This window comes from Streptacidiphilus jiangxiensis (genome assembly GCF_900109465.1).
GTDB lineage: Bacteria > Actinomycetota > Actinomycetes > Streptomycetales > Streptomycetaceae > Streptacidiphilus > Streptacidiphilus jiangxiensis.
The window spans coordinates 57,672-112,659 of record NZ_FOAZ01000023.1 but is presented as its reverse complement, the minus strand read 5'-3'; the positions used below and the strand labels follow the sequence as shown (position 1 = coordinate 112,659).

The window sequence follows — 54,988 nt, the reverse complement described above, 5'->3', positions numbered from 1 at the left end:
CCGACGCAGGGCTACGTCGGGCTGCACATCATGTACGTCAAGCTGTAAGGATCCGAACGTGCGGGACTGGGACTCACTCACGCTCGCCGAGCAGACGTTGTTGCGTGGGGGCGCGCGGAACGCGCTCCCCGCGTGGTCACCGGAGCACTACTCGACGGCGCGGCGCTGGGCGGGGTGCGCGGACGCTCCACTGCGCAGCATCACGGTGGAGGAGGCCGAGCGACTGGCGGCCGAACTGAGGCCCGTCGCCCTGGACCTCCACGACCGTGGCGAGCTCTTTGTCGCCGAGGCGACGGGAAAGCCTCCGTTCCACCTGCACGACCGGCTCCCGCCGGCCGACCAGCGCGCGTTCCTGGCCGACCCGGACAACTGGCGCCTCGCGCCCACCCAGAAGCGCCGCACCGTCCTCGATGTGGATCCCGCGCTGAGCGAGCACCTGACGTCCTTCGTCGACCGCCTCCCGGCCGAGGGGCACCCCACGTTCGGCCCCGCAGAGGAACGGCTCCTGGTCTGCGCCTTCGAGTACAGCGGGTGGCTGACCGGCGCCTACGGTATCTGGCCCGACCCGCCGCAGGACCTGGACGCAGCCGCCCGCCTGGCCTTCGTCGACGACCAACTGGCGCCTCTCCTCCCGCTGGTCCGCAACGGCTGGATCGAGGTCCGCCATGTCACCGCCACCGACTCGACGGAGTACACGGTGATCCCGGCGGACCGGCTGCGCGAGGCGGCGGCCGACCCGTCGATCCGCTACGAGGGCGACGCGTGGGGCATCGGCCTCACCTGCTGCCTCACCCTCGCCGGCGTCGCCGCCTGGCGCAGCCCGCGCCAGGCCTGAGCCGGCGCCTGTCAGTCCTCGTACGTCCGCAGGCCCGAGGTGTCGACGCTCCACGGCCCGACGGAGATCCGGTCGCCGAAGGCGAAGGGCACGGCCTTGCGGTAGCGCATGCCGTCCGGCCCCTGCGACGGGTCGGAGTAGACCGTGCCGGCGCCCTTACGGGGGTCGACGACGAGGTAGCGGGGCACGCCCATGGCCGGGTAGTCCCGCGCCTTGACCTCGAGGTCGTTGCGCGGGTTGCCCGGGGAGACGACCTCGACGGCGAGGAGCACGACGCGGCTGCTGACCCGGGCGCCGACCGCGTCGACCTCGGACTCGGGGACCACCATCAGGTCCGGCACCTTGCGCAGGCCTGTCACCGGGTCCTCGGTGTCCGTGGCGGAGAGGGCCGCCACGCCCGGGTCCTACTGCTCGATCTGGCGACGAAGACGCATGACGTTGACCCCGTGCTGCCCGCTGGGGCTCATCATCATGACGGTGACCTGGCCGTCGGTGATCTCGACCTTCCAGTGCTCCTGCTGGCGCGCGGCGACCTCGGTCAGCTCGTCCGCGACGGCACGCAACCGGGAGATCTCCTCCGGGGCCGCCTGGGGACGGTCATCGGTCATGCCCCAAAACTACATACGTCCGGGTGTGGTGTCCGATCGGAGCGAGGGCGTTCGTAGTAAGGGTGAGAGGTCGCCCGCGAGGGGTGGCCGGGCAAGGCGGGAGACGATCAAGATGCAGTACCTGCTCAACGTGATCCATGACAGCGCCGAGAACGCCACCGAGGCCGAGCAGGCCGCGATCGTGGTGTTCAACAAGCAGATGCAGGCCGACGGGTACTGGGTCTTCGCCGGGGGCCTCGGGGTGACCGACAACGCGACCGTGGTCGACAACCGCGGCGAGGAGCCGCTCGTCACCGACGGCCCGTTCGTGGAGTCCAAGGAGTACGTGGTGGGCTTCTGGATCATCGAGGCGCCCGACTTCGACGTCGCACTGAAGCTGGCCACGGACGGCTCGAAGGCGTGCCACCGCAAGGTCGAGGTCCGGCCGTTCCTGTGACGGTGCACGACGCGATCACCCGGGCCCACCGGGAGGAGTGGGCCCGGGTCGTGGCCGTGCTGGCGCGCCGCTTCGGGGACCTCGACATCGCCGAGGAGGCCGCCGCCGAGGCGTTCGCGACGGCGGTGGAGCGGTGGCCGGCCGACGGAGTGCCGCCGAACCCCGGGGCGTGGCTGACCACGACCGCGCACCGCAAGGCCATCGACCGGATCCGGCGTGAGAGCAGGCGTGAGGCCAAGCAGCAGGAGGCCGGGATGTGGCAGGAGGATCCGCCCGAGTCGGTCGGCGCCGTCGAGGACGGGCGGCTGCGGCTGGTCTTCGTCTGCTGCCACCCCGCCCTGGCCTCGGACGCCCGCGTCGCACTGACGCTGCGCATGGTCGGCGGGCTGACCGTGGCCGAGATCGCGCGGGCGTTCCTGGTCCAGGAGGGCGCGATGGCGCGGCGGATCACGCGGGCGAAGACGAAGATCAAGGCGGCGCGGATCCCCTACCGGGTGCCGGCCGCGGAGGATCTCCCCGCGCGCGTCGCAGGTGTGCTCACGGTGCTGTTCCTGGTCTTCAACGAGGGCTACCTCGCCACCGGCCCCGACACCGACCCGGTCCGCCAGGACCTGACGGCGGAGGCGATCCGGCTCACCCGCCTGCTCCGGGAACTGCTGCCGCAGGACGGCGAGGTGGCGGGGTTGCTCGCGCTGATGCTGCTCACCGAGGCCCGCCGCTCTGCGAGGGTCTCGCCGGGCGGCGAGCTCGTCGCCCTGGACGAGCAGGACCGCACGGCCTGGGACGCGGGCCTGATCACCGAGGGTCACCGGCTCGTGCGGGAGCGGCTGGGGTCCGGGCAGGCGCCCGGCCGCTACCAGCTCCTGGCGGCGATCAACGCGGTGCACACCTCCGCCCGCGACTTCCGGGACACCGACTGGTCGCAGGTCGTCGCCCTCTACGACCAGCTGGTGTGCCTGGACCGCTCACCGGTCGTCGCCCTCAACCGGGCCATCGCACTCGGCGAGCTCGACGGCCCGGCGGTGGCGCTGGCCTCCGTCGACCGGCTCGCGCAGCCGCTCGACGGCTACCACGCGTTCCACGCGGCCCGTGCCGAGCTGCTGCGCCGGCTCGGCCGGACCGCGGAGTCGCAGGCGGCCTACGACCGGGCGATCGACCTGGCGGGCAACGCCGCCGAGACCGCCGCCCTGACCCGCCGCCGGAAGCAACTGCCCTGAGCTAGCGCGGCACGACCGCGAGCTGGCGGGACTGGGCGACCAGGCGGTCGTTGGAGTCCCAGATCTCGCAGTCCTCCTCCAGGAAGCCGCCGGCCAGGTTGCGGGTGGAGTGGACGACGCGGAGCCAGCCCGGGGCGGGCAGGGCGCGGACGTGGACGGTGAGCTCGACCGTCGGCGTCCAGCCGAAGAGGCCGAGGTCGAAGGTGGTCGGCGGCAGGGCGTCGACGGCGAAGAGGAGCAGCAGCGGGTCGGGCTCGTGGCCGTCGGCCATGCGCAGCCAGCCCTGGATCTTCCCCTCGCCGGAGGGCTTGCCGAGCGCCCAGCCCACATAGGCCGGGTCGAGGCGCAGGTCCAGGCGCTGCAGCAGCTCCGCGGAGGCGAGGAACTGCGGCGGGGCGGCGTCGGTGCCGATGCACTGCTCGACCGGCGGGAGCTGCGGCGGCTTGGCGCTGGTGCGCACATCCTCGTCGGAGCGCGAGAGGTCGCCGTAGCCGGCCAGCACCCGCAGGCGCTCGACGCTGGTGCCGTCGTCCGCGGTCTGGCGCAGGGTGGCGGCGCCGGTGGAGAGGGTGCGGCCGCTGCGGATCTGCTCGACGTGGACCTCGGCGGGGCCGGGACGGGAGGGTGAGACGTAGTAACCGCTCAGCGAGACGGGCTGCGGGTGGCCACCGGCCTCACCGAGGTGGTCGCCGAGGGCCCGACCGACGAGGGAGAGCAGCAGGCCGCCGTTGATGCCGCCGCCGATGCGCCAGCCCGCGTCCAGCTCGGCGTCGTAGACGCCGGGCGCGCCCGCACGTCGGGCGACCGCGGTGCCCTGCTCGAACTCGGTCATCTCGACTCCCTGATTCTGACCACCGTCATAAGTTACTTAACGGTAGTTAAGCGCAACGGTTCTTCCAACGTCAAGGCGCATCTGCTACCACCTCGGCATGGTGGATTTCAGCGCGTACGCACTGGACAAGCGAGTCGCCGTCGTCACCGGCGCGGGCAGCGGCATCGGACGCGCGACCGCGCGCCTGCTGGCCGACGCGGGGGCGCGGGTCGTCTGCGCGGACGTCGACGGCGCAGCCGCCGAACGCACCGCCGCGGAGATCGACGGCGTGCCGGCCCACGTCGACGTCGCCCGGCGCGAGCAGGTCGTCGACCTGATCCAGGGGACCGCCGACCGCCACGGGAGGCTGGACATCCTGTGCAACATCGCCGGGATCATCCGCACCGGCCTCGTGGTCGACGTGCCCGAGGAGGACCTGGACGCCGTCTGGGCGGTCAACTTCAAGGGCACCTTCCACGCCTGCCAGACGGCGGCGCGCATCATGTGCGCGCAGGGCAGCGGTGCCATCGTCAACACCGCGTCCGGCGCGGTGGACAGCGCGACGCCGGAGATCATGAGCTACAGCGTCTCGAAGGCCGCCGTGGTGCAGCTGACCAAGAACCTGGCCGCCGAGGTCGGCCGCTACGGCGTGCGGGTCAACGCGGTGGCACCGGGTCTGGTGCGCACCGCGATGACCTCCCGTCACTACCTGCTGCCCGACGGCAGCATCGACGAGGCCGCGCGCGCCGCGGCGGAGAAGCCGCTCAAGCGGATGTCCCCGCTCGGCATGATCGGCGAGCCGGAGGACATCGCCCACGCCGTCCACTACCTGGTCAGCGATGCCGCCCGGTTCGTGACCGGTCAGATCCTGCGTCCCAACGGCGGCGTGGCGATGCCCTGGTGACCCCCGGGACTCAGCGCCCGCGCAGCTCGCGGTAGCGGGTGGCGAGTCCGGCGGTGGAGGAGTCCAGCGCGTCCAGGCCGGTGCCCTCGACGAGGGACGGCTCGATCCTCCGGGCCAGCACCTTGCCGAGCTCGACGCCCCACTGGTCGAAGGAGTCGATGTTCCAGATCGCGCCCTGGACGAACACCTTGTGCTCGTACAGGGCGACCAGCTGGCCCAGCACGGACGGCGTGAGCTCGCCGGCCAGGATGGTCGACGTCGGGTGGTTGCCCTGGAACGTCTTGTGCGGCACCAGCTCCTCGGCGACGCCCTCGGCGCGCACCTCCTCCGGCGTCTTGCCGAAGGCCAGCGCCTGGCCCTGGGCGAACAGGTTCGCCATCAGCAGGTCGTGCTGGGCCACCAGGCCGGGCGCGAGGTCGGCGACCGGACGGGCGAAGCCGATCAGGTCGGCCGGGATCACCTTGGTGCCCTGGTGCAGCAGCTGGTAGTAGGCGTGCTGGCCGTTGGTGCCCGGGGTTCCCCAGACGACCGGGCCGGTCTGCCAGTGCACCGGCTGACCGTCGCGCTGCACGGACTTGCCGTTGGACTCCATGTCCAGCTGCTGCAGGTAGGCGGTGAACTTGGACAGGTAGTGCGAGTACGGCAGCACGGCGTGCGCCTGCGCGTCGAAGAACGCCCCGTACCAAAGGCCCAGCAGGCCCAGCAGCAGTGGCACGTTCTGCTCCGGCGGCGCGGTGCGGAAGTGCTCGTCGACCAGGCGGAAGCCGCCCAGCATCTCCTCGAACGCCTCCGGGCCGATGGCGATCATCAGCGACAGGCCGATCGCGGAGTCGTAGGAGTAGCGGCCGCCGACCCAGTCCCAGAACTCGAACATGTTGGCCACGTCGATGCCGAACTTCGCGACCTCGGTGGCGTTGGTCGACAGCGCGACGAAGTGCTTGGCCACTGCGTCGGTGTCGGCGCCGAGCTGCTCCAGCAGCCAGGTGCGGGCGCTGGTGGCGTTGGTGACGGTCTCGATGGTGGTGAACGTCTTCGAGGCGACGATGAACAGCGTCTCTGCGGCGTCCAGGTCCCGCACGGCCTCGTGCAGGTCCGCGCCGTCGACGTTGGAGACGAAACGCACCGTCAGGTCGCGGTCCGCGAAGCTGCGCAGCACCTCGTAGGCCATCGCGGGGCCGAGGTCCGAACCGCCGATGCCGATGTTGACGACGTTGCGGATCCGCTTGCCGGTGTGGCCCTTCCACTCGCCGGAGCGGATCCGGCGCGAGAAGTCGGCCATCTTGTCGAGCACGGCGTGGACCTCAGGCACCACGTTGACGCCGTCCACCTCGACCACCGCGCCACGGGGCGCGCGCAGCGCGGTGTGCAGCACCGCACGGTCCTCGGTGATGTTGATCTTCTCGCCGCGGAACATGGCGTCCCGCAGCGCCGCCACGCCCCGCACCTCGGCGAGCTTGCGCAGCAGCGTCAGCGTTTCGTCCGTCACCAGGTGCTTGGAGTAGTCGACATAGAGGTCACCCACCTGGAGGGTGTACGACTCGCCGCGCTTGGGGTCCTCGGCGAACAGCGAACGCAGGTGCGTCTCCCCGAACTCTGCGCGGTGCGCGGCCAGCGCCGCCCACTCGGGCAGCTGGTCCAGACGGGTTCCCTGGGTCATCACACGTCCTTCCAACACCGGCCCGCCCTCACGAGCCGATTCGTCGAGGACGAGCCTATGCCTTTTGAGGAAACAGCAGGTTGCACCAGGTGAGCGTCACCCGTCGAAGCTGTCCCCCTCGCGGCCCGACAGCGGCGTCCTCGCGCCAGCGGTCCGGTGCCCGCGGGCGGTTCACCACCGACCGAGCCGATCCCCCGGGGCGGCACGCCCTAGCGTGCCGACGCCGTCAGGGGCAGTGAGAGGCGGATCTTGAAGCCGCCGTCCGCCGTGGGGCCTGCGGCAAGGGTTCCGCCGAGGAGGGCAGCGCGTTCCCGGAGGCCGACGATGCCGTGGCCGCCGCCGGGGAGTTGGAGTTGGGGGTCGCGGTCGACCGGGCCGGTCGGGGGCGCCGCGTTGGTGACCGCGACGCGCAGGCAGTCCTCGCGCAGCTCCACCCGGACGGACGTCGCCGCGCCGGGGGCGTGCTTGCGGGCGTTGGTCAGCGCCTCCTGGACGGTGCGGTACGCGGCGCGCTCGATCGGCTCGGGCAGCAGCGGCAGGGCGTCCTCGCTGTAGCCGACCACGTCGAGCGAGGCGTCCGCCTCGGACTCCGCGACCAGGCGCGGCAGATCGGCGAGCCGGGGCTGCGGGGCCAGCTCGGTGGGGCCCGCGCCGGCCGCACGCAGCACGAGGATCATGCTGCGCAGCTCCTCCAGCGTGGCGACGGCGAGGCCGCGCATCGTCCCCGCGGCCTCGCGGACGTCCGGGTCCTTCGCGGTGACCTGCAGCGCACCCGCCTGGACGGCTATCAGTCCGGCCTGGTGGGAGACGACGTCGTGCATCTCGCGTGCGATCCGGGCCCGCTCGCGGGCGATGACCGTCTGCGCGTGGAGTTCGCGCTCGTGGTCGCGCAGCGTGGCCAGCTCCTGGACGCGGGCGCGCAGCGCCTCACGGGTCTGCACCAGCAGACCCAGTGCGGTCGGGCCGATGGCGTAGATGCTGGCGTAGATCACCCGCTGGACGTGGTCGCCGGGGGACTCCGTCATGACCTTACTGATCGGCCACGGCAGGTACGTGCCGAACCAGAGGAACGCCGACGCCAGCCACGCCTGCCAGGCGGCCCGGCGCGAGCGGGCCACCGCGTAGAGGGCAACCATCGCGGCGACCAGGGAGGTGCCCGCGTACAGGCCCGGCAGGGTCAGGCAGAGCACCAGCCGCGGATAGCGGCGCCGCGCGACGATGACCACACAGGCCAGGATCGAGACCCAGTAGGTCCAGTCCTTGGGGCCCGGGTAGTTGGGTTCGGTGACGTCCAGGTAGGCGACGCCCACCATCACGACCGTGATCAGCCAGTAGCGGACCCAGCCGGGCCAGCTCATCACCCGCCCCTTGAGCCCGGCCCAGGTTCGCGCGGCCCAGACCTCGAGGCGGTGCTTCACAGCTCGCTCTCCTCCAGCAGCCCGGCGCGCTCGGCCAGGACCGCGGCCTGGATGCGGTTGGTGACGCCGAGCTTGGTCAGCACGGCGCTGACGTAGTCCTTGACCGTCGCCGCACCCAGGTGCATCCGGGCGCCGATCTCGACGTTGGACAGGCCCCGGCCGAGGAAGGCGAGGACCTGGCGCTCGCGCTCGGTCAGGGTGTCGACGGCCGCGGCCGCCGGGTGGTCGGCCTGCCGGCGGTTCTGGCCCAGACGGCGGAGCACCGGGGTGGACAGACAGCCGGCGCCGGTGGCGACGGCGCGCACGGAGCGGGCGAGCACGTCCGGCTCGGTGTCCTTGAGCAGGAAGCCGCTGGCGCCCAGGCGCAACGCCTGGTCGAGGTACTCGTCGGTGTCGAAGGTCGTGAGCATCGCCACATACGGGGCGGCCGGCAGCTCTCGGATGCGGCGAAGCAGGGTGAGGCCGTCGACGTCGGGCATGCGGATGTCGAGGAGGACGACGTCAGGCTGGTGGCGGCGCACCTCGGCCACCGCCTCCACGCCGGAACAGGTACCGACCACGTCGATGTCGGGCGCACTGCCGAGAATCATGGCGAGACCCGATCGGATCAGCGCTTCATCGTCGACGATCATGGCCCTGATGGGACCGCTCGCTTGCGTTGGAACCACGCGTCTGTTTCCTGCCTGTGTGTTCCGTCCTGCGCCAAGCGCACCTCGCGCGACCGTACCTCAGGGCACAACCTTATGAAAATCGAACCCCCGATCGGCGGGATGCCGCCCTCCTGACGGGGGTGCCGAGACCCGTTCGCGCACGACCATGATGGCCGCACCGCACGGCGACGTGCCTGGTGGCGGGCACTACGGGGGGGTGCCCGTCCACCACGAGGGCCCGCGGACCGCCCGATCGACGGGGTTCCGGAAGCAGAATTTCCTGATTTTCAGCCTTTGTCCGCATGCGCCATTTGCACGACCCTGCGCTCGCGGAAGAGATTGCCCGCCCACACCAGCAGCACGCCCACCCCGAGGAACGTCAGCGTGATCACCAGGGACGAGATCACCACATGGCCGTAACCCTTCTCGCGCGGGTCCAGGAACGGGTAGGGGTACCAGTCCACGATCGGGCCGCGGATCAGCGTGTAGGGCAGATAGAGCAGCGGGAAGGCCAACCACCACAGGGCCTGCGTCCAGCGGACCGGGCGGCGCGGCGGCACCGCCAGCCAGTCGATGAAGATCACCACCGGCATCAGCCGGTGCACCACGTCGTTGACCCACGGGATCGTGCCCAGCGCCTCGTACTGCGCCAGGGCGACCGCGTAGACGATGCCGGTGATCGCCATGTAGAGCGTCACCGCGCCGCGCAGCAGGTCCGGCACCCCGCGTCGGCCGGCCATCCCCAGCACTCCGCCGACCAGCAGCACAACGGTCATCGAGCAGTTGCTCAGGATGGTGAAGTAACTGAAGAAGTTGGCGAGGGACCGGCCCTCCGACGCCGAGTGGTACGCCTGGACCCCGAGCGCCACGGCCGTGAGCGCTCCGAAGGCGAAGCGGATCGCCCCGACGACGCCGGACGTCGCCCGTCCCAGTGACTGCTGCTCCGGCACGCCCACTCCTTCCACTCCCGCGCCCCTGGCCGGGGAATCGCAGCCCCCGGTCGGGGAACCGGAGGCGATCTTCCGATCATCATGTCCGAACGACAGGGTGAAACCGGCGAAAGGCACGACGACATGCGGTGGTGGCACTGGGGTGCCCGGCGGGCGGCGGTTCCGCTGCTGACCCTGGCCCTGGCGCTGCTGCCGTTCGGACAGCTCTGGGCGGCCGGCGCCGGGCGGGCCGCGGACGCCCGCACCCAGGGGCACGACGCCGTCTGGCTCGGCCACGCCTGGGTCGACGGCCGCCACACCGAGGCCGACGCCGTCGCCCTGCTGCACCACCTCGGCGGCGCGGGCACCGGCTTCGGCGTGCGCGACCTCTACGTCCACGTGGGCCCGACCGGTGACGACGGCACCCTCGACCCCGCCCTCGCGCCCCGCGCCGCCTGGGTGATCGCGACCTTCCACCGCCTCGCGCCCGGTGTCCGGGTGCAGGCCTGGCTCGGCGACGTCGTCGCCTCCGAGGGCCCCACCGGACTCGACCTCGCCCGCGCCGCCACCCGCGACCACCTGGTCGCCGCCGCCGCGTCGCTGCTGGCGCTCGGCTTCGACGGCATCAACCTCGACACCGAGCCGGTCCACTCCGGCGACGCCGGCTACCTCGCGCTGCTCGACCGCCTGCACACGCTGACGCGCGCGCACGGCCGGGTGCTGTCCGTGGCCGTCCCGCAGACCGACCCCCTGCCGCCACTGCGGTTCCTCGCCGGAGCGCTGACCGGGCACCCCAAGTGGTGGTCCCGCGCCTACCTGGCGGAGGTGGCCCGACGCGTCGACCAGATCGACGTGATGGCCTACGACAGCGCGATGCCACTGCGCTCGCTCTTCGCCGGCTACCTGGCCCAGCAGACCACCCTCGCGCTGGCCGCGGCACCGCGCAGCGTCGACGTCCTGATCGGCCTGCCGGCCTACCGCGAGGACAGCCTCGGACACCACGCCTCCGCGGAGACCATCCCGGCCGCCCTCCAGGGAATCCGCGCCGGCCTCGCCGCCTCCCCACCCCACGACCGCCCGTTCGGCGTCGCCCTGTACGCGGACTTCTCCGCCTCTGACGCGGACTGGTCCGCCTACCGCGACGGTTGGGGCTGAGTCCGACCATCGGGGCCGACAATCGGCACGGGGACCCGGAGTTGGGGACCCAGGTTGGGACCCAGGATTGGGACCCAGGGGTGGGGACCCGGGGTTCGGGACTCAGGTTGGAACCCGGGGTCCGGGAGCCAGGGGTGGGATTCGGGGTTCGGGACTCAGGTTGGAACCCGGGGTCCGGGACCCAGGGGTGGGGACCCGGGGTTCGGGAGCCAGGGGTGGGGACCCGGGGTTCGGGAGCCAGGGGTGGGGACCCGGGGTTCGGGACCCAGGTTGGAACCCGGAGTTGGGACCCGGGGCTCGGGGCCCAAGTTGGGCCGCGGGGTTCGGGTCCCAAGTTGGGCCGCGGGGTTCGGGTCCCAGGGGGAAAACCAGGGGCGGACCTCCCCCGGCGGGGCTAGGTTCGTCCGGTGTTCTCCCTCCTCGAACCCCCCTTGCTGACCCGCCTGCGTGACGCGCGGCGCATCCTCGTCGCCGGAGCCGGCGGCGGGTTCGACGTCTACGCCGGTCTCCCGCTGGCGCTCGCGCTGCGCGCGGACGGGCGGGAGGTGCACCTGGCCAACCTCTCCTTCGCCGACCTGTACGGGCTCGACCTCGACGTCTGGCTCGACCAGGGCGTCGCCGCGATCCGGCCCGACACCGAGGCGCGCGGTGACTACTTCCCCGAGCGCTCCCTCGCCCGCTGGCTGCGTCTGCACGGCGAACCCGACACCGTCTGGGCGCTGGACCGCGTCGGCGTGCAGCCGCTGCGCGAGGCCTACCGCGCGCTGATCGCGCACCTGGGCGGGGTGGATGCGATCGTCCTCGTCGACGGCGGGACCGACATCCTGATGCGCGGCGACGAGAACGGCCTCGGCACGCCCGAGGAGGACATGGCCAGCCTCGCCGCGGTGGCCGGCCTGGGCGAGGACGAGGTGGCGGAGCGCCTGGTGGTCTGCCTCGGCTTCGGCGTCGACGCCTACCACGGCGTCAACCACTCGCTGGTGCTGGAGAACCTCGCCGCCCTGGACCGCGACGGGGGCTACCTCGGCGCCTTCTCCCTCCCCCGCGACAGCCGCGCCGGCGCCTGCTACCTGGACGCCGTGGCCCATGCCCGGGCCCAGACGCCCTCCCACCCGAGCATCGTCAACGGCTCCGTCGCCGCCGCGCTGCTCGGCGAGTTCGGCGACGTGCGGTTCACCGACCGCACCCGCCACAGCGAGCTCTTCGTCAACCCGTTGATGACGCTCTACTTCGCCGTCGACGCCCTCGCCCTGGCCCGCCGCAACCTCTACCTGCCGCTACTGGAGGGAACCGTGCTGACCCGTCAGATCAGCACGGTGATCGAGGAGTTCCGCGACTCGCTGCCCGCGCTGCGCCCGCCCCGGGCGTTCCCGCACTGAGTCAGAGCAGCGCGCCGTCGCGGGCCACGATGCGGCCCGCGCGCACGGAGAAGGCCGGAACCGGACGGTCGACGACCGCCTGGGGGAACCCGTCGGCGGCGAGGAGGACGAAGTCGGCCGGGGCGCCCGGCAGGAGCGTGCTGGGCTCGAGGCCGAGCAGCGCCGCGCCGCCCTCGGCGGCGAGTCGGTAGCAGGCCTCCAGATCGGCGTCGGTGCGGGCGTCGGTGCGGTAGGCGAGCAGGTGGGCGCGGCTGATCATGTCGCCGTCGCCGAAGGGTGTCCACGGGTCGCGCACCCCGTCCGAGCCGAGCGCCACCCGCACGCCCGCCGCGGTCAGCTGCGGGAACGGCACGACCGGGTCCGCCCCCAGAGCGCAGGTGGTGACCGCGACGCCCGACTCGGCCAGCACCTCGGCGATCCGCCCCAGCGCGTCCGGCGCGCACTCGGCCAGGCAGAAGGCGTGGCTGACGGTGACCCGGCCCTGCATGCCCAGTGCCCGGGTGCGACCGGCGATCTCCGTGACCTGGTCGAGGCCCTCGGCGCCGCCGTCGTGCAGGTGGATGTCGAGCGGCTTGCCGCGGCTCTCGGCGAGGGCGAAAAGCAGGTCGAGCTGGCCGTCACGGTCGGCGTCGACGCCGACCGGGTCCAGCCCGCCGAGCACGTCGGCGCCCTCGTCCAGGGCCTGTGCCAGCAGCTCGGTCGTGCCGGGCCGGCTCAGCACGCCGAGCTGCGGGAAGGCGACGGTCTGCACGGTCAGCAGCTCGGCGCGCGCGGCGGCGGCCTCGCGGACGCCCTGCAGGTTGGCCAGGCCGTAGGCGGGCGCGACGTCGACGTGGGCCCGCCAGGCGCGGGTGCCGCGCGCGACCGCCCTGTCCATCAGCGCCCCGGCCCGTTGCGCGACCGGCGCCATCGCGGCGCGCGTCGTCACGTCGTAGCCGATCAGTGCGGCCAGGTCCGCGGCGGGCTCGCGGCTGAGCCAGCGGTCGCCCCAGGTGGTCTTGTCCGGGTGGATGTGCGCGTCCACGGGCGAGGGCAGTGCCAGCAGCCCCGAAGCGTCCACGACCTCGGCGCCCGCGGGCGGCACGCCCTCGACGAGACGCCCGTCGCGGACCAGCAGGTCGCGTCGGGCCTGACCGAACGGGCGGACACCGGTGAACAGGATGTCGTGGCTCATGCTCCATATTTATCAGATGTCTGATGACTTGGCCTCTGCGGGAGCGGCCCGTGAAAGAGTGGCGGCATGAGGAACGTGGCACGCGGCTCGCTGGTGGACGCCGCCATCGCGGAGCTCCGCGGGGAGATCGGGGCGGGACGCTGGGCCGTCGGGGAGCGGATCCCCTCGGAGGCGCAGCTCGCGGAGACGCTCGGCATGAGCCGTCTGTCGGTGCGTGAAGCGGTCCGCGCGCTGGTCCACGCCGGCCTGCTCACCACCCGCCAGGGGTCGGGGACGTACGTGACGGCGACCGACGAGTCGGACGCGGCGCTCGGCCGGGTCCTCGACGGCGTCGCGTCACGCGACATCGCCGAGGTCCGGCTCGGCCTCGACCTGCTCGCCGCCCGGCTCGCGGCCTCCCGTCGCACCGACGCCGACCTCGCCGACCTGCGCGAGATCGCCGCGCGGCGCCGGGCCGCGTTCGAGGCCGGCGAGCTGGAGGCCTTCGCCGACGCCGACGTCGCCTTCCACCTGCGGATCGCGCAGGCCTCGCACAACCGCCTGCTGACCGACCTCTACCGCAACCTGTGCGAAGGCCTGCGCGAGGTGGTCCTCGCGGACCACATGCAGCACTCGACGACCACCGCGCACGCGGACCTGCTCCGGGCCCTCACGGACGGCGATCCGGCCGCAGCGGCCGCCGCGGCGCTGACGATCGTCGAGGCGTAGCGCAGGCCCGGTCCGGCGGCCTCACTGTGGCGGACCCACCTCACTGTGGCGGACTCAGGCGGGCAGGCCGGCCAGGAACTCCAGCAGTGCGGCGTTGACCTCGGCCGGGCGCTCCTGCTGGGTCCAGTGACCGCAGCCGGGGAGGGTGAGGGTCGGCTGCAGTGCCGGGTAGAGCAGCGGCAGCGCGGCCACGCCCTCCTGCATGCCGGGGAAGCTGCCGACCAGGTCGCGGTCACCGGTGATGTAGCGGCCCGGGACCAGCAGCGGCAGGCGGTCCCAGGCGGCCGAGAGCTCCCAGTTGCGGTCGAGGTTGCGGTACCAGTTCAGCCCGCCGGTGAAGCCGTTCTTCTCGTACTCCGCCACGAACACGGCGATGTCGGCGTCGCTGAGCCAGGCCGGCAGGTCCTTGGTGTCGTCGAGGTGACCGAGGAAGGTGCCGTCCGGCTGCGTCAGCGGCTGCGCGGGCTGCGGGTCGTTGCGCGGGTTGTCGCCGCTCGCGCCGTACAGGAACGAGCGGAAGGTCCGCGCCGGGTCGGCGGCGAACTCGGCGTCGGCGAGGCCCGGACGGCAGAAGTAGTTCCAGTAGAAGCGCCCCTCGAACAGGGCGTCCATGACCGCCAGTGGCGGGGTGTCGCCCTGCCGCGGGAACGGCGGCGTGACGCTGAGGCCGACGACGCCACGCACCAGGTCGGGGCGGAACAGCGCCGTCTGCCAGGCGACCGGCGCACCCCAGTCGTGACCGACGACGGCGAACCGGTCCGCGCCCAGCTCCCGCGTCAACGCGACGACGTCGCCGACCAGATGGGGCAGGCTGTAGGCCTCCACGGCCGCCGGCGCGTCGCTGCGCGCGAAACCGCGCTGGTCGGGGGCGACGACGCGGTAGCCGGCCGCGGCCAGCGCGGGGAGCTGGTGACGCCAGGAGTACCAGCACTCGGGGAAGCCGTGCAGCAGCACGACCAGCGGCGCGTCCGGCTCCCCCGCGGCCGCGTAGTGCAGGGTGACGCCGTTGACCCGGATGTCGTGGTGTTCGATCGCGTGCACAAGGCCCCCTTGTTCGTACTCCGTCCCATCACAACCCGATTCAGACTAGGGCTGCTTGACGGTGCGTGAGAACAGGGGGCCGGGACGGGAGGGTCAGACCTGCCAGCCGTACAGGTGCATCAGCCGGGCAGCGACCAGCGTGAAGCGGTCGAGGTCGAGGGAGCTGGCCTCGCGGCGCATACCGGCGGGGTGGATGCGGAAGACACGCTCCAGGTTGACCCAGGAGTCGCGGGCCTCGCGGTCCCAGGGGCCCTCGCCGAGGGCGATCCACTCCGCGACGTCGTCGCCGGTGCTGCGGTCGTGGCGCTTGCTGGTCAGCTCGACCGCGAGCAGCGTGCCCGCGTGTTCGCGGGCGACGATGAGCACAGGGCGGTCCTTGCCACGCCCGTCGCGCTCCTCGAAGGGCACCCAGGTCCAGACGACCTCGCCGGGGTCCGGGTCGCCGTCGTGCCGGGGTGCGTAGCTCATGTGCACGACACGCAGGCCGCGCGGCTCCACCTCGATCGTGGCGGTGGAGCCGTAGCGGCCGGGATTCTCGTCGTGCTCGCCGTGGTGAGAGTCAGTCAGACCGATCATGCGGACAGGCTAACGCCCTCAACCGGAGTACTGCATTCAGACCTTGCTCAGGCGCTCTTGACCAGGGAGATCTCGAACTCGAGCACGATCTTGTCGCTGACCAGGACGCCACCGGTCTCCAGCGCCGCGTTCCAGGTGATGCCGTAGTCCTTGCGGCTGATCGCGTGCTGACCCTCGAAGCCCAGGCGCTGGTTGCCGAACGGGTCGGTCGCGGCGCCCTCGAAGGAGAACGGGACGGTGATCTGCTGCGTGACGCCGCGGACGGTGAGGTCGCCGGTCAGCTCCAGGGTCTCGCCGTCGAAGCCGGCGTCGTTGGAGCGGAAGGTGATCTCCGGGTGGTTGGCGACGTCGAGGAAGTCGTTGGTGCGCAGGTGGCCGTCACGGTCGGCGTTGCGGGTGTCGATGCTGTCGACCTCGATGACCAGGTCCACGGAGGAGTTCTTGGGCTGCTCCGCGTCCACCGCGACGTTGCCGGTGAAGCGGTTGAAGGAACCGCGCACCTTGGTGACCATCGCGTGCCGGGCGACGAAGCCGATCCGGCTGTGGGCCGGGTCGATGGTGTAGCTGCCGGTCAGGGCGGGGGTGATGGTGGTGACGCTCATGATGACTCCCGGGTTCCAAGTGGTTGATCCGTCATCTACAGAGTGCACCCCCATGGATGACATGTCAACCAATGGGGGTAGAATTTCCTCATGCCCACCACCCCTCCCCAGACCGAGCCGCGGTGGCTGACTCCCGAGGAGCAGCACCTGTGGCGCACCTTCATGCGCATGCGCCAGGAGCTCGACGCCCAGCTCGCCCGCCAGATACAGGCCGAGTCCGACCTCTCCATCGCCGACTTCTCGGTGCTGGTCGTACTGACCGACGTGCCCGACGGCCGGGTCCGGGTGCTGGAGCTGGCCCGCAACCTCCAGTGGGAGAAGAGCCGCCTCTCCCACCACCTGGCCCGGATGGTCAAGCGCGGCCTGATCTCCCGCGCCGAGTGCAGCGAGGACGGCCGTGGCTCCTTCGTGCTGATCACCGACGCCGGCCGCGAGGCCATCGAGGCCGCCGCGCCACGCCACGTCGAGCTGGTCCGCAAACTCTTCTTCGACCCGCTCTCCGGCGAGCAGCTGACCCAGCTGACCGAGATATCAGAAAGGATTCTCGGCGCCATGCAGGGTTGCCCGGCCCTCGACCCGGATAGCTGAACGGGAAACCGGGAAGATCCTGGATGGGAGCGCGGACGATGGCCCACAAGACGACGGTCGGCAAGCCCCCGGCGCAGCGGTCCGGTCGGACCACCTCCGCCGAGGGCCACCTCGAGCGCGAGCGCAAGTACGAGGGCGATGCCGGCGTGCCTCTCGCTCCGCTCGCCGATGCGCTCCCCGGGCCCGGCCCGGACGGGCCGGTCACCGCCGTCGCCGCCGACCCCGAGCAGTTGCGTGCCGTCTACTACGACACCGCGGACCTGCGCCTGCTCGCCCGTCGGATCACCCTGCGCCGCCGCACCGGCGGCCATGACGCCGGCTGGCACCTCAAGCTCCCCGCAGCGGACGGCGCCCGCCTGGAGCTCCAGCTCCCACTGGACCCGGACGCCCCGGACGCCCCGGCGCGTGTGCCCGCCGAGTTCCTCACCCGCGTACGCGCCTACGTCCGCGACGGGCGCCTCGCACCGATCGCGCAGCTCGCCACCGAACGGCGCCGCACCCTGCTGACCGACGGGACCGGCCGCGTCCTCGCCGAGCTCGCCGAGGACGCCGTGACCGCCCGGGCCCTCGAGCCCTCCGGTGCGGTCCGCCACGAGCAGCGCTGGCAGGAGGTCGAGGCCGAGCTCGTCGAGGGCGACGGCCCGCTGCTGGACGCCGTCGAGGCGCGTCTGCTGGCCGCCGGGCTGCACCGGAGCGCGAGCGCCTCGAAACTCGCCCGCGCCCTGGGGCCGGTCACCGCCGCCGCGGACACAGACCGGCATGCCGGCACCGCGGCCGAGCCGACCCGCGAACCCGTGCCCGACAGCGTCGGCGCCCTGCTGGCCGCCCTCCTGCGGCAGCAGATCGCGCAGCTGCTCGCGCAGGACGCCGAGGTGCGCCGGGACACCCCCGACGCCGTGCACCAGATGCGCGTCTGCGCGCGCCGGCTGCGCAGCACGCTGCGGGTGCACGAGCGGCTGCTACGACTGGACGACGTGGCCGGGCTGGAGGAGGAGCTGCGCTGGCTCGGGCAGACGCTCGGTACCGCCCGGGACCGCGAGGTGCTCGGTGAGCGGCTGCTGCGTGAGTTGGACACCCTCGACCGCACCGAACGCCCCGGCCCCATGCGGCGCCGGCTGAGGACCTGGTCCCGGCAGGGCTACCGGACCGCCTGGCGGCTCACCGTCCGCGAGCTGGAGAGCCCGCGCTACTTCGCGCTGCTCGACGCGTTGGAGGCGCTCGCCGCGCACCCCCCGCTGCGGCGCCGCGCCGACCGTCCGGCGGCCGGCGAGGTGCGACGGCTGCTCACCCGCGAACGTCACCGCGCCTGCCTCCGGGTCGCCCAGGCCCTGGCGCTGCCGACCGGCTCCGAGCGCGACGAGGCCCTGCACCGGGCCCGCCGTGCCGCCAAGCGGGCCCGCTACGCGGGCGAGGGAGCGGCGCAGCCGCGCTTCGCCGCGGCGATGAAGGCCCTCCAGACGGTGCTGGGCGAACGGCAGGACGCACTGATCGCGGCCCAGGCCCTGCCGGAGCTGGCCGCCACCGCGCACCGGGCGGGTGAGCCCGGCTTCGGCTACGGCGTCCTCTACGTCCGCCAACGCGAGGCGATCACCGCCGCGGAGGCCCAGCTGCCCGCGCTCCAGGCCACGGCGAGTGCCGTCCGGGTGAAGTGACGGGAACCGACCTGTCCTCGTCTCCACGATCGGTGGAACTGCTGATGAACTCGGGCCTCGGGAGCGGATTCCTGCCCTAGTGTCGCGGTCACAGGCAGCGCACAGCCTGCGCCGCCACGACTCCCGGAGGGTCCCATGCTGGTGGATTCCTTCTCCTTCACCCACGACGAGACGGCCCCCTCGGTCGACTCCCAGGCCCAGCTGCTGGTCGAGGCGGGCTGGCGGCGCCCCCGGCTCCCGATCCCATCGAGCACCCCCTGCCAGGACCCGGAGGGTTGCGACGAGGCCCACCGCGACGAAGAGTTCTGACCCGCTCGGCCGGTGGCGAACCCGGCCGGGCGGGCGTCTGCGTAGCGGCACGCCATCGGTCGGGAGCCGCTGTGGTGCCCGCCCACATGTCGGGTGGCCGGCCTCGCTTCTAGGTTCCGGGTGGCCACTCCCCCACCCCAGGAGCCCGACATGTCCCCACGCACCGCGCCGCGCCCCGCCGGGCGCAGATCTCTGCTCGCCGTGTTCGGCGCCGCCGCACTCGCCCTCGCCGGCCTCGTCGCGCTCCCCGGCGCGGCCGACGCCAACTCCGGCTCGCTCACCCAGGTGAGCTCGTTCGGCAGCAACCCGGGCAACCTCGCCATGTACGAGTACGCTCCCGCCGGCCTGGCGAGCGGCGCACCGCTCGTGGTCGCGCTGCACGGCTGCACGCAGACGGCCACCGACTACTACAACGACTCCGGCTGGGCGCAGCTGGCCGACCAGTACGGCTTCGCCGTCGTCTTCCCCCAGACGAACAGCACGAACAACTCGCTCTCCTGCTTCTCCTGGTTCGACTCGACCAAGGACACGCGGGGCAACGGCGAGGCGGCGTCGATCAAGGCCATGGTCGACCACGCCGTCGGCCAGTACCACTCCGCGAGCGGCCGGGTCTTCGTCACCGGCCTCTCGGCGGGCGCGGGCATGACGGCGGACCTGCTCGCCGACTACCCCGATGTCTTCGCCGGCGGCGCCATCGACTCCGGCCTGCCCGCGCAGTGCGCCACCACCCAGAGCGCGGCCTCCGGCTGCCAGCAGAACAACCAGAACCTCACCCCCGCCCAGTGGGGTGACAAGGTCCGCAACTCCGACCCGGGCTGGACCGGCCCCTGGCCGCGGGTCGCCATCTGGCAGGGCACCTCCGACTACACCGTCTACCCCGTCAACGCGACGGAACTGCGCGACCAGTGGACGAACGCCTGGGGCATCTCGCAGACCGCCTCCAGCACCCAGTCCCTCACCGGTGGCACGACGGAGAGCGTCTACGACGACGCGAACGGCAACCCGGCGGTGGAGCTCTACAGCATCTCCGGCATGGGCCACGGGCTCGCGGTCGACCCCGGCTCGGGCAGCACCCAGTGCGGGCAGACGGGGGCGTACTTCCTCAGCTACATCTGCTCGTCGTACTACACGGCCGCGTTCTGGGGCCTCACCGGCACCGCCACCGGAACCGCGAGCCCGTCCCCGTCGGCGTCGGTCTCCGCGTCTCCGTCAGCCTCCGCGTCTCCGTCGGCCTCGCCGTCCGCGACCTCGTCGCCTACCGCTTCCGCCAGCGCGTCCGCGTCCCCCTCCCCCACGGCGACCTACACGCCGAGCTGCTACACGGCCGCGAACTACTACCAGGTCACCGCCGGCCGCGCCCACGACGTGGGTGGCGTCGCCTACGCCAACGGATCCAACGCGAGCCTGGGCCTGGACAACGTCTTCTACAGCCACACCCTGGAGGAGACCGCCCCCGGTTACTACGTCATCGCCGACTCCGGCTGCCCCGCCTGACCGCACCCTTGAGGGGCTCCCCCGCCTCCCGCACCGTCAGCCCCAACGCGCCGGCGAGGGCGGGGGCCAGCTCCAGCAGCTGCGTCGGGGTGACGGCCGCGCCGCGCAGCGACTCGGCGCCGTCCGCGACCTCGATCAGCGTGGCCTCGCGCAGGTCCACCTCCGTCAGCTTCGCCTGATGGAGGTGGACCTGCTCCAGGCGACTGCCCGGGAACGCGCACTCCGTCAGCGCGGCCCCGCCGAGATCCACCTCGCGCAGGACGCAGTCGTGGAAGACCACCTCGTGCAGCTTGGCTCCGCGCAGGTTCACCGAGTCGAACTTGCACCCGTGGAAGGTCACCCGACGCAGCCCGGCCCCGTGGCTCTCCAGCCCAGCGAACACCCCACCGATCACCTCGACGTCGAGCCAGCTGCTCTCCGCGAGATCGCAGCCGACCATGCGCACGCCCTGCATCCACACGTCGTTCAGCCGGGCGCGCCGCATCCGTACCTGCTCGAACGAGGTCGCGGAGACGGCGGCCTCGACAAAACTCGCCTCCTCCACGCGCTCGTCCTCGAACGCGGCACCGTCGACGTGCACGGTGTCGAACCGCGCCTCCCCGAGCCGGCTCCCGGCGAAGCGGCGCAGGTGGGGGGCGAAGGGCAGCTGGTCGAGGTCTCGGGGAGTAGCCATGTCCGCAGGCTAGCTTTCGGCACCGACAGAAGGCGTCACCTCCCAGGGGCGCGAGGAACTGCGCGAGCCACCCACCGCAGGCGGATGGCCCTGTCCGCTCGGAATCTCAAGGCGGTGGGTGGCTTGTCCCGCAGTTCCTCGCGCCCCTGCGGTCAGCCGTCCGCGCGCTTCCGGTGCAGGACGAAGGACTCGAGCGGCGTGACCGCCCCGTCCGGCTGGGCCACGTTGTAGTACGTGACGTGCATGCGGGTGGTGTCACCCGCGTGGCGGCCCGGGTCGACGGTGAACGCCGCGAAGCCGTAGGCGTGGTCCGCGTCGCGGAACGCCGACCACGGGGTCTCCTCGAAGACGTAGACCGGCGTGCGCTTGCCGTTCGCGCCGACCGGGCCCACACCCGTCAGGACCTTGCCCTTGTCGGGGGCGAACAGCTTGCCGTTGGAGGGGGAGGAGGTGCCCCCGCCGCCGAGGACCATGTGGACGGTGCCGAGCGAGGTGTCGATCGAGTCGGTCGCGCCGGAGACTGGGTTGGGGGTGAGCACCTCACTGCCGCCCACGACGCCGCGGACCGCGAGCGAGCGCTCGTAGTGGTGCTCGTGGCCGCAGAGGACCAGGTCCACGCCGTACCGGTCGAACAGCGGGCCCCACAGCTGCCGCAGGCCCAGATCGGAGCCGTTGGCGTCGGCGGAGCTGATCATCACCTGGTGCATGCAGACGACGATCCAGTCGATGTCGCTGTCGGCCCGCGCCCGGCGCAGGTCCGCCTCGAGCCAGGCGGCCTGCGCGCCGCCGCTGTAGCCGTTGACGTAGTTGTCGCCGCCGTCCTGGTAGGCGACGTCGTCGTTCTGCAGCACAACCACGTGCACCGAGCCCGCGGTGAAGGAGTACCAGAGTCCGGCCGTCTCGGGGTCGGTGGAGCCGTTACGCGGGAGAGCGAACCGCGCCTGGTACCCGGAGTAACCGATCGGGCCGTTGCCCTTCTCGTCCTCGTGGTTGCCCGCGGCCGGCATCCACGCCCGGTAGCGGGCGCTGCGCGAGTTGTTGGCGTGGAAACCCTGCCAGGTGCGCAGCCGGTCGGCGCTGATGTTGGCGTAGCAGAGGTCGCCGTTGAGGAGGTGGAAGAGCGGGTCGACCTTCTCCACCCCCGCGACGATGTCCGCGGAGGCGGGCGAACCGATGCCGGCGTCCACGACGGCGAAGCCGCCCTTGCCGTCGGGCTGCCAGACGGTGTTGGGGACGGACTGGTCGCCGAAGCTGGTGAAGGTGAGGGGCCGTCGGCCGCGTGGCGCGGTGCGGAAGGTGCCGGAGTCGGGGCGGGCGCCCGCGTGCATCGCGGCGTAGGTGTAGAAGGTGTCGGGCTGCAGGCCGTGCAGGCGCGCATGGTGGATGTACACGGTGCGGCCGCTGACGCCGTCGACGTAGGTGACGGTCTCCGCGCCGACGCTGCGGCCGAAGCCGCCCTCGAATGTGCCGTATCTCACGTGCGGGTCGCGGACGGAGCTCTCGGTGGTCCAACTGACCGTCATCTGCGAGGCCGGGTCCTCACCGAAGGTCAGGTGCAGGCCCTCGACGGGCGGCGCGCCGAGCGCCTCGGGCTCGGCCAGCAGCATCGGCGAGCCGGGCGCAGGGGCGGGGGCGGGGGTGTCGGCGTGCGCGGCGGGCGCACCGAGCAGGCCCGCACCGACGGCGAGCGCGCCACCGGCTCCGGCCAGGCGCAGAGCGGTACGACGGTCAACGATCGTTGACGAAGCGTCATTCTGAGTTGACGAATCGTCGGCCGTACGAGGCAGGTGCGGGGTGGCGTCGTTCACCAGGACTCCTGTGGGCGTTTCGGACCGGCAGGACCCGCTCACGCTATGGGCGGCGCGTGCCGGCACCGCTCCGCGCGGGCGTCGGCCGGGTGAACGCCGGATGGCGCGCCGGGCGTGGCTCCGGACGCGTCACCGGACGGCCCGAGGGTCCCCAACCACCGGCCCGGGGCCCGCGCAAGACCCGACACGCCGGGCCGAATGATGATCTCCGAGGTGGTACGTTGACGTTCTGCCTGACGCCGCAAGCACTTTGCCCCAAGTGTCCAATTCGCTTGATTCGCCTGATATATTCCTCAGCGAGTTGAACGACGACACGGGCGGCCCTCGGGCGACGCGGAAGGTCAAGGCCGGTGCCGGACAACGGGGGTGGACCGCCCGCCCCGCGCTGTTCGCGACACCATCGGCGCCTCGCGATCACCGCAACGACCGCAGGCCGCCCGCTGCCGTCCCCCTCCGGAGCGAACCGGGCCTCCCACTAGGCTGAGGACATGCGACGAAGGCACCCTGCGCCGCCCTCGCCGCTCCCGCAGCGCCAGGGCATCGACCCGGTCCGGCTGCGACTCCCCCTGGACGGCAACTGGCCGACCGTCCGTGCCTACCTCGCCGAACGGCTTCCCGCCGTCCCCCCGGGCGTCTTCGACGCGATGCTGGCCGACGGCGAGATCCACGGCGAAGAGGGCCCGTTGGCTCCCGACACCCCCTACCGCCCCGGCGGCTGGCTCTGGTTCCACCGCGAACTCGCCCCCGAGGTGCCCGTCCCCTTCGCGCTCGACGTGCTGCACCGCGACGAGCGGCTGCTCGTCGTCGACAAGCCGCACTTCCTCGCCACGACGCCGCGCGGCAGCCACGTCACCGAGACCGCACTCGCCCGGCTCCGCCACGACCTCGACCTGCCGCAGCTCAGCCCGGCCCACCGCCTGGACCGGCTGACGGCCGGGCTGGCGCTCTTCGTCGTCCACCCCGACCACCGCGGCCGCTACCAACAACTCTTCGCCGACCGACTGGTGCACAAGGAGTACCAGGCGATCGCCCCCTACCGGGCCGACCTCGCGCTCCCGACGACGGTACGCAGTCATATCGTCAAGGAGCGCGGCATCATCGCCGCCCACGAACTGCCCGACGCGGAGCCCAATGCGGAGAGCCGGATCGAGCTGGTGGAGCACGCGGGCGGCGTGGGCCGGTACCGGCTGCTGCCGGCCACCGGCCGCACGCACCAGCTGCGCCTGCACATGAGCGGGCTGGGCATCCCGATCCTGGGCGACCCCGTCTACCCGGTCGTGCTGCCCGAACGCGCGCCGGACGACTTCTCGGACCCGCTGCAACTGCTGGCCTCGGTGCTTGCGTTCACCGACCCGATCACCGGCGCGGAGCTGCGCTTCACGAGCCGCCGGACGCTGGCGGCGTGGCCTCCCGCGAGCTCTCCAGTCTGAGCTCACCGAAGGCGCCCGCGGGGACGGCCGGACGCAGCGGCGCGACGGGCGTCAGCCGCCGGTAGGCCTCGCCCTGCGTCGGACGCGGGTCCGCCTCGCCGAGGTTGGGCCACAGCGACATGGCCCGCTCGGCCTGAGCCGTGATCGTCAGCGACGGGTTGACGCCCAGGTTCGCGGAGACGGCGGCACCGTCCACCACCGAGATGCCGGGATGACCGTAGAGGCGTTGGTACGGGTCGATGACGCCGTGCTCCGGGTCCTCACCGATCGGGCAGCCGCCGAGGAAGTGCGCGGTCAGCGGCATGCCCAGCAGCTCGCCGACGTTCGTGCCCGCGAACCCGTTGATCTGCGCGGCCAGGTGCCGCGCCGCCTCCCAGCCCTCCGGGATGTGAACCGGGTTGGGCACGCCGTGCCCCTGTTCCGCGGTCAACAGCCCCTTGCCGGGACCACGTCGCCGCAGGAAGGTCGTCAGCGAGTTGTCGTGCGTCTGCATGACCAGGCCGATGATCGTCCGTTCCGACCAGCGGTGCGTCGTGAGGGTGCGCAGCACCATGCCCGGGTGCCGCAGGTACGCCCAGGCCGCGGCGAGCGCCTTCGGCGTCCGCCCGCCGACGGCGTACTGCGGCACGCTCATCAGGGCCATCGCGTTGGAGCCCTTGCCGTAGCGGACGTTCTCGATGTGCGTGGTGTCGTTCGGGTGGATCGAGGAGGTGATGGCGACGCCACGGGTCAGGTCCAGGGTCGCCGCCTTCCCCCTGCCCGGGGCCCTGCGGTAGCGCCGCGGGAAGGTCAGCGCGCCGACCAGCGCCTCGGAGTTGGTGCGGGTGAGCTCGCCCAGCCGCGGAGACAGGCGCGGCAGCGCCCCGCTCGCCCGCATCCGGTGCAGCAGCGTCTGCGTGCCGTACGTCCCCGCCGCGAGCACGACCTGCCGCGCGGTGACGACGGTCCGGGCGCCCCGCCGTCGGCGTTCGGTGGGCACGGTCGTCACCGCGTAGCCGCCGTCGGCGCGTTCCCGCAGCTCGACGACGGTCGTCAACGGCCGTACCTCGGCGCCGGCCCGCTCGGCGAGGTGCAGGTAGTTCTGGGTGAGGGTGTTCTTGGCGCCGTGCCGGCAGCCGGTCATGCACTCGCCGCACTCCGTGCAGGCGCGCCGCTCCGGCCCCGCACCGCCGAAGTACGGGTCGGCGACGGCTCCGCCGGGCTCCGCCCTGCACCGGCCGTCCGCGTCCTGCCCGTCGCCGAAGAAGACACCGACGGGCGTGAGCCGGAAGCTGCGGCCCACCCCCATCGTCTCGGCCGTGGCGCGCAGGTACTCGTCCGCCTCGGTCACGGTCGGATTGGTCCGCACCCCGAGCATCCGCCGGGCCTGGGCGTAGCAGGGCGCCAACTCCTCCTGCCAGTCGGTGATGCCCGCCCACTGGCGGTCCTCGAAGAACGCGGCGGGCGGAACGTAGAGGGTGTTGGCGTAGTTGAGCGAACCGCCACCGACCCCCGCTCCCGCCAGCACCATGACGTGGCCGAGCAGGTGGATCCGCTGGATGCCGTAGCAGCCGAGAGCCGGGGCCCACAGATAGTTGCGCAGGTCCCAGCTGTCGCGCGGCAGCGTCTGCGGCGTGAACCGTCGCCCGGCCTCCAGGACGCAGACCCGGTAGCCCTTCTCGGTCAGCCGCAGCGCCGAGACGGAGCCGCCGAAGCCGGATCCGACGATCACCACGTCGTAGTCGTGGTCGTAGTCGTGGTCGTACTCGTGCGCCTGCTCATCGCTCACCGTAGAGCTCCTCGATCTCGCGGGCGTACGCGGCGGCCACCGCGTGGCGCTTGACCTTGAGGGACGGGGTCAGCAGACCGTTCTCCTCGCTGAACTCCCCCTCGACGACCACGAAGCGGCGGATCGATTCGGCCCGCGACACCGCCTCGTTGGCGTGGTCGACGGCGGCCTGGACGTCGGCCAGCAGCTCGGGATCGCGGCGCAGCTCGGCGAAGGGCGTGTCCAGCGGCCGCTTCCGGACACCGAGCCAGTGCTCCATCGCCTCCGGTTCGAGCGTCACCAGCGCGGCCACGTAGTGGCGACCGTCGCCGACGACCAGGCACTGCCCCACGGGCGGCCGGCTGCGCAGCCGGTCCTCCAGCTGACTGGGCGAGATGTTCTTGCCGCCGCTGGTGACGATGATGTCCTTCTTGCGCCCGACGATGGTGAGGTAGCCGTCCGCGTCCAGCTCGCCGAGGTCGCCCGTGGCCAGCCAGGAGCCGGGCAGGGCCGCCTGGGTGGCCTCCAGGTTGTTCCAGTAGCCGGTGAAGACGCTGCCGCCGCGCAGCATCACCTCGCCGTCGTCGGCGATCCGGATCGTCGCGCCGGGGACGGGGCGCCCGACACTGGCCGGACGGGGGTCGAGCGGCGGGGTGACGGTCGTCGCCGCGCTGGTCTCGGTGAGCCCGTAGCCCTGGTAGATGACGATGCCGCAGCCGAAGAAGAACATCGCCAGGCGCGGGTCGAGCGCGGACCCGCCGCTGATCGCGTACCGGACCGAGCCGCCCAGCGCCTTGCGCACCCGCCGGTAGACGAGCAGGTCGTAGAGCCGGTGCACGGCCCGCAGCGCGAGATCCGGTCCGGCCCCGGTGCCGAGCAGCCGGCCCATCTCGGCCTGCCCGTACGCGACGGCGATCCGGTCGGCGCGCACGAACGACGCGCTGCGGCCCATCCGTTCGGCCATGGCGCGGGCGGTGTCGTGGACCTTCTCGAAGAAGTACGGCACGGCGACCAGGAAGCTGGGCCCGAACCGCTCCAACTCCGGTCGCAGCTCGTCCGGTTTGATGCTGGGAAACAGTCCGATGGTGATCTGCCCGAGCAGGCAGGCCAGCTGCAGCATGCGCCCGAGGACGTGCGCGAGCGGCAGGAACATCAGCGTCGTGGGCTGCTGGTGGGTCGCCTCGACGAAGACGGGCCCGAGGAGTTCGACGAGGTTGGCCGAGCCCGCGTGCAGGTTCGCGTGGGTGAGCACGCAGCCCTTGGGCCGCCCCGTGGTGCCCGAGGTGTAGACGAGCGTCGCGATCGTCTCGGGTGTGAGCGCGGCGCGACGTTTCTCCAGCTCCGCGGGGGGAACTTCGTGTCCCAGGTCGGCGAGGAAGCCGAGCAGGTCCTCGTCGATCGACGGCACGGCGAGCCGCGGCACCGTCGGCAGGACGTCCAGCACGGGAGCAGTGAGCGCGGCCAGCTCCGGGCTCTCGACCAGCAGCAGGACCGCGCCGGAGTCGCGGAGGATCCAGTCGACCTGATCGGCGGAGCTGGTCGGGTAGACCGGCACGGTCTGCGCGCCCGCCGCCCAGACGGCGAAGTCCAGCACGGTCCACTCGTAGCGCGTCCGCGCCATCAACGCGACCCGCTCGCCGGGCTCGACGCCCGCCGCGACGAGCCCCCGCGCGGCGGCGGCGACGTCGGCGGCGAACTCCTTCGCCGTGACGGGCCGCCACTGACCTCGTTGCAACCGGCGAAGCGCGACGGCGTCCGGATCGGCCACCGCGTTGTCGAAGGGCACGTCGGCGAGGCTCCCGTGCGCGAGCGGCGGCACCAGCGCTGCGGCGCTGACCTCCCGCACGACGCCGTCGGCATCGGTCGTGACCTGGACTTTCACCCGGTCCGAGAGATCCGGCCTGGCGCGGGCGGCTCTGAGGGCCGAGAAGAAGGTGGTACCCATGCGCGGCTCCGTTTTGGTGGGAGGGAAGCTGCACTGTCCAGGGGCGCGGGGAACTGCGCGAGAAACCAACCTGTGCGGATGGCTGGGGGATTGTCGCGCAGTTCCCCGCGCCCCTGGACAGTGCAACTCACGGAGCCTGCAAAAGAGCTGTCACCCCTTGGCCGCCCGCGGCGCAGATGGAGATGAGTGCCCGGCCGCCGCCTCGCTGCGCGAGCGACTTCGCCGCAGTGGCGACGATGCGCCCGCCCGTCGCCGCGAACGGGTGCCCGGTGGCCAACGACGAACCCGCGACGTTCAGCCGGTCGCGGGGAACCGACCCGAGGGGCTCGTCCAGCCCCAGGCGGGCCTTGCAGAACTCTGCGCTCTCCCAGGCCGCCAGAGTGGCCAGCACCTGCGAGGCGAACGCCTCGTGGATCTCGAACAGGTCGATGTCCGCGAACGTCAGCCCCGCTGACCTCAGCAGCTCCGGGACCGCGAAGACCGGCGCCATCAGGAGCCCGTCCTCGCCCGGGACGAAGTCGACCGCCGCCGTGCGGGCGTGGGTGAGGTGGGCGAGGACCGGGAGGTCCCGCTCCGCCGCCCATTCCTCGCTCGCGAGGAGGACCGTCGCGGCGCCGTCGGTGAGGGGTGTCGAGTTGCCCGCCGTCATCGTGCCGTCGGGGCCGCCGAAGACCGGCTTCAGGCGGGCCAGCTTCTCGGTGCTGCTGTCGCGGCGCAGGTTCTGGTCGCGGTCCAGGCCGCGGAACGGGGTGAGCAGGTCCTCGAAGAAGCCGTCGTCGTAGGCGCGCGCGAGCCTTCGGTGGCTGGTGACGGCGAGTTCGTCCTGGTCGGCGCGCGGGACGCGCCACTGCGCGGCGGTGCGGGCGGCGTGCTCGCCCATGGACAGGCCCGTGCGGGGTTCGGCGTTGCGCGGGATGTCGGGGACGAGGTGGCCCGGGCGGACGCCCGCCAGCGCGCGGGCGCGTCCGCCGAGCGAGCGTGCGCGTCGCGCGGTCAGCAGCACCTGGCGCAGGTCGTCGTTGACACCCAGTGGTGCGTCGCTCGCGGTGTCGACGCCACCGGCGACGCCGACGTCGAGCTGGCCGAGCGCGATCTTGTTGGCGACCAGGATCACCGCCTCCAGGCCGGTGCCGCAGGCCTGTTGCACGTCGTAGGCGGGGGTGCGCGGGTCGAGGGCGCTGCCGAGGACGGTCTCGCGGGCGAGGTTGAAGTCGCGGCTGTGCTTGAGCACGGCACCGGCGACGAACTCGCCGAGGCGTTCGCCGCGCAGGCCGAAGCGGTCGACCAGGCCGTCCAGCGCTGCGGTGAGCATCTGCTGGTTGGAGGCGGTGGCGTAGGGGCCGTCGGCGCGGGCGAAGGGGATCCGGTTGCCGCCCAGGATCGCCACGCGGCGCACGGTGGGGGGTGAGGATGACGGCACGGCGACGACTCCTTGTGCGGCGGACGACCGAGTACTTACTCTCTAGTAAACTTACTCAGCCGTAAGGAGAAATCAAGATGCCGGACCGGTACCTCTCGTGGACCGCGAGCGGCCCGGGGCGGTTCGTGGCCACGTGCCTGGGCCTGCCCCGTCCGGAGCCGTTGAAGCGGCGTCAGGACGGCGGGCCGGACGTCCCCGGCCCGGTGCTCGTCGGCGCGGCCGAGGGCGGGCGCCTCGCCAAGCCCGTGCGCGCCCTGCTCGCCGAGTGGGCGGTCGCCACGCCGGACAGTCACGACTCCCCCGCCGCCCTGGTGCTCGACGCCACCGGCATCACCTCGAGCGAGCGGCTGCGCGAGCTGTACGCGTTCCTGCACCCCCGGATCCGCTCCCTCGCCGCCTGCGGACGCGTCGTCGTCCTCGGCACGCCGCCCGAGCTCGCCGCCGACGCCCGCGAGGCCACCGCGCAGCGCGCGTTGGAGGGCTTCGTCCGCTCCGTCGGCAAGGAGCTGAAGCGCGGCGCCACCGCCCACCTGCTGCTGGTCGCACCGGACGCGGAGACCCGGCTCGCCACGCCCCTGCGGTTCGCCCTCTCCCCGCGCAGTGCCTACGTGTCCGCCCAGACCTTGCACATCTCCGGGCTCAGGCCCGGCACCATCGCCGCGCCGACGCCCGCCTTCTCCTTCGAACGTCCGCTCGCCGGGCGCGTCGCGTTGGTCACCGGCGCCGCCCGCGGGATCGGTGCGACGGTCGCCGCGACGCTGGCCGCCGACGGCGCGACCGTGGTCTGCCTGGACGTTCCCGCCCAGGGCGCGGACCTGCGCGCGACCGCCGAGCGCGTCGGCGGCCAGGCCCTGGAGGCGGACCTGACCGACGCCGACGCGCCGCGGCGGGTGGTGGCCCATCTGACGCAGCACCATGGGGGCGTGGACATCGTGGTGCACAACGCGGGCATCACCCGCGACCGGACACTCGGCCGGATGGAGCCGGGCCAGTGGGACGCCGTCGTCGCCGTCAACCTGACGGCCGTGGAACGTCTCAACACAGCGCTGCTGGACGCCGCGACTCCGGACGGACCGGTGCTGCGCGCGGACGGGCGGGTGGTGTGCACCTCCTCCATCAGCGGCATCGCGGGGAACGTCGGGCAGGCCAACTACGCCGCCAGCAAGGCCGGTCTGATCGGCCTGGTCCAGGCGGTGGCCCGGGACGAGGCCGTCGCCGGGCGCGGGATCACCGTCAACGCCGTGGCGCCGGGCTTCATCGAGACGCAGATGACCGCCGCCGTCCCACTGTTCATCCGCGAGGCCGGGAGACGCCTCAACAGCCTGAGCCAGGGCGGGCAGCCGGTGGACGTCGCCGAGGCCGTCGCCTTCCTCGCCTCCCCCGGCGCGGCCGGCGTCACCGGCCAGGTGCTGCGCGTCTGCGGCCAGGCCCTGCTGGGAGCGTGACGTGACGACCTCGACCCCGGCAACCACCGTCCGCGAACTGCCCTCCTTGCCCGGCACGCTGGGCCTGTACGCGCGCGCCGTGCGACCGAAGCCGCGACGTCACCCGCCCCTGGCCGGTGAGGACGCCGTCGCGCTGCGCGGGGTCGTGGCCGACCCGGAGACCCTGCGCGGCTACCGCGAGGTCTGCGGCCACCGCACCGCCGCCGACCGGCTTCCGCCCGCCTTCCCGCACCTGACGGCCTTTCCGCTCAGCATGGAGCTGATGACCCGCAGGGACTTCCCGCTGCCCGTGCTGGGCCTGGTCCATCTGTCCAACCGCATCGAGCAGACGCGCCCGATCGCACCGGACGCGGCGCTCGACTGGCTGGTCCGCTCCACCACGCCGCGCCGACACAGCAAGGGCCAGGTCTTCGACGTCGTCGCGGAGGCCCGCCCGGCCGGTACCGACGGCGACGAACCGGTCTGGCGCTCCGTCAGCACGTACCTGCGCCGCGGCCCGGGCGGCGCGGGGGCGCGGGCGGTCGACCAGGACCTGCCCACCCCGCAGGTGGAGGAGGTCTGGCCGCTCGCCGCCGATCTGGGCCGCCGCTACGGCGCGGTCTCCGGCGACCGCAACCCGATCCATCTGCACCCGCTGAGCGCCCGCCTGTTCGGCTTCCGGCGGGCCATCGCCCACGGCATGTGGACCAAGGCGCGGGTGCTCGCCTCCCTGGATCAGGCCGTCGGCCTGCCGGACGCCTTCACCGTCGGCGTCGACTTCCGCCAACCCGTCCTGCTGCCGGGCAGCATCCGCCTCGCCGCCGCCCGCGTCGGCGAGGACGGCTGGGCCTTCCACGTCACCGACCCGGACGGCGCCCGGCGCCATCTGGTCGGCCGCCTCAACCCGCGCTGATCCCCGCCCGCACTGATCCCCGCCCGCACTGATCCCCACCCGCACTGATCCCACCAACCACGGGCACCGACCCCACCGTTCACAGGAGCCGCCACCATGACCGACACCGCAGGCCTGGCCGACCTCGACTTCACCTCCGTCACCCCGCAGGAGTTCGCCCGCATCGTCAAGGGCCTGTCCACCAAGGAGTTGAAGGAGGTCGTCCAGGACGCCGGGCTGCGCCGGCGCATCCTGCGCGAGGTCTTCGCCCGGATGGAGAGCCAGTTCCGCCCCGAGAACGCCGGCCAGACCTCGGCGGTGATCCGCTGGAAGGTGGGCGCCGACGGCGAGACGGTCTTCGAGACCGCCATCGACAAGGGGGCGTGCACCGTCACCGAGGGCCGCACGGAGGAGACCCCCAAGGTGACGCTGGTCCTCGGCGACGCCGAGTTCCTGAACCTCGTCTCCGGGAACGCCAACCCGATCACGCTGTTCTTCTCGCGCAGGCTGAAGGTGGTCGGCGACCTGACCCTCGCGGCCCGGCTCACGCACTACTTCGACATCCCGAAGGCCTGACCACGCCGCCGAGCGCTCAGCCAGCCGGCTCCGGGTCGGTGGCCAGCCGCGCGTGCAGCTCCACGTCGTAACGGACTCCGTCGTAGGCCAGCTTCTGCCGCTCCAGGCCCTCGACCAGGTAGCCGGCCGCGGTGGCCACCCGGCACGAGGCGGGGTTGTTGACCCGGTGGCCCAACTCCAGGCGGAACAGCCCCACCTCGTCGAAGGCGAAGCGCGACAGCGCGCGGCAGGCCCGCGCGGCGACCCCTCGGCCGCGCGCGGCCGGGGTGGTCCAGTACGAGACCCACCCGGTCGCGTGCCGCCGGTCGACCGCCCCGACGGCCACGTTGCCGAGCACGTCCTCCCCCGCTCCGCTCACCACCGCGAAGGCGAAGGCCGCCTGAGCCTCCCAGCGCTGGATCTGGCCGGTCACCCAGAGGGCGGCGGCCTCCGGGGAGTCGACCGGCGCCGCGGCCTGGCCGCGCATCAGCGGATCGGCGAAGGCGGTCAGCACCGCCTCCGCGTCGCGCTCCGCCCACGGCCGCAGCCGCAGGCCCTGGCCGGCGTCCAGATGATCACGCATGCGGCCACTGTGTCACACGCCGTCGGCCGCCGCCCCGCTCTCCCCCGACCGGCGGGCGTACAGCGCCCGGAGCTCGGTCTTGAGGATCTTGCCCGCCGCCGAGACCGGCAGCCCGGGCAGGAAGTGCACCTCCCTGACGCGCTGGTACGGCGCGACGCGGGCCGCCACGAACTCCAGCAGCTCGTCCGCCCCCACCTCGGCGCCGGGACGCGCCACCACATAGGCGGCCGGGATCTCACCCGCCTCCGGATGCGGCGCGCCGATGACGGCGACCTGTGCCACCGCCGGGTGCGCGGCGAGCACCTCCTCCAACTGGGTCGGGTAGACGTTGTAGCCCTTGTAGATGAGCATGTCCTTGGCCCGCCCGGAGAGGAACAGGCGCCCGTCCTCGTCGAGCCGGCCGATGTCGCCCGTGGCGAGCCAACCGTCCACCCACTGCTCGGCGGTGAGCTCGGGACGGTCCAGGTAGCCGTCGTTGACCTGCGGCCCGCGGGCGAAGACCAGGCCGGTCTCGCCCACGGGCAGCGGCTTGGCCGGGTCGGCGAGGTCGCGGATCTGCAGCTCGGTGTCGAAGAGCGGTACGCCCACACAGCCGGGCGGGGCGGGGTGGTCGCGGTCGGGGGTGACGAAGGTGAGCGCCATGGTGGCCTCGGTCAGCCCGTAGCCCTCGGCGACGGCGGCGTTGGGATAGGCCGCCGCCATCCGCGCGATGGTCGGCGAGTCCAGCGGCGCAGCACCGGAGTTGACCAGCCGGACGGCCCGCAGGTCGTAACTGCCGACGTCCGTCGCGGCAAGCAGCGCGTGGTGCATGGCCGGCGACCCGGTCAGCCCGGTCGCGCCGTGGCGCACCATCGCCGCGAGGAACTCCCGCGGGTCGAACCGCCCGTGGCCGACGACGGTGGTCCCGCCGAGCAGCCCGATGTTGTGGCTGACCAGTCCCATCGCGTGGAACAGCGGCACCACGTTGACCACGACGTCCTCGCCGGGCGCCGACGTCCACGGCGTGACGGCCTCCGGCACGCGGCGCAGGGTCACCATCCCCTCGGCGTCGTACTCGGGCAGCACGGCGCTGCGCGCGCAGAGCCCCTGCAGGACGTTGGCCCACAGGTGCCGGTCGCGCACCCGGACGGCCTTGGAGCGGCCGGTGGTGCCGCCGGTGAACGCGAGGTGGGCGAGGTCGTCGGGCGAGCGGGGTGTCGCGGGGGCGGGCGCGGCGTCGAGGAGGTCCGCGAGCGGGACGGTGCGCGGGTCCGCGCCTTCGTCGTCGGGGCCGGGCGCGGTCGCCGTCGGCGGGACGAGGACGGCGAGGAGCGACGGCCGCTCCTCCAGCAGTGGTCGCAGCGCGGGGAGCACGGCCGGGTGTGTGATGAGCGCCCGTGCGCCGACCTCGTCGAGCGCGGCGGCAAGCGAGTCGGTCGGCTGGGTGGGGTTGACCGCGGAGACGGTCGCCCCGGCGAGCAGCGTGCCGTGGTACCCGACGGGGTACCAGAGGCTGTTGGGCTGGACGAGAGCGACCACGTCGCCGGGCCCGATGCCGCGCTCGCGCAGCCCCTGCGCGAACCGCAGGGCGTTCTCGTACAGCTCGGAGAAGGTGAGCCGCTGCTCGCCGTCCACGATCGCGTCGCGCGCGCCATAGGCTCGGGCGGCGGAGGCGAGCAGGGTGTGCAGTCCGGTACGGGGATAGTCGAGCGTGCGGGGCAGGCCGACGGGCCAGAGAGCACGGTTCAACCCAGGTCTCCCTTCGGGCGGATGCCGCCAAGCTAGGCGCACCCGAACGGTCTGACAATGCAACCGACAGAAGTGGCACCACACCAGGGCGCAGCCCTAGATAGATGTAGCGTGCACGTATATGGTTGGCTCATGCAACAGCCCGCCGAGGCGCGCGGCAGCGCCAGTCCCTTCAAGCAGCCGAAGGCCGTCTTCGCCGTTGCCTTCGCCTGCGTGGTCTCCTTCATGGGTATCGGGCTCGTCGACCCGATCCTCCCCGCGATCTCCAGCCAGCTCCACGCCAGCCCGAGCCAGGTGACCCTGCTCTTCACCAGCTACCTGGTGGTCACCGCCGTGGCCATGCTGCTGACCGGCTGGGTCTCCAGCCGCATCGGCGCCAAGAAGACCCTGATCGTCGGCCTCGCCGTCATCGTCGTCTTCGCCGCCCTCGCGGGCGCCAGCGGCAGCATCAGCCAGATCGTCGGCTTCCGGGCCGGGTGGGGCGTCGGCAACGCCCTCTTCATCGCGACCTCGCTCGCGGTGATCATCGCGAGCGCCAGCGGGGGCTTCGTCGGCGCGATCATCCTGTACGAGTCCGCCCTCGGCATCGGGATCGCCGTCGGCCCGCTGCTCGGCGGGCTCCTCGGGGAGGTCAGCTGGCGCGGGCCGTTCTTCGGTGTGGCCGCCCTGATGGCGATCGCCCTGCTCGCCACCGTCACCCTCGTCCGGCCGATGCCGCTGCCCGAGCGCCGCACCGGCCTGCTGGAGCCGCTCAAGGCCCTGCGCCACCGCGGCCTGCTGACCATCTCGCTGGCCGCCCTCTGTTACAACTGGGCCTTCTTCACCGTCCTCGGCTACGCGCCGTTCCCCATGGGCCTCGGCGCGATCCAGCTCGGCTTCGTCTTCACCGGCTGGGGCGTACTCGTGGCGGTCTTCGCCGTTTTCGGCGCCCCCTTCGTCGAGAAGCGCCTGGGCACAGCCCGCACCCTCTACGCCAACCTGGCGTTCTTCGCGCTGCTCGTGCTGGCCATCGGCGTGTGGACGACGCACCGCACGGTGCTCATCGTCGCGGTGATCGCGGCCGGCATCCCGATCGGGATCAACAACACCGTGACCACCCAGGCCGTCATGAGCGTCTCCCCCGTCGAGCGGCCGGTCGCGTCGGCGGCGTACGGGTTCGTGCGCTTCATCGGCGGCGGCCTGGCCCCCTTCGCAGCGGGCAAGCTGGTCGAGCACTACAACGTGCACGTGCCGTTCTACCTGGCGGCCGGCGTACTCGTGCTCGGCATCGCGATCCTGTCGACCGCCCACGGCCTGCTGAACCGTGCGACGGCCGGCGAGCTGGAGGGCGAGTCCGGGGGCGACCACGGCCTGCAGCACCCGGCCGAGGTCGACGCGTAGGCGCGCGAACCGCGGGTGGACGCATCACCGATACTGGACCGGTGACCAGCGAACCCTCCTCCGCGGAGCCCTCGAATGCGCCGACCCCCTTCGCCGACCGTGCGGACGACCGCGACAGCGCGCCCCAGTACGTGCTGCCGCTGGTCGTCCGGATCGAGCGGGCCGAGCCGCCCGGCCACACCGACGCGCTGGAGACCGCCGCGCGGGCCGTGCTGAACTTCCTCAGCGACGAGCGCGTCACCGAACCGGACGGCGAGTGGGCGGCGGCCGTCGCCGCCTGGGAGGACGCGCGCATCCGCAAGGTGGTCCGGCGGGCGCGCGGCGGCGAGTGGCGCAAGGCGTCCGAGCTCCCGGGCCTGACCACCACCGGCAAGGCGGCCGAGGTGCGGGTCTTCCCGCCCGTCCCCCTGGACGGCTGGCCCAAGGAGCTGGCCAAGCTGCAGGTCTCCGGCACCGAGCTGACCGACGAGGACGCACCCACTCCGGCCGATCCGGGCACCCCGGTGCTCTGGCTCAACCCGGAGCTGGACATGTCGACGGGCAAGTCCATGGCCCAGGTCGGCCACGCCGCGCAGCTGGCCTGGTGGGCGCTGCCCGCCGCCGCCCGCGCGGCCTGGCGCGCGGACGGCTTCCCGCTCGCCGTGCGGACGGCTCCGGCCGACGCGTGGCCGACGCTGACCAGCTCCGGCCTCCCGCTGGTCCGCGACGCCGGCTTCACCGAGATCGCCCCCGGCTCCTGCACCGTCGTCGCGGACCACCCGGCGCTGCACCAGGCGTGACCCGCGTCAGTCGTCCTTGGCGGGCAGCGAGTCCATGAAGGAGCTCACCGAGAAGACGGCCTTGCCGGGGCCGGGCGGACCGTAGCCGGGCGGCGAGGAGAGGCCGAACTCCTCCAGCGTCGCCCGGTAGGTCTGCAGCAGCCGGATGTGGTACTCCAGCGGCGCGCCGCCCGGATTGGCCTTCCCCAACGGGGTGGTGGGCTCCGGGCACCAGGTGGTGAACCGCGGCACGATGCCGTGGGACATGAAGAACCGCAGCCCCTCCTGGGTGGAGGCGATCGCCTCGTCCACCGCGGTGAAGCCGAACGGCTCCGCCATCTCGACGCCCGCAACGAAGTTGGGGATCACGTGGGAGGCGCCGAAGACCTCGGCGGAGTCGAGGATGCGGCGGTGCCACTCCTCCCGCCCGACATAGCGCTCCTTGCCCGGGCAGTACAGCTCGAACAGCCGCTTGTCCCACACCTCGAAGTTGGGGTGGTAGATCTTCACCCCGTAGTCGTGGAACCGCTGCACGTCGTCACGCGGCAGCGCCTGCGCGACGACCTTGCCGATCCAGCGGCCCGGGAACCGCTCCTCGATGGCCTTGGCGTACTGGCCGTAGAAGTCCGCCTCGTCCTTGCCGCCGATGTGCGAGGTGATGGCGCCGCCCGTCAGCGTGTACGCCTTGGACGTCCCCGCGGTGTCGTGACGGTCGATCAGCTCCAGTGCCTCCAGCACCTCCTCGACCGGCTTGACGCCGGTGTAGGGGCGGCCGGCGGCCTTGTGCTGGCGCCAGTTGTGGTTGATGTCGCAGTACTGGCACTCCTCCTTGGCGCCGAAGTACTGGCAGACGCGGAACACCGTCAGGTAGATCAGGTAGCCCCACTGGATCGTCGGCGCCACCTCCATCACCGACTTGCCGTTGGCGAGGGTGTGCCGGTAGTAGTCCGGCATCGGCGGGACGCCGACGTCCGCGATCCGGTGGCCGTCGAGGTACAGGCCCAGCGACCCGTCCTCCCCCGCCCGCACCCGGTACGGCGAGGAGGGGTTCACCCGCACCGACACCACCGTGCGGCGCAGCTCGTACGGGCCGCCGGTCAGCACGACCTCCTCCGGCGGCCGGTTCAGCGCCGCCGCGCCGAGCTCGGGCAGGGTGCGGTGGTCGAAGGAGAAGATGAAGTACGACTTCGGCTTCACGTCCCCGCCGTCGCTGAGCGCCGACTCGTCGAACGCCATGCCACCGCGCAGCAGGTCCTCCTTGATCACCGCCTCGCGTGGCACCTCGGGGAAGCGCTGCATCAACTCCTCGACGAGCGCCGTACGGCTCTGTTCCTGGCTCTCCATACCCAGCCCTCCGCGGAAAACAGGACGTGCACGTCGAGACCGAGCCTAGCCCCGAGCCAGGACAGGATCAGCGCGGCTCCCCCGGGTAGGTGCCGAAGGACCAGCGGTTGCCCTCCGGGTCGCGCGCGGCGAAGTCCCGGGAGCCGTAGTCGGTCTCGTGCAGCTCCGTGGTGATCTCCGCTCCCGCCGCCTTCGCGCGGGCGTGCACGGCGTCCGGGTCCGCCGTGACGACGTACGCTCCGAAGGAGCCGGGGCGCAGCGGCCACAGGTCCTGCTCGTCGGTCTCGCGCACGGAGCCCAGCATGACGCCGCCACCCTCCGGCCAGGACAACTGGGCGTGATGGACGAGCTCGCCCTCGCCGTAGACGACGGTCTCCTCGAAGCCGAAGGCGTCGACCAGGAACCGGATCAGCGCGCGGGCGTCCTTCGCCCGCAGGGTGGGCCAGACCTGCGGCGCGGGCGGGGTCTTCTCGGTCATCGGAACGCTCCTTCGTCGGCGACTGCCTGTTCCCCCAGCCTTACGCGGGGGCGTGGTGACCGGCTTGGATGTTTCGGAACTCCTCCGCGAGCCACGCGCTCGGCGCGCAGCCGGCGAGCGCCGTGAACTCGCGGTCCAGGTGCGACTGGTCCGCGTAGCCGTGGTCGGCGGCGAGGCCTGCGAGGTCGGGGGCGTCGGGCCTGGTGGCGAGCCGTCGCCGCGCGACGTCGAAACGGACCACGCGGGCCGCGGCCTTGGGCGTCAGCCCGATCTCGGCAAGGAACCGGCTGCGCAGGTGTCGCTCGCTCCAGCCGACCTCGTCGGCCAGCGCCGCGACCCGGACCAGCCCCCGCGAGGCCAGCAGCAGCCGCCACGCCTCGCCCACCTCCGGCGGCGGATCCGGCGGCACTTCCGCCGCCCGCAGCCGGCCCAGCAGCCAGGCGTCCAGCACCCGGAAGCGTCCGGGCCAGTCCGTCGCCTCCCGCAGTCTCTCCTGGGCGCGGCGTGCGTCCGCGCCCAGCACGTCGTCCGCGTGCAGGTCGACACCGGCCAGGCCACCCGCCGGGAGGCCGAGCAGCGCGCGGGCGCCGAGCGGGCCGAGGGCCACCTGCACGCCGGACTGCCGCCCGGGCACCTCGATCAGGGCGGGTGAGGTGTGCAGGCCGCCGAGGAGCGTGACGTAGTCGCCGGGCGCGTCGTGGGCGTCCGGGTGCGCGGCCACGGTCAGCGGCTCGTCGAGGGTCAGGATCAGCGTCAGGTAGGGCGAGGGCAGCCCGCGGTGCCGGGTCGGCGCCACACCGCGCTGCCGGTAGCCGGAGTACCACCCGACCAGGCCGCGCAGCGGCGGGGCCGGCACGCCGCGCACCGCCTCGTCGACGACCTCCACCACCGCCGCAGATGCCACGTTCCCATTCTCCCGTCCTTGCCGGAGCCCGTCACTCGGGAGAGGCTGTCGGCGACAACCGCAGCAGCTCCAGCTCAGGGGAGACGATCGGCGCGATGAGCCAGCAGTTCGGCGACTACCAGAACGAGATCTACTTCAACGGTCTGTTCGGCCGCCTCCCGGACCTCCCGATGGACTTCGCCGAGCTGGCGCGCCGCGCCGAGGCCGCGCTGCCGCCGAGCGTCTGGTCCTACGTCGCCGGGGGCGCGGGGAACGAGCGGACCCAGGAGGCGAACGTGGCCGCGTTCGACGGCTGGGGTCTGGTGCCCCGCATGCTCGTCGGGGCCACCCAGCGGGATCTGGGCGTCGAGCTGTTCGGCCGCCGCCTGCCCACGCCGCTGTTCCTGGCGCCCGTGGGCGTGATCGGGATCTGCGCGCAGGACGGCCACGGCGATCTGGCCACCGCCCGTGCGGCGGCCCGCACGGGCGTGCCGATGGTGGCCTCGACGCTGACGGTCGACCCGATGGAGGAGGTCGCCAAGGAGTCCGGCGGCACGCCCGGCTTCTTCCAGCTCTACACGCCCACCGACCGTGAGCTGGCGGCGAGCCTCGTCCAGCGCGCCGAGGCGGCCGGCTACGCCGGGATCGTGGTCACCCTGGACACCTGGGTCACCGGCTGGCGCCCCCGCGACCTGGCCACCGGCAACTTCCCGCAGCTGCGCGGCCACTGCCTGGCCAACTACTTCTCCGACCCGGTCTTCCGCTCGCGCCTGGCGAAGACGCCCGAGGAGGACCCGGCGGGCGCGGTCCTCACCTGGACGCAGCTCTTCGGCAACCCGCTGGCCTGGAACGACCTGGAGTGGCTGCGCTCGCTCACCCGCCTGCCGCTGATCCTCAAGGGCATCTGCCACCCCGAGGACGCCCGCCGGGCGAAGGACGCGGGTGTCGACGGCCTCTACTGCTCCAACCACGGCGGCCGCCAGGCCAACGGCGGGCTGCCCGCGCTCGACTGCCTGCCCGGCGTGGTCGAGGCGGCCGACGGCCTGCCCGTGCTCTTCGACTCGGGCGTCCGCTCCGGTGCCGACGTCGTCAAGGCCCTGGCGCTGGGCGCGACGGCGGTCGGCATCGGCCGGCCCTACGCCTACGGCCTGGCCCTCGGCGGCACGGACGGCATCGTCCACGTGCTGCGCACGCTCCTCGCGGAGGCCGACCTGATCATGGCCGTCGACGGCTACCCGACCCTGGCGGACCTGCGCCGCGACGGCGCGCTGCGGCGCGTCTGAACGCGGAGCGGATTCGGGGAATCCTTGACGCCGCAGACGCGTTGGCGGTGCGGGGGGCGTGTCCGTCGTCACGGGGGTGGACGGCGGCCCGGCCCGTAAGGCGCGCTGACGACATGTCACTGTCCGTACCTGGCAGTGGCGTGTCGTCGGCGCGGATCTCGACGACGAGGACGGGGACATGTCGGTCGACCCGAGCAGACACCTGATCGGACGCTGGTACACGGCCGCGGCGGTGACCTCCCTGACGGTCCCGCTGACCTTCGTACACGCGATGCGGGTCACCAACTGGTACGTGGACCACCCCGAGCAGATCCCCGGCTACGACCCTGCGGACACCTCGCCGGGCGGCGACGCCATGGGCTACGTGCTCGACCTGCCGCTGTATCTGGCCGCTTCCGTGATCTGTCTGCTGCCCACGGTGCTGTGGCTGGTCGCGATCCACCGGGCCCGCCGCGGCGACGGCGGGCCGACGGCGACCGCCGCCGTGTCCGTGCTCGCCGGCACCTGCCTGCTGGCGCTGCCCACGGCCCTCGGGCTGCCCCACGTCTGGGCGGGCGCCGGGTCGGTCGTCGTCGCCCTCGGCGTCGCACTCGCGGCCGCGCTGCTGCCGTGGGCGCGACGACGCCTCGGCGGCGCCCGGTCCGCGCCCGCTCAGAACCGGGCGTAGCCCGGGAGGGTGTGCAGGCCGATCGCCGCGCCGAGGGCGCGGCTCAGGTGGTCGGTGCCGAGTTCCTCCCGGGTGCCGACGAGCGTCGCCTCCGGCCGGTGCGCCGAGCGGGCCTGCGCCAGGCGCTCACGACCGTCGGCGATCCCGTGCTCCATGGCGAGCTCGGCACCGGCGTGCAGGTCTCCCGGCTCGAACTCCCCCGGCGTGACGCCCACGCCGATCGCGGCGAGCCGCTCCCGCAGCACCGCCTCCATCGGCAGGACCGGGCAGAAGCCCAGCAGGAAGTCGAGCACGGCGAAGAACTCGATCGTGTCGAGGTACTCCTCCCGCCAGACCGGCCAGGCCGGCTCGGGGGCGGCCTCGGGCGCGCCACGGCCGAGGTAGTCGCTGAGCGGTCGCAGCCCGAAGCCACTGCGGAAGGCGGCGAACGCCGTCTCCGTCCCCTCCTCGACCGGCGCGGTCCGCCCGGTCAGCCCCACGAGCGAGGTGTCGGCGCGGAGCACCGCGGTGATCCCGTCGGGCACGCGGCCCTGCCAGCCCGGCGCGGTGAACAGGTGGTGGCCCGCCTGCCCCGAGGTCGTGCCGGAGCCGACGAAGCCCACATAGCTGGTGTCCAGGTCGTGTGCGGCGACGACGTACGGCCGCTCGGTGCTCGGCACGGTCAGCACCCACGGCTCCGTGCGCAGGTCCAGCCACGCCCACGCCGAGGGCGGGCCCTCCGGCCCGGCGGGCGCGCCCACGAACTGGAACGCCCCGAACGGCGCCCCGCCGTCCACGACCTGGTCGTACAGGACGTGGTAGTTCTGCAGCAGGGCGTAGCCCCAGATCCAGCCCTCCGCGGCGGTCCGGCGGATCTCCTCGACGGGCGGGAATGCCATGGCGCCCCTCTCCTCGCGTCAGCGACCTGACTTCGAGAGTGCGACACGCTTCCCGCGTGCGCCACCCGGGCGGAGCCACCAGGGCGGGGAGCCGTCAGGGGACGTTGCACCATCCGGGGGCGCGAGGAACTGCACGACAAGCCACCCTGGGCCTCGAGATCCCGAGCGGACAGGGCCGTCCACCCCTGAGTGGGTTGCTCGCGCAGTTCCCCGCGCCCCTGGCGGCTGCGCCGCCTGAGGGGTGCAAGTTACCGAGCCGGGAGGATGCGGCCCGTCACCTCGCCGAAGCCGATGCGGCCGCCGTCGCGGCCGGGGGCCGTCGCCGTGATGGTGACCTCGTCCCCGTCGTCAAGGAACGAGCGGGTGGTGCCGTCGTCGAGGGTGACGGGGCGTTCGCCGTTCCAGGTGAGCTCGATCAGCGCGCCCTCCGTGCCGCGGTCGGGGCCGCTGACCGTGCCGGAGGCGAACAGGTCGCCGGGGCGGACGCTCGCGCCGTTGACCGTCATGTGGGCCAGCTGCTGCGCCGCCGTCCAGTACATGCCCGCGAACGGGGGACGGGAGATCAGCGATCCGTTGACGCGGACCTCCATGGCCAGGTCAAGGCCCCACGGCTGCTTCGCGTCGCGGTCGTCCAGGTACGGCAGCGGCTCCACGTCACGCGTCGGCGGCGCCACCCGCGCCGCGGGCAGCGCGTCCAGCGGGACGATCCAGGGGGAGACCGACGTCGCGAACGACTTGCCGAGGAACGGGCCCAGCGGCACGTACTCCCAGGCCTGGATGTCGCGTGCGGACCAGTCGTTGACCAGGCAGACACCGAAGACGTGCTCGGCGAAGTCCTCCTGCGCCACCGGCGTGCCCAGCTCCGAGGCCGCGCCGACGACAAAGCCGACCTCGGCCTCGATGTCCAGGCGGCGGCTCGGCCCGAACGTCGGTGCCGCGTCCGTCGGCGCCTTGCGCTGACCGTTCGGGCGGACCACGGGCGTGCCGGAGACGACGACGGTGCCGCTGCGGCCGTGGTAGCCGATGGGCAGGTGCTTCCAGTTCGGCGTCAGCGGCTCGCTGCCCGGGCGGAAGATCCGGCCGAGGTTGGAGGCGTGGTGCTCGGAGGCGTAGAAGTCGACGTAGTCGCCGACCGTGAACGGCAGGTGCAGCGCGACGCCCTCGGCCGGCACCAGGCACGGCTCGACGACGGTGCGGAACGCCGGGTCGCTGAGCCAGCGCGTCAGCGCCTCGCGGACCCGCGTCCACGCCGGACGCCCGGCGGCCAGCAGCGGGTCGAGGCTCGGCGCCTCGAGCAGCGGGTCGGGCGAGCCGACGGCTCGCGCCGCCGCGCCCGCGTCCAGCACCCACGTCCCGATGGCCACGCCGAGCCGCCGCCGCTGCGGGTCATCGGCGGTGGAGAACACCCCGTAGGGCAGGTTGTCGATGCCGAAGAGGGTGTCGGCGGGCAGGTCCAGCCAGGTCACGGATGCTCCATCGATAGGTGCGGGGGCGCGCGGGTGGGTCAGGCGGGCGGCAGCAGGCCGAGGTCGGTGAGGTCCTCCAGCGGCTCCAGCAGACTGCACGTCCCGTACGCGGTGAACGCCCGTCGCGCGCGCTCGACCTGCTCGTCGGTCAGATCCGCCGCCACGGCGGCGAGCCCGTCCGCGCCGTGGTCGGCCAGGACCTCGGCGACGGCCACGGCGTCCGCGCCCTGCACGGCGAAGTGCGTGGCCAGCAGGATGTTGAGGAAACCGTGGTGGGTGAAGCCGGTAGCCGGGTCGGTGTGGCGGACCGCGTGGTGCAGGCCGGCCGTGCACTTGAAGCCCAACTCCCGGCTCGCGCAACCGGTGATGAACGCCGCCAGCTCCTCCGCACCCGGGAAGGCCTGCGACTCCAGACCGCCGGTGCGGTACTTGGCGCGGTAGGGCGACCCGGCCAGGACGTCGAGGGCCAGCCCCAGGCCGGTCGCGCCGCCCGCGTCGCGGCGCAACTCGACCGCGGCGTGGATGTGCTGGCCCGGCAGCTCGCGGTCGAGCGCGGCGCAGCCCCGCGCCGCGGCCTCCGCCATGGAGCCGTCCGCGTCGGGGCCGAGCTCGACGCCGACCAGGTGGAGGCCGGGCCACTTGGCGGTCTCGTCCAGCGCGGCGGCCAGGCCTGCGGGGCCGGAGCGCACCACGAGGGAGACGTCCAGCGGCAGGTCGGCGCCGCCGGTCTCCTCCGCCGCGGCACCGACCTCGGCGATCCGGTCGGCCCCGACCAGGAACGGGCCGACCAACGGCGCGTACCAGGCGGCGCGGTGGGCGCGGTGCATGGGCACGGCGTCGGCGACCGGCGCGTTGCCGGGCGGGAACAGCGCGGCGTCGTCGCAGAAGCCGGCGAACAGCGGCGGGACCAGGTGCGCGGGCCTCACTGGGCGTCCTCCTCCTTGGGCTGGGCCGGTCCGCGGCCGCTCCAGGACCACGCGTACCGGCCGTCGTCCGTGGCGCGGGCGCCCTCGGCGATCTCCAGCGGGCGGAAGGTGTCGACCATGACGGCGAGCTCGTCGAAGAACTCCGCACCGATGCTGCGCTCGTAGGCGCCCGGCTGCGGGCCGTGGGTGTGGCCGCCGGGGTGCAGCGAGACACTGCCCTGCCCGATGCCGGAGCCCTTGCGGGCCTCGTAGTTGCCGCCGCAGTAGAACATGACCTCGTCGCTGTCGACGTTGGCGTGGTAGTACGGCACCGGGATCGACAGCGGGTGGTAGTCCACCTTGCGCGGCACGAAGTTGCAGATGACGAAGTTGTTGCCCTCGAACACCTGGTGCGCCGGCGGCGGCTGGTGGATCCGGCCGGTGATCGGCTCGTAGTTCGCGATGTTGAACGCGTAGGGGTAGAGGCAGCCGTCCCAGCCCACCACGTCGAACGGGTGGGTGGGCATCACCATGACGGTGCCGCCGACCGATCCCCCGACGCGGTGCTTGACGTAGACCTCGACGTCGCCGCCGCCCTCGCTGTCGTCGTCCGTCTCGACCAGCAAGGGGCCGACGGGGCCGCGCAGGTCGCGCTCGCAGAACGGCGCGTGTTCCAGCAGCTGGCCGAACTTGGACAGGTAGCGCTTGGCGGGCGTGATGTGGCTGTTCGCCTCGATGGCGTACAGGCGCAGCGGCGTGTCACCGGTCGGCAGCCAGCGGTGCGTGGTGGCACGCGGGATGACGACGTAGTCACCCTCGCCGACCTCGATGGTGCCGAAGACCGTCTCGACCACGCCCGTGCCGGACTCGACGTAGACGCACTCGTCCCCTATCCCGTTGCGGTACAGGGGGGAGGGCAGCCCGGCGGCGACGTAGGCGATGCGCACGTCGGCGTTGGCCAGCACGACCCGCCGGTCGCGGACCGGGTCGGCCTGGCGCCAGGAGGCGCCCGGGAAGAGCTCGTGCAGTTTGAAGTGCAGGGGCTTGAGGGGGTGGTTCGCCTCGGGCTTGCCGTCGTCGACGCGCCAGACGCGGCTGTCCACCATCGCCGAGGGGATGGCCCGGTGGTAGAGCAGCGAGGAGTCGGAGGAGAAGCCCTCCTCGCCCATCAGCTCCTCGTAGTAGAGCGATCCGTCCGCAGCGCGGTGCTGCGTGTGCCGCTTCGGCGGGATCGAGCCCACACTGCGGTAGTAGGCCACCTTCGTCGCCTCCCGGGCTGCTGTGCCCTCGGCGTCCGGACGGAACCTGCCCGACGCCCTGACAGGACCAGTATTGACGATCAGCAGTACAGGGCCTAGCTTCGCTCGCTGACAATGTCCGGCGATCGAGGTGTGCAATCTGCCAAGCTTGGTCCCCGAGGAGAGGCGGCGAGATGGAAGCTCAGCGCAGAAAGCCCGACCAGCTGGATGTCCTGCTGATCCGCGCGCTCGCGGAGCATCCGCGCGCCGGATTCCTGGAGCTGTCGCGCCTGACCGGCGTCTCGCGCGCCACGGTCCAGGCCCGCATCCAGCGCCTGGAGGCCGACGGCGTGATCACCGGCCACGGGCCGGACGTGGATCTGGCCGCGGCGGGCTTCCCGGTGCTGGCCTTCGTGCACCTGGAGATCTCCCAGGGCAGCCTGGAGGAGCTCGCGGCCGAGCTGACCAAGGTCCCCGGCGTCCTGGAGGCCTACGGCACGACGGGTGACAGCGACGTCCACTGCCGTGTCGCCGCCACCTCCCACGACGGGCTCCAGCAGACCCTCATCGACATCAGCCGCATCCCCTGCGTCGCGCGCTCCACCAGCGTGATCGCCCTGTCCAAGGTGGTCGCTCCGCGCTACCTCCCGCTGCTGGAGGCGGAGGACCGCCCGCGCCCGACCCGCGTGCCCTCCGCCGGGCTGCCACCGCGGGACTGATCCCGGCCGGCCCTGGGGTGGGGCTGTCCCTACCGGAGGAGTCGGGCTCGCCGGATCGAGCGCGGGTGCCCCGGCCCGACAGGCTTTCCCCATGCCGAACACCTTGCCGGCCCCCGCGGACGGGGCCCTCCGCCACCCGGTCCCGGCGCCCCGCGGCCCGCGTCGACACCGCTTACGCCCGACCCGGGGCGGCTGGTCGGTCGTCACACTGCTGTCACTGGTGATGGCCGCCGTCGCCGCCCGCTACGTCACCCTCGACCCGGCGGTGTTCTTCAGCCTGCAACGGGCCACCTACCTTCACCACGAGCTGCCGCTCGGGGTCCACGTCTCCGGCGCAGTCGTCGCCATGGCGACCGGCCCGTGGCAGTTCTCGTCCGTGCTGCGCCGCCGATGGCCGCGCCTGCACCGCCGCCTCGGCGTCGGCTACCTCCTGGGCTGCCTCGTCGCCGGGATCGGCGCCCTGTTCCTGGCCCCGATCGCCTACGGCGGCGCCGTCTCCGGATTCGGCTTCGCCGCTCTGGCGGTGGCCTGGCTGACGACCGGGGCGATCGGCCTGCGGATGATCCTGCGCCGGCGGGTCGCCGACCACCGCCGCTGGATGCTGCGCAGCTTCGCCCTCACCTTCGCCGCGGTCACGCTGCGCCTCATGCTCGCCCTCGCCGGAGCGCTCCACCTCGACTTCCGTGTCTCCTACGAGACGGTGGCCTGGCTGAGCTGGCTGCCCAACCTGGCCCTGGCCTGGTGGTTCACCCGGAAGCGGCCCCGCACGCAGAGCTGAACCCAGGCAGCCGCCGAAACGCGTGCGGGGGCGCCGGGCAGAGCCCGGCGCCCCCACACGTCATGCCGTGATCAGTCGTTCCACTGCGGCTGCAGCGTCACCGAGAGGATCGTGCGGTACTCGGCCGGCTGCGCGGCACCGACCGTGTACTGCGCGGACGGGTCCGTGCCGTAGGTCGCGCCGACGGCCGGCAGCGGCTTCGGGGTGGAGTAACCCGCGAACAGCATGGTCAGCGAGCCGTTCTCGTTCTGCACGACCGTCGGGTCGTAGACGCGCCCGGAGTAGTAGCCGGAGACGTCCAGCGCGCCGCCGTTCGCGTCCAGGTTGTGCAGCGCGGAGAAGGTGTAGTCGGTGCCGATCAGCTTCTGCGGCGCGGACCAGTTCACACCGTCACGCGAGGACGAGTAGAAGATCTGGTTGAACGCGTCGCTGTCACCGTCCGAGGCGTAGGCGCCGGAGAGGAAGAGGCCGAGGCTGCCGTCGGGGTTCTTGACGACGGTGCCGCGCGAGCCGATCCAGCGCAGGGTGTCCGCGCTGTTGGAGGTCGGGTCGTTCAGGCCGTTGACCTGGCCGAGGTCGGTGAAGTGCGTGCCGTCGGTGGTGTAGGCGGCACGGACGACCGTGTAGTCCTCGTTGTTGCCGAAGAGCGTCTTGGGCTTGTTCTTGCCCTCGCCGATCTGCGACAGGGTCGCGTACGGGGCCACGGCCGCGCCGGGCGCGCCCACGTCACTGCCCTTGGCCACGGCGCCGGTGCCGCCGGTGCAACCGGTCAGGTCGGTCGCATCCTCACCGGAGCAGGTGACCTGCACGATGCCGGCCGCGGTGCCCAGGCTGACGGTGACCTGGCCGTTGTTCAGCGGCAGGGCCGAGGTGCTGCCGACCGGGATGCTCGCGGCGGGGAGCGTGACGGCCGCGGTGGTCGTGGTCGGGGTGTAGTAGTTGACGATCTTCTCGGTGTACAGCACGCCGACGCTGCCGCGCGGGGCGCCCGCGAGGTGCGGAACGGTGCTGATGATGCCGTCCGGGGAGATCAGGCCGGAGGTCTGGTCGGCACCCGCCGGGATCACCGAGTCGGCGGTGACGGCGTCGCCCGCGTTGATCTGCACGCCGGCGCCGTCACGGGTGGTGCAGCCGGTGAACGCGGTCGCGGTCGCGGTCGCGTCGTTGCAGTCCACGGTGTGGCCGTCGACCGAGAAGTGGCCCGGCTGCTCGAAGTTCGCGGTGTTGCCGACATTGACGGTGACACCGGCACCCGCCGGACCGGCCGGGACGGAGACCGCGGCGGTGGCGGTGGTGCTGCCGCCCTGTCCGACCGGCTCGGCGGACGGCAGGCCCGCGAGCGGGTTGTCGCCCTTCGGGTGCAGCTGGTGGACGATCAGGTTCACACCCGGGTTGTCACCGCTCGGGCGGCTGAGCGTGTACAGGAACTCCTGACCGTTCACCTTGAGCGTGAACGCGTGGCCCTGGCCGTCGTCGTTGGTGTTGCCGTTCGGGCACAGGCCCTGGTTCTGCTCCAGCGCCTCGCCCGTGTACGTCCAGGTGCGGCCGTGGTTGTGCGAGACGGCCGAGACGACGGCCTCGTCGCCGTCCTTGGGGCGGTAGTCGAACAGGCCGGTCAGCGTGTGGCCGTCGTTCGAGCTGGTGACGAAGGGGAAGTAGTACGGCTGCATCGGCAGCGTGGTGTGCGCGGGCTGCCGGACGACGGTCCCGGTCTCCGGGGTCGCGCCGCCGCTGGAGCAGTAGCCGGTCAGCGGGCCGGGGGTGCCGGTGACGCCGCTCTGCGCCGGGTAGGCGCCGGAGGCGGCGGGGTCCACGGCCAGGTTCGGGTAGGTGACCCCGCCGAGGGTGATGGTGCCGGTGCCGCCCGCCGTGAAGGTCGGCAGGCTCTGACCGTAGGACGGACCGGCCGTCAGGTCGCCCTGGGCCAGGGTCCACGGGCCGCCCTTGACCTTGGACACGGAGGGCGTGCCCACGGAGTACCCGGCGAAGTCGTGGTGGTGGGCGGGCTGGGCCACGGCACCCGCGGCGACGGGCTGGACGAGGAGCAGAGCGCCGGCGGTGACGCAGACGACACCGGTGGCGGCGACCGTCGCGGTGCGACGACGTGACATGTCGGGTCCTTCCGGAAGCGGTTCGGGGACGCGTGCGCGGCGAGCGACGTCGAACGGCGTCGAACGGCGTCGAGCTGCTGCGAGCGCGGTCGGCCGTGATCCTGACCGATGGGCGCAAGCTCCGGGAGTGGTCTGGTCCACTGTTCACCGACCGTTCGGCGCGCAGCCCGCGGACGTCCTCCGGAGGGTCCGCAAGCTCCCAGAATCCCGGGCCGGTTGACCGACTACCGGACAAGCCGTCCACCTTCACCGGGCAGGGAATGACGGTGGGTCACCGCGACTTGTCATCATGGCGAGCCACATCGCACGTCTTCGTGTTTCCTCGGAGGGGATCGTTCATGACCTTGCGCCTGGGCCTCAGCCTGCCGCAGTTCAGCCAGTACACGCCCGGAAAGGACGTCGCAGCCGTCGCCCGCGCCGCGGAGAGCATCGGCTTCGACAGTCTGTGGGTCTTCGAGCGTCTGCTCGTCCCCGAGAACCCGACGCAGGGCCTGTTCGGCGTGCCCGGCCTGCCCTGGCCGGACTTCTACCGTTCCGTCGCCGAGCCGCTGATGACGATGGCCGCGGCGGGTGCCGTGACCGAGCGGGTGCGCATCGGCAGCAGCGTGCTGATCGCGCCGCTGCACGTCCCGTTCCAGCTCGCCAAGCAGCTCGCCACGCTCGACGCCGCGACCGGCGGCCGGATCCTCGCGGGCTTCGGGACCGGCTGGTCCCACGACGAGTACGCGGCCTCCGCGGTCGCCCCCTTCGCGGAGCGCGGTGCGCAGTTGGAAGAGCTGCTGGACGTCCTGGGCGCGGTGTGGGGTCCGAACCCGGTCTCCTACCAGGGCAAGCGCACCGTCGTCGCCGAGTCCGAGGTCGGCCCCAAGCCGGCCCGCCCGATCCCGGTCCTGCTCGCGGCGGCCGGCCGCCCCGCCCTCGACCGCCTCGCCCGCCGTGCCGACGGCTGGCTCCCGGTCGGTGTGCCGTTCGACAAGCTGGCCTCGCTCTGGTCGGGCATCCGGGAGGCCGCCGCGGGTTACGGCCGCGACGCGTCCGCGCTGGAGATGATCGGCCGCGCCAACGTCCGCATCACCGAGGCGCCGCTGGCGGAGGAGGGGCGGATGCAGTTCAACGGCTCGCGCGAGCAGATCGTCGCGGACGCGGTCGCGGCGGCCGAGGCGGGGATGGACGAGCTGCTGCTGGACCTGCAGGGCAGCGCGCGCAACGCCGAGGAGCTGATCGACCTGGGCGCCGAGTTCCACGCGGCGGTCCGCGCGGCCGGCGCCTGATCCTTCGTCTTCGGGGGTGGGCGCTCGTCGGCGGCCACCCTCGAAATCCGGTGGCGCCGGCTGCCGATGGTCGGTTGACTTCGCCGGGTGACCTACGACGACGGCCATTTCGGAGAAGAAGTAGCGCGCCACTACGACGAGAGCCAGGCGGAGATGTTCCGTCCCGAGCTCGTGGAGCGGACGGTGGACGTCCTCGCCTCGCTCGCCGGGGAGGGCCGGGCGGTCGAGTTCGGGATCGGGACGGGCCGGATCGCCCTGCCTCTCGCCGCGCGCGGCGTCCCCGTCGCGGGCATCGAGCTGTCGCGGGCCATGGCGGGACGCCTGCGCGCCAAGCCCGGCGGCGAGGACATGGCGGTGAGCATCGGCGACTTCGCCGACACCCGCGTGCCCGGCACGTTCTCGCTCGCCTACCTGCTCTTCAACACCGTCATGAACCTCACCACGCAGGAGGCCCAGGTCGCCTGCTTCCGCAACGCCGCGGACCACCTCTCCCCCGGCGGCTGCTTCGTCGTCGAGGTGATGGTCCCGGAGCTGCGCAAGATCCCCGCCGGGCAGACCGTCGTCCACTTCGCCTTCGGCCCGCGGCACTGGGCCTGGTCGGACTACGACGTCGCCACGCAGGCTCAGGTCTGCCACTACGTGGACGTCGCCGACGGCCGGGGCGAGCACCGGACCACACCGTTCCGCTACGTCTGGCCGGCGGAGCTGGACCTCATGGCCCAGCTCGCCGGGCTGCGCCTGCGGTCCCGCTGGCAGGACTGGGACGGCCGCCCGTTCACCTCGGACAGCGCCAAACACGTCTCCGTGTGGGAGAAGCCCGCTGCGTGAGCGTCAGCGGTTGAGGTCACGGCGGGCGTCAGCGGTTGAGGTCACGGCGGGCGTCAGCGGTTGAGGTCACGGCGGGCGTCAGCGGTTGAGGTCAGCGGCAGGCGTCAGCAGTTGAGGTCAGCGGCAGGCGTCAGGCGCCAGGCGTCAGCGGCGCCCGGAGCGGAAGCGCTCCTGCTCGTCCAGTCGGTCGACCGCGTCCTTCGCCTCGCGCAGGCCGACGCCGGTCCGCTCCCGGTACACCTTGATCGCCTGGATCTTCTTCCCCCGCCGGACCAGCTCCAGGATCTCCGGGTCGGTGTCGGAGGTCGGGACGACGTCCTCCAGATGCGCCGTCGACCCCGCCCCGAAGTCCGTCCCCAGCCTGGCCAGCACCAGGTCCAGCTTCTCCTCGATCGCCGCGAGGCGCTGTTCCACCGTCACCTTGTCCATGGGCTCCATGCGGTCACGATATTCGGTCGGCCCGTCAGCTGTCGTCGCCCTACGATGCGGATCGTGATCACCACGCGCGCCGACGGCCTCTGTCTGGACACCGACCCCGCCCGCATCGACGTCGACCTGGTGCACCACTGGCTCAGCACCGACGCCTTCTGGGCCCTGGGCCGCAGCCGCGAGACCGTCGCGCGCTCGATCGAGCACTCCCTCGTCCTCGGCGTCTACGCGTCCGCGGAGCGCGGCGCCGAGCAGGTCGCCTTCGCCCGCGTCGTCACCGACTACGCGACCTTCGGGTGGCTCTGCGACGTCTACGTGGCCCGCGAGGCGCGCGGGCGCGGCATCGGCACCTGGCTGGCCGGAACCGTCGTCGCCGAGCTCGCGCCCTACCGCCTCAAGCGGCTGATGCTGTCGACCCTCGACGCGCACGAGGTGTACGCGCGGGTCGGCTTCCGGCCGTTCGCGAACCCCGAGCGTCTCATGGCTGTCGCACAGGTGAACCCGGCCGACGGAGCGGTCGAACCGTCTGCCTAGACTCGTCGCCGTGACGAAGCTCTTCCTGATCCTGCACATCCTCGCCGCGATCGTGGCCATCGGCCCGGTCGCGGTCGCCGCGAGCATGTTTCCGCCGGTGGCCCGCAAGGCCTTGGCCGCACCCGGCGGTGTCGAGGACACCGCGACGCTGGGCGTGCTCAACCGGATCTGCAAGGTCTACGCCCTGGTCGCCATCGCCGTCCCGATGTTCGGCTTCGCCGCGGCGGGCGTGATGAAGGTCACCGGGCAGACCTGGGTCGTCGTCTCGATCGTGCTGACCGCCGTCGCGGCGATCCTGCTGGCCGCGCTCGTCCTGCCGCGCCAGGCCGAGCTGCTGGCGGGCAAGGGCCCGCGAGGGCGCGAGGTCGGCGTCAAGGACACCAAGCAGCTGGCGATGTACACCGGCATCTTCAACCTGCTCTGGGCCGCCGTGACGGTCATCATGATCGTCCGCCCGGGCTCGACGCTGGGCCACTGAGCCGGAATGTTCTGGCGGCGGACGGGGTTGTGCGACGCATGAGTGAGACCCCCGCGGACATCAAGCCCATCCAGCCACTGCGCCTGCTCGACCTGCCGGGCCTGGGCGCTGCGGACGGTGACGTTCCCGTCTGCGGCCCGGACGGCTGCGCCGTTCCCACCGCTCCTGCTGCTTCGGAGCAGGCACAGGAGTAGCCCGGGCTACTCGGCGGGCACCGTCAGCACGATCTTGCCGCGCACCCGACCGCCGCGGCTGAGCCGGACGGCCTCCTCGGCCTGCTCCAACGGGATGGCGCTGCTGACGTGCACCCGCAGCGACCCCGCCTCGGCCAGCGCGTTCAGTGCCCGCAGGTCCGGCCCGGACGGATGGACCCAGACGTACTGGCCGCCCAGCTCCTTCACGGAGCCGTCGACGACCGAGACGATCCGGTGGGGGACACGCACCAGCTCGGCGGAGACGGCGACCGACCCGCCGCCCAGGAAGTCCAGCGACGCGTCCACCCCCTCCGGCGCGAGCTCGCGCACGCGCTCCGCAAGCCCCTCCCCGCTCAGGACGGGCTCGGCGCCCAGCTCCCGCAGGAACGGAAAGCTCTCCGTCCGCGAGGTCGTCCCGATCACGCGCGCGCCGCGCGACGCCGCGATCTGCGTCGCGAACCCACCGACGCCGCCGCCCGCGGCATGGATCAGCACGGTGCCACCCCCGTTCACACCCGCCGCGGCCAGCGCCTGGTACGCGGTCAGCCCCGCGAGCGGCAGCCCGCCGGCCTCCTCCCAGCTCATCCCCGCCGACTTCGGCGCGAGCGAGCGCAGCGGCACGGGCGTGTACTCGGCCCAGGTGCCGAACTGCGCGAAGTCCTGCCGGTTGTAGGCCACCACCTCGTCGCCGACCGCGAACTCGGTCACGGCGACCCCGACCTGCGCCACCACCCCGGCCACGTCCCAGCCGAGCGTCAGCGGGAAGTACGCGTTCAGCAGCGGATCGACCGCCCCGTCCGCGACCCGCCAGTCCACCGGGTTGACCCCGGCCGCCCGTACGCGCACCAGCACCGAATCCGGGCCGACCTTCGGCATCGGCTGTTCGGTCAGCCGCGGTGTCTCGCCGTACGCATCGATGGTCACGGCCCTCATCAGGCTCCCCGCTTCCCACGTCGTCCCAGCTGCGGCGCCCACGGCACCTTCCCGGCCCGATCCTCCCCCGCGACGCGCGGGGCGGCATCCGCGCCAAGCCACCGCATCCGCCATCCGTGGGTGCCCCCGCCGCCCCGGGCGGCGGCCGCGGGCGGCGGGCCGCGGGCGCGGGCGGCGGGCCGCGGGCGCGGGCCGCCGCGGGCGCCGCAGGTCAGGCTTTGTCGGTCCCGCTCCCCGTCCCGGTCCCCGTCCGCGTCCCTGACGCGCGTCGCGGCCCTGATCTTCGCCGCCCCGGGGTGCTGCGCCTACGGCATGCGACCCAGCGTGCCGTCCAACGTGTCGGCGAGGGCGGCGAAGATCAGGGCCGTCGAGGTCGCCCCCGGGTCCTGGTGGCCGATGCTGCGTTCGCCCAGGTAGGAGGCGCGACCCTTGCGGGCCTGCAGGGGGGTCGTGGCGCGGGCGCCCGCGTCCGCCGCGGTCGCGGCGGCGCGGGCCGCGGCGCGGAGGCCGGCTCCGGAGGTGACGGCCTCGTCGAAGGTCGTGACGGCGGGCATGAGGGCGTCGACCATGGTCTTGTCCCCGGCCGCGGCGGCGCCCAGCGCACGGACCGCGTCCAGCGCGGCCCGCAGCGCCAGCGCGAACTGGTCGCCGTCCGCCTCCGGCGTGGCGAGCTGTCGGCCTGCGGCACGGAACGCGGATCCGTAGAGCGGGCCGGACGCGCCGCCGACGCTGGAGATCAGCGTCATGCCGACCTTGCCGAGCAGCTGCCCGACCGTCTCCGGCGCGTAGTCGCCGCCGACCGCCGCCGCCACAGCGGTGAAGCCCCGGTGCATGTTGGCGCCGTGGTCGGCGTCGCCGATCGCTGCGTCGAGCTCGGTCAACACGTCCCGGTGGCTGTCGACAGCCGCCGCAGTGGCCAGGATCCAGGCACGCGTCGTCTCGATGTCCAGTGTGTCGACCCGGTTCCCACCCTCGCCGCTGTCCCCTGCGTTCACAGCTGCCGCCCCTCCCCCATCACTCGGGACTCCGACGCGAGTTCACAGCCCCCAGCGCAGTGCCGGTGTGTTCACAGGCGCGTCCCACAG

Annotated in this window: 57 protein-coding genes (2 of these 57 only partly in view); 27 read left to right on the top strand and 30 right to left on the bottom strand. The window is 72.8% G+C overall.

The features are described from left to right. Positions 1-48: the 3' portion of a GNAT family N-acetyltransferase gene (locus tag BMY61_RS34470; protein ID WP_042458260.1), read on the top strand. Its footprint begins 441 nt before the window's first position; the window shows 48 of its 489 coding nt (coding positions 442-489); its start codon lies beyond the left edge, outside the window; its stop codon occupies positions 46-48. Between the two features lie 10 nt (positions 49-58). Further along, positions 59-835 (top strand): hypothetical protein, encoded by a 777-nt coding sequence (locus BMY61_RS34465; RefSeq protein WP_042458256.1) that lies wholly within the window; start codon positions 59-61, stop codon positions 833-835. A gap of 11 nt (positions 836-846) precedes the next feature. Here the strand turns inward: BMY61_RS34465 and BMY61_RS44470 are convergent, their stop codons facing one another. Further along, positions 847-1,230 carry a Uma2 family endonuclease gene (locus BMY61_RS44470; protein ID WP_052439428.1) on the bottom strand — a complete coding sequence of 128 codons (384 nt, stop codon included), beginning with the start codon at positions 1,228-1,230 and terminating at the stop codon, positions 847-849. 9 nt (positions 1,231-1,239) lie between these two features. Then, the gene (locus tag BMY61_RS44465) at positions 1,240-1,443 is read right to left on the bottom strand and encodes a hypothetical protein (protein ID WP_052439427.1); all 204 of its coding nucleotides are present in this window, start codon (positions 1,441-1,443) and stop codon (positions 1,240-1,242) included. A 112-nt stretch (positions 1,444-1,555) separates the two neighbouring features. Here BMY61_RS44465 and BMY61_RS34455 point away from each other — a divergent pair, with 112 nt between their 5' ends. Beyond that, complete coding sequence (locus tag BMY61_RS34455; RefSeq protein WP_042458253.1) at positions 1,556-1,879, top strand: YciI family protein; 324 nt, start codon at positions 1,556-1,558, stop codon at positions 1,877-1,879. 2 nt (positions 1,880-1,881) lie between these two features. Continuing rightward, on the top strand, positions 1,882-3,096 hold the full coding sequence (locus tag BMY61_RS34450) for an RNA polymerase sigma factor (RefSeq protein WP_425314728.1): 1,215 nt from the start codon (positions 1,882-1,884) through the stop codon (positions 3,094-3,096). Between the two features lies 1 nt (position 3,097). Here the strand turns inward: BMY61_RS34450 and BMY61_RS34445 are convergent, their stop codons facing one another. Continuing rightward, on the bottom strand, positions 3,098-3,928 hold the full coding sequence (locus BMY61_RS34445; RefSeq protein ID WP_042458248.1) for a thioesterase family protein: 831 nt from the start codon (positions 3,926-3,928) through the stop codon (positions 3,098-3,100). 97 nt (positions 3,929-4,025) lie between these two features. Here BMY61_RS34445 and BMY61_RS34440 point away from each other — a divergent pair, with 97 nt between their 5' ends. Further along, complete coding sequence (locus BMY61_RS34440; RefSeq protein WP_042458245.1) at positions 4,026-4,811, top strand: SDR family NAD(P)-dependent oxidoreductase; 786 nt, start codon at positions 4,026-4,028, stop codon at positions 4,809-4,811. Between the two features lie 10 nt (positions 4,812-4,821). Here the strand turns inward: BMY61_RS34440 and pgi are convergent, their stop codons facing one another. From pgi to BMY61_RS34420, 4 genes are all read right to left on the bottom strand, one after another. After that, the gene (pgi, locus tag BMY61_RS34435) at positions 4,822-6,468 is read right to left on the bottom strand and encodes a glucose-6-phosphate isomerase (protein WP_042458242.1); all 1,647 of its coding nucleotides are present in this window, start codon (positions 6,466-6,468) and stop codon (positions 4,822-4,824) included. A 209-nt stretch (positions 6,469-6,677) separates the two neighbouring features. Next, entirely contained in the window at positions 6,678-7,886 is a 1,209-nt protein-coding gene (locus tag BMY61_RS34430) for a sensor histidine kinase (RefSeq protein ID WP_052439426.1), read from the bottom strand. Beyond that, positions 7,883-8,518, bottom strand: coding sequence for a response regulator (locus tag BMY61_RS34425; protein ID WP_042458238.1), 636 nt, complete (start codon positions 8,516-8,518; stop codon positions 7,883-7,885). The genes BMY61_RS34430 and BMY61_RS34425 overlap by 4 nt, the downstream gene beginning before the upstream one ends. Positions 8,519-8,823: 305 nt before the next feature. Further along, positions 8,824-9,486: a Pr6Pr family membrane protein gene (locus BMY61_RS34420; protein ID WP_063773395.1), complete on the bottom strand. Its 663-nt coding sequence runs from the start codon at positions 9,484-9,486 to the stop codon at positions 8,824-8,826. 81 nt (positions 9,487-9,567) lie between these two features. Here BMY61_RS34420 and BMY61_RS34415 point away from each other — a divergent pair, with 81 nt between their 5' ends. Both BMY61_RS34415 and BMY61_RS34410 read left to right on the top strand, forming a co-directional pair. Next, a complete protein-coding gene (locus BMY61_RS34415; RefSeq protein WP_082015583.1) occupies positions 9,568-10,620 on the top strand; it encodes a glycoside hydrolase family 18 protein in 1,053 nt (350 codons plus the stop codon). Between the two features lie 407 nt (positions 10,621-11,027). Further along, positions 11,028-11,999, top strand: coding sequence for a DUF1152 domain-containing protein (locus BMY61_RS34410; RefSeq protein ID WP_042458235.1), 972 nt, complete (start codon positions 11,028-11,030; stop codon positions 11,997-11,999). Position 12,000: 1 nt separating this feature from the next. Here the strand turns inward: BMY61_RS34410 and BMY61_RS34405 are convergent, their stop codons facing one another. Next, positions 12,001-13,173 (bottom strand): amidohydrolase, encoded by a 1,173-nt coding sequence (locus BMY61_RS34405; protein ID WP_042458232.1) that lies wholly within the window; start codon positions 13,171-13,173, stop codon positions 12,001-12,003. Positions 13,174-13,239: 66 nt separating this feature from the next. Between BMY61_RS34405 and BMY61_RS34400 the strand changes: the two genes are divergently transcribed. Further along, positions 13,240-13,881 (top strand): FadR/GntR family transcriptional regulator, encoded by a 642-nt coding sequence (locus BMY61_RS34400; RefSeq protein ID WP_042458229.1) that lies wholly within the window; start codon positions 13,240-13,242, stop codon positions 13,879-13,881. Positions 13,882-13,935: 54 nt separating this feature from the next. Here BMY61_RS34400 and BMY61_RS34395 read toward each other — a convergent pair whose 3' ends face one another. The 3 genes from BMY61_RS34395 to BMY61_RS34385 form a co-directional block, all read right to left on the bottom strand. Beyond that, positions 13,936-14,922 carry an alpha/beta fold hydrolase gene (locus BMY61_RS34395; protein WP_236656622.1) on the bottom strand — a complete coding sequence of 329 codons (987 nt, stop codon included), beginning with the start codon at positions 14,920-14,922 and terminating at the stop codon, positions 13,936-13,938. 93 nt (positions 14,923-15,015) lie between these two features. Next, on the bottom strand, positions 15,016-15,498 hold the full coding sequence (locus BMY61_RS34390) for a type II toxin-antitoxin system PemK/MazF family toxin (protein WP_042458227.1): 483 nt from the start codon (positions 15,496-15,498) through the stop codon (positions 15,016-15,018). Positions 15,499-15,545: 47 nt separating this feature from the next. Beyond that, on the bottom strand, positions 15,546-16,100 hold the full coding sequence (locus BMY61_RS34385) for a YceI family protein (RefSeq protein ID WP_042458225.1): 555 nt from the start codon (positions 16,098-16,100) through the stop codon (positions 15,546-15,548). Between the two features lie 90 nt (positions 16,101-16,190). Between BMY61_RS34385 and BMY61_RS34380 the strand changes: the two genes are divergently transcribed. The 4 genes from BMY61_RS34380 to BMY61_RS34370 all read left to right on the top strand — a co-directional run bounded on the left by BMY61_RS34380 (position 16,191) and on the right by BMY61_RS34370 (position 20,143). Next, positions 16,191-16,688 (top strand): MarR family winged helix-turn-helix transcriptional regulator, encoded by a 498-nt coding sequence (locus BMY61_RS34380; RefSeq protein ID WP_042458222.1) that lies wholly within the window; start codon positions 16,191-16,193, stop codon positions 16,686-16,688. Positions 16,689-16,726: 38 nt separating this feature from the next. Continuing rightward, positions 16,727-18,340, top strand: a complete 1,614-nt coding sequence (locus BMY61_RS34375; protein ID WP_052439425.1) for a CYTH and CHAD domain-containing protein — start codon at positions 16,727-16,729, stop codon at positions 18,338-18,340. A 135-nt stretch (positions 18,341-18,475) separates the two neighbouring features. Further along, positions 18,476-18,649 carry a hypothetical protein gene (locus BMY61_RS46690; RefSeq protein WP_161791350.1) on the top strand — a complete coding sequence of 58 codons (174 nt, stop codon included), beginning with the start codon at positions 18,476-18,478 and terminating at the stop codon, positions 18,647-18,649. 150 nt (positions 18,650-18,799) lie between these two features. Beyond that, on the top strand, positions 18,800-20,143 hold the full coding sequence (locus BMY61_RS34370) for an extracellular catalytic domain type 1 short-chain-length polyhydroxyalkanoate depolymerase (RefSeq protein WP_042458219.1): 1,344 nt from the start codon (positions 18,800-18,802) through the stop codon (positions 20,141-20,143). Here BMY61_RS34370 and BMY61_RS34365 read toward each other — a convergent pair. Next, positions 20,115-20,816 (bottom strand): pentapeptide repeat-containing protein, encoded by a 702-nt coding sequence (locus BMY61_RS34365; protein WP_042458216.1) that lies wholly within the window; start codon positions 20,814-20,816, stop codon positions 20,115-20,117. The genes BMY61_RS34370 and BMY61_RS34365 overlap by 29 nt on opposite strands. Positions 20,817-20,968: 152 nt before the next feature. Further along, positions 20,969-22,624, bottom strand: a complete 1,656-nt coding sequence (locus BMY61_RS34360; protein WP_236656621.1) for a purple acid phosphatase family protein — start codon at positions 22,622-22,624, stop codon at positions 20,969-20,971. Between the two features lie 488 nt (positions 22,625-23,112). On the opposite strand from BMY61_RS34360, the gene BMY61_RS34355 reads away from it, so the two are divergent. Next, complete coding sequence (locus tag BMY61_RS34355) at positions 23,113-24,054, top strand: pseudouridine synthase (RefSeq protein ID WP_042458213.1); 942 nt, start codon at positions 23,113-23,115, stop codon at positions 24,052-24,054. Here BMY61_RS34355 and BMY61_RS34350 read toward each other — a convergent pair. The 3 genes from BMY61_RS34350 to BMY61_RS34340 all read right to left on the bottom strand — a co-directional run bounded on the left by BMY61_RS34350 (position 24,002) and on the right by BMY61_RS34340 (position 29,166). After that, positions 24,002-25,822: an FAD-dependent oxidoreductase gene (locus BMY61_RS34350; RefSeq protein ID WP_042458210.1), complete on the bottom strand. Its 1,821-nt coding sequence runs from the start codon at positions 25,820-25,822 to the stop codon at positions 24,002-24,004. The genes BMY61_RS34355 and BMY61_RS34350 overlap by 53 nt on opposite strands. Further along, complete coding sequence (locus tag BMY61_RS34345; protein ID WP_042458207.1) at positions 25,812-27,746, bottom strand: AMP-dependent synthetase/ligase; 1,935 nt, start codon at positions 27,744-27,746, stop codon at positions 25,812-25,814. Before BMY61_RS34345 ends, BMY61_RS34350 begins: the two co-directional genes overlap by 11 nt. 127 nt (positions 27,747-27,873) lie before the next feature. Next, positions 27,874-29,166 (bottom strand): acetyl-CoA C-acetyltransferase, encoded by a 1,293-nt coding sequence (locus BMY61_RS34340; protein ID WP_042458204.1) that lies wholly within the window; start codon positions 29,164-29,166, stop codon positions 27,874-27,876. A 77-nt stretch (positions 29,167-29,243) separates the two neighbouring features. Between BMY61_RS34340 and BMY61_RS34335 the strand changes: the two genes are divergently transcribed. From BMY61_RS34335 to BMY61_RS34325, 3 genes are all read left to right on the top strand, one after another. Further along, a complete protein-coding gene (locus BMY61_RS34335; protein WP_042458202.1) occupies positions 29,244-30,611 on the top strand; it encodes a 3-oxoacyl-ACP reductase in 1,368 nt (455 codons plus the stop codon). Position 30,612: 1 nt separating this feature from the next. Then, positions 30,613-31,503, top strand: a complete 891-nt coding sequence (locus tag BMY61_RS34330; RefSeq protein WP_052439424.1) for a MaoC family dehydratase — start codon at positions 30,613-30,615, stop codon at positions 31,501-31,503. A 96-nt stretch (positions 31,504-31,599) separates the two neighbouring features. Beyond that, positions 31,600-32,058 carry an SCP2 sterol-binding domain-containing protein gene (locus BMY61_RS34325; RefSeq protein ID WP_042458199.1) on the top strand — a complete coding sequence of 153 codons (459 nt, stop codon included), beginning with the start codon at positions 31,600-31,602 and terminating at the stop codon, positions 32,056-32,058. 16 nt (positions 32,059-32,074) lie between these two features. Here the strand turns inward: BMY61_RS34325 and BMY61_RS34320 are convergent, their stop codons facing one another. Next, positions 32,075-32,620 (bottom strand): GNAT family N-acetyltransferase, encoded by a 546-nt coding sequence (locus BMY61_RS34320; RefSeq protein ID WP_042458196.1) that lies wholly within the window; start codon positions 32,618-32,620, stop codon positions 32,075-32,077. A 12-nt stretch (positions 32,621-32,632) separates the two neighbouring features. Then, the gene (locus BMY61_RS34315; RefSeq protein WP_042458193.1) at positions 32,633-34,348 is read right to left on the bottom strand and encodes a class I adenylate-forming enzyme family protein; all 1,716 of its coding nucleotides are present in this window, start codon (positions 34,346-34,348) and stop codon (positions 32,633-32,635) included. A 132-nt stretch (positions 34,349-34,480) separates the two neighbouring features. Here BMY61_RS34315 and BMY61_RS34310 point away from each other — a divergent pair, with 132 nt between their 5' ends. Together BMY61_RS34310 and BMY61_RS34305 are read left to right on the top strand one after the other, a co-directional pair. Then, complete coding sequence (locus BMY61_RS34310) at positions 34,481-35,728, top strand: MFS transporter (RefSeq protein ID WP_042458190.1); 1,248 nt, start codon at positions 34,481-34,483, stop codon at positions 35,726-35,728. Between the two features lie 41 nt (positions 35,729-35,769). Continuing rightward, positions 35,770-36,507 carry a peptidyl-tRNA hydrolase gene (locus tag BMY61_RS34305; RefSeq protein WP_042458186.1) on the top strand — a complete coding sequence of 246 codons (738 nt, stop codon included), beginning with the start codon at positions 35,770-35,772 and terminating at the stop codon, positions 36,505-36,507. A gap of 6 nt (positions 36,508-36,513) precedes the next feature. On the opposite strand, the gene BMY61_RS34300 is transcribed toward BMY61_RS34305, so the two are convergent. The 3 genes from BMY61_RS34300 to BMY61_RS34290 form a co-directional block, all read right to left on the bottom strand. After that, the gene (locus tag BMY61_RS34300) at positions 36,514-37,830 is read right to left on the bottom strand and encodes a radical SAM protein (RefSeq protein ID WP_042458183.1); all 1,317 of its coding nucleotides are present in this window, start codon (positions 37,828-37,830) and stop codon (positions 36,514-36,516) included. A 67-nt stretch (positions 37,831-37,897) separates the two neighbouring features. After that, on the bottom strand, positions 37,898-38,308 hold the full coding sequence (locus BMY61_RS34295; RefSeq protein WP_042458180.1) for a VOC family protein: 411 nt from the start codon (positions 38,306-38,308) through the stop codon (positions 37,898-37,900). 40 nt (positions 38,309-38,348) lie between these two features. Further along, on the bottom strand, positions 38,349-39,212 hold the full coding sequence (locus BMY61_RS34290; RefSeq protein WP_236656620.1) for an AraC family transcriptional regulator: 864 nt from the start codon (positions 39,210-39,212) through the stop codon (positions 38,349-38,351). Between the two features lie 95 nt (positions 39,213-39,307). On the opposite strand from BMY61_RS34290, the gene BMY61_RS34285 reads away from it, so the two are divergent. Beyond that, positions 39,308-40,474 carry an alpha-hydroxy-acid oxidizing protein gene (locus tag BMY61_RS34285; RefSeq protein WP_042458177.1) on the top strand — a complete coding sequence of 389 codons (1,167 nt, stop codon included), beginning with the start codon at positions 39,308-39,310 and terminating at the stop codon, positions 40,472-40,474. Between the two features lie 178 nt (positions 40,475-40,652). Then, complete coding sequence (locus BMY61_RS34280) at positions 40,653-41,141, top strand: hypothetical protein (RefSeq protein WP_042458174.1); 489 nt, start codon at positions 40,653-40,655, stop codon at positions 41,139-41,141. Here BMY61_RS34280 and BMY61_RS34275 read toward each other — a convergent pair. The 4 genes from BMY61_RS34275 to BMY61_RS34260 form a co-directional block, all read right to left on the bottom strand. Then, entirely contained in the window at positions 41,126-42,019 is an 894-nt protein-coding gene (locus BMY61_RS34275) for a DUF1254 domain-containing protein (protein WP_052439423.1), read from the bottom strand. The genes BMY61_RS34280 and BMY61_RS34275 overlap by 16 nt on opposite strands. A gap of 248 nt (positions 42,020-42,267) precedes the next feature. Next, positions 42,268-43,485 carry a fumarylacetoacetase gene (gene fahA / locus BMY61_RS34270; protein ID WP_052439422.1) on the bottom strand — a complete coding sequence of 406 codons (1,218 nt, stop codon included), beginning with the start codon at positions 43,483-43,485 and terminating at the stop codon, positions 42,268-42,270. A gap of 38 nt (positions 43,486-43,523) precedes the next feature. Beyond that, positions 43,524-44,411 (bottom strand): hypothetical protein, encoded by an 888-nt coding sequence (locus tag BMY61_RS34265; RefSeq protein WP_042458171.1) that lies wholly within the window; start codon positions 44,409-44,411, stop codon positions 43,524-43,526. Beyond that, positions 44,408-45,649, bottom strand: coding sequence for a homogentisate 1,2-dioxygenase (locus tag BMY61_RS34260; protein ID WP_042458168.1), 1,242 nt, complete (start codon positions 45,647-45,649; stop codon positions 44,408-44,410). The genes BMY61_RS34265 and BMY61_RS34260 overlap by 4 nt, the downstream gene beginning before the upstream one ends. Before the next feature lie 173 nt (positions 45,650-45,822). On the opposite strand from BMY61_RS34260, the gene BMY61_RS34255 reads away from it, so the two are divergent. Beyond that, a complete protein-coding gene (locus BMY61_RS34255) occupies positions 45,823-46,347 on the top strand; it encodes an Lrp/AsnC family transcriptional regulator (protein WP_042458165.1) in 525 nt (174 codons plus the stop codon). Between the two features lie 91 nt (positions 46,348-46,438). Beyond that, entirely contained in the window at positions 46,439-47,125 is a 687-nt protein-coding gene (locus tag BMY61_RS34250) for a DUF2306 domain-containing protein (RefSeq protein WP_052439421.1), read from the top strand. A 71-nt stretch (positions 47,126-47,196) separates the two neighbouring features. On the opposite strand, the gene BMY61_RS34245 is transcribed toward BMY61_RS34250, so the two are convergent. Next, a complete protein-coding gene (locus tag BMY61_RS34245; protein WP_042458162.1) occupies positions 47,197-49,236 on the bottom strand; it encodes a hypothetical protein in 2,040 nt (679 codons plus the stop codon). 338 nt (positions 49,237-49,574) lie between these two features. Here BMY61_RS34245 and BMY61_RS34240 point away from each other — a divergent pair, with 338 nt between their 5' ends. Together BMY61_RS34240 and BMY61_RS34235 are read left to right on the top strand one after the other, a co-directional pair. Next, entirely contained in the window at positions 49,575-50,507 is a 933-nt protein-coding gene (locus BMY61_RS34240) for a TIGR03619 family F420-dependent LLM class oxidoreductase (protein ID WP_042458159.1), read from the top strand. 87 nt (positions 50,508-50,594) lie between these two features. Next, positions 50,595-51,335 (top strand): class I SAM-dependent DNA methyltransferase, encoded by a 741-nt coding sequence (locus BMY61_RS34235; RefSeq protein ID WP_042458156.1) that lies wholly within the window; start codon positions 50,595-50,597, stop codon positions 51,333-51,335. A 144-nt stretch (positions 51,336-51,479) separates the two neighbouring features. Here the strand turns inward: BMY61_RS34235 and BMY61_RS34230 are convergent, their stop codons facing one another. Beyond that, a complete protein-coding gene (locus BMY61_RS34230) occupies positions 51,480-51,773 on the bottom strand; it encodes a ribosomal protein L7/L12 (RefSeq protein ID WP_042458153.1) in 294 nt (97 codons plus the stop codon). Positions 51,774-51,818: 45 nt separating this feature from the next. Here BMY61_RS34230 and BMY61_RS34225 point away from each other — a divergent pair, with 45 nt between their 5' ends. Genes BMY61_RS34225 through BMY61_RS46685 form a run of 3 tightly spaced genes read left to right on the top strand, consistent with a single transcriptional unit; the run spans position 51,819 to position 52,970 of the window. Then, positions 51,819-52,298 (top strand): GNAT family N-acetyltransferase, encoded by a 480-nt coding sequence (locus BMY61_RS34225; protein ID WP_042458150.1) that lies wholly within the window; start codon positions 51,819-51,821, stop codon positions 52,296-52,298. 10 nt (positions 52,299-52,308) lie between these two features. After that, positions 52,309-52,776: a hypothetical protein gene (locus BMY61_RS34220; RefSeq protein ID WP_042458147.1), complete on the top strand. Its 468-nt coding sequence runs from the start codon at positions 52,309-52,311 to the stop codon at positions 52,774-52,776. 38 nt (positions 52,777-52,814) lie between these two features. Next, a complete protein-coding gene (locus BMY61_RS46685) occupies positions 52,815-52,970 on the top strand; it encodes a hypothetical protein (protein WP_161791349.1) in 156 nt (51 codons plus the stop codon). 6 nt (positions 52,971-52,976) lie between these two features. Here BMY61_RS46685 and BMY61_RS34215 read toward each other — a convergent pair whose 3' ends face one another. From BMY61_RS34215 to dhaK, 3 genes are all read right to left on the bottom strand, one after another. After that, positions 52,977-53,903 (bottom strand): NADP-dependent oxidoreductase, encoded by a 927-nt coding sequence (locus BMY61_RS34215; protein WP_075004178.1) that lies wholly within the window; start codon positions 53,901-53,903, stop codon positions 52,977-52,979. A gap of 305 nt (positions 53,904-54,208) precedes the next feature. Further along, complete coding sequence (gene dhaL, locus BMY61_RS34210) at positions 54,209-54,898, bottom strand: dihydroxyacetone kinase subunit DhaL (protein WP_425314727.1); 690 nt, start codon at positions 54,896-54,898, stop codon at positions 54,209-54,211. A 42-nt stretch (positions 54,899-54,940) separates the two neighbouring features. Continuing rightward, positions 54,941-54,988: the end of a dihydroxyacetone kinase subunit DhaK gene (gene dhaK, locus BMY61_RS34205; RefSeq protein ID WP_042457707.1), read on the bottom strand. Its footprint extends 1,017 nt past the window's final position; the window shows 48 of its 1,065 coding nt (coding positions 1,018-1,065); its start codon lies off the right edge, out of view — the gene reads right to left on this strand; the stop codon is at positions 54,941-54,943.

What these genes read in the sequence shown, in the direction of transcription:
- BMY61_RS44465 (WP_052439427.1), bottom strand. Translation starts at nt 1,443, where the DNA reads ATGACCGATGACCGTCCCCAGGCGGCCCCGGAGGAGATCTCCCGGTTG.
- BMY61_RS34455 (WP_042458253.1), top strand. Translation starts at nt 1,556, where the DNA reads ATGCAGTACCTGCTCAACGTGATCCATGACAGCGCCGAGAACGCCACC.
- BMY61_RS34445 (WP_042458248.1), bottom strand. Translation starts at nt 3,928, where the DNA reads ATGACCGAGTTCGAGCAGGGCACCGCGGTCGCCCGACGTGCGGGCGCG.
- BMY61_RS34440 (WP_042458245.1), top strand. Translation starts at nt 4,026, where the DNA reads ATGGTGGATTTCAGCGCGTACGCACTGGACAAGCGAGTCGCCGTCGTC.
- pgi (WP_042458242.1), bottom strand. Translation starts at nt 6,468, where the DNA reads ATGACCCAGGGAACCCGTCTGGACCAGCTGCCCGAGTGGGCGGCGCTG.
- BMY61_RS34425 (WP_042458238.1), bottom strand. Translation starts at nt 8,518, where the DNA reads ATGATCGTCGACGATGAAGCGCTGATCCGATCGGGTCTCGCCATGATT.
- BMY61_RS34415 (WP_082015583.1), top strand. Translation starts at nt 9,568, where the DNA reads ATGTCCGAACGACAGGGTGAAACCGGCGAAAGGCACGACGACATGCGG.
- BMY61_RS34405 (WP_042458232.1), bottom strand. Translation starts at nt 13,173, where the DNA reads ATGAGCCACGACATCCTGTTCACCGGTGTCCGCCCGTTCGGTCAGGCC.
- BMY61_RS34400 (WP_042458229.1), top strand. Translation starts at nt 13,240, where the DNA reads ATGAGGAACGTGGCACGCGGCTCGCTGGTGGACGCCGCCATCGCGGAG.
- BMY61_RS34390 (WP_042458227.1), bottom strand. Translation starts at nt 15,498, where the DNA reads ATGATCGGTCTGACTGACTCTCACCACGGCGAGCACGACGAGAATCCC.
- BMY61_RS34385 (WP_042458225.1), bottom strand. Translation starts at nt 16,100, where the DNA reads ATGAGCGTCACCACCATCACCCCCGCCCTGACCGGCAGCTACACCATC.
- BMY61_RS34380 (WP_042458222.1), top strand. Translation starts at nt 16,191, where the DNA reads ATGCCCACCACCCCTCCCCAGACCGAGCCGCGGTGGCTGACTCCCGAG.
- BMY61_RS34375 (WP_052439425.1), top strand. Translation starts at nt 16,727, where the DNA reads ATGGCCCACAAGACGACGGTCGGCAAGCCCCCGGCGCAGCGGTCCGGT.
- BMY61_RS46690 (WP_161791350.1), top strand. Translation starts at nt 18,476, where the DNA reads ATGCTGGTGGATTCCTTCTCCTTCACCCACGACGAGACGGCCCCCTCG.
- BMY61_RS34370 (WP_042458219.1), top strand. Translation starts at nt 18,800, where the DNA reads ATGTCCCCACGCACCGCGCCGCGCCCCGCCGGGCGCAGATCTCTGCTC.
- BMY61_RS34365 (WP_042458216.1), bottom strand. Translation starts at nt 20,816, where the DNA reads ATGGCTACTCCCCGAGACCTCGACCAGCTGCCCTTCGCCCCCCACCTG.
- BMY61_RS34355 (WP_042458213.1), top strand. Translation starts at nt 23,113, where the DNA reads ATGCGACGAAGGCACCCTGCGCCGCCCTCGCCGCTCCCGCAGCGCCAG.
- BMY61_RS34345 (WP_042458207.1), bottom strand. Translation starts at nt 27,746, where the DNA reads ATGGGTACCACCTTCTTCTCGGCCCTCAGAGCCGCCCGCGCCAGGCCG.
- BMY61_RS34335 (WP_042458202.1), top strand. Translation starts at nt 29,244, where the DNA reads ATGCCGGACCGGTACCTCTCGTGGACCGCGAGCGGCCCGGGGCGGTTC.
- BMY61_RS34325 (WP_042458199.1), top strand. Translation starts at nt 31,600, where the DNA reads ATGACCGACACCGCAGGCCTGGCCGACCTCGACTTCACCTCCGTCACC.
- BMY61_RS34320 (WP_042458196.1), bottom strand. Translation starts at nt 32,620, where the DNA reads ATGCGTGATCATCTGGACGCCGGCCAGGGCCTGCGGCTGCGGCCGTGG.
- BMY61_RS34310 (WP_042458190.1), top strand. Translation starts at nt 34,481, where the DNA reads ATGCAACAGCCCGCCGAGGCGCGCGGCAGCGCCAGTCCCTTCAAGCAG.
- BMY61_RS34300 (WP_042458183.1), bottom strand. Translation starts at nt 37,830, where the DNA reads ATGGAGAGCCAGGAACAGAGCCGTACGGCGCTCGTCGAGGAGTTGATG.
- BMY61_RS34295 (WP_042458180.1), bottom strand. Translation starts at nt 38,308, where the DNA reads ATGACCGAGAAGACCCCGCCCGCGCCGCAGGTCTGGCCCACCCTGCGG.
- BMY61_RS34285 (WP_042458177.1), top strand. Translation starts at nt 39,308, where the DNA reads ATGAGCCAGCAGTTCGGCGACTACCAGAACGAGATCTACTTCAACGGT.
- BMY61_RS34280 (WP_042458174.1), top strand. Translation starts at nt 40,653, where the DNA reads ATGTCGGTCGACCCGAGCAGACACCTGATCGGACGCTGGTACACGGCC.
- BMY61_RS34275 (WP_052439423.1), bottom strand. Translation starts at nt 42,019, where the DNA reads ATGGCATTCCCGCCCGTCGAGGAGATCCGCCGGACCGCCGCGGAGGGC.
- BMY61_RS34255 (WP_042458165.1), top strand. Translation starts at nt 45,823, where the DNA reads ATGGAAGCTCAGCGCAGAAAGCCCGACCAGCTGGATGTCCTGCTGATC.
- BMY61_RS34250 (WP_052439421.1), top strand. Translation starts at nt 46,439, where the DNA reads ATGCCGAACACCTTGCCGGCCCCCGCGGACGGGGCCCTCCGCCACCCG.
- BMY61_RS34245 (WP_042458162.1), bottom strand. Translation starts at nt 49,236, where the DNA reads ATGTCACGTCGTCGCACCGCGACGGTCGCCGCCACCGGTGTCGTCTGC.
- BMY61_RS34240 (WP_042458159.1), top strand. Translation starts at nt 49,575, where the DNA reads ATGACCTTGCGCCTGGGCCTCAGCCTGCCGCAGTTCAGCCAGTACACG.
- BMY61_RS34230 (WP_042458153.1), bottom strand. Translation starts at nt 51,773, where the DNA reads ATGGAGCCCATGGACAAGGTGACGGTGGAACAGCGCCTCGCGGCGATC.
- BMY61_RS34225 (WP_042458150.1), top strand. Translation starts at nt 51,819, where the DNA reads ATGCGGATCGTGATCACCACGCGCGCCGACGGCCTCTGTCTGGACACC.
- BMY61_RS46685 (WP_161791349.1), top strand. Translation starts at nt 52,815, where the DNA reads ATGAGTGAGACCCCCGCGGACATCAAGCCCATCCAGCCACTGCGCCTG.
- BMY61_RS34215 (WP_075004178.1), bottom strand. Translation starts at nt 53,903, where the DNA reads ATGAGGGCCGTGACCATCGATGCGTACGGCGAGACACCGCGGCTGACC.